We start from the raw sequence: 56,034 nt of genomic DNA, 5'->3' as shown, positions 1-56,034 counted from the left end.
TTGCCTCGAGCAGCTTGCCGCCGAACACGACGCCTTCGCGATTGATCTCGGTCACGGCCTGCCCCAGCACGACCTCGACGCCGATCTTTTCCAGTGACGCCTGCGCATAGGCAGAGAGGTCGTCGGCGAAGCCGGCGAGCACGCGCGGCCCTGCCTCGACTAGCACGACGCGCGCTTTCGTCGTGTCGATGTTGCGGAAATCGCGGGGCAGGGTGTGATGCGCCATCTCGGCGATGGTGCCGGCGAGCTCGACGCCGGTCGGGCCGGCGCCGACGATGACGAAGGTCAGCCGCGCGGCGCGCCTGGCCGGATCGGTCTCGCGTTCGGCGCGCTCGAACGCCACCAGGATGTGACGGCGCAGCGTGGTCCCGTCCTCCAGGGTCTTCAGGCCCGGCGCGAACTGCTCCCATTCGTCATGGCCGAAATAGGCATGCCGCGCGCCGGTGGCGAGCACCAGCGTGTCGTAGGGCACCTCGCTGCCGTCGTCGATCAGCACGCAGCGCCTGTCAGCGTCGACGCCGCTTACGGTGGCAAACAGCGTCGTCACGTCGCGCCGCTCGCGCATGAGATGGCGGACCGGCCAGGCGATCTCGCTGGTCGCGAGCGAGGCGGTCGCGACCTGGTAGAGCAGCGGCTGGAACAGATGATGGTTGCGGCGGTCGATCAGCGTGATCGCGACGGGGCTGCCGGCGAGCCGGTAGGTCGTCTCCAGCCCGCCAAAGCCGGCTCCGACGATGACGACGCGGTGGGGGGTCGTGGTCATGATGGGCCCTCGAATCTCGCTGCTCTACTCCCCTCATTTAAGTGCGGATGGGGCGCCGCGGTCCAATAGCCGTCATCAATCGTCGAATAGGCCCGGCGTATCGATATCCCGCGAAAAAGCGCCGCAGCCTTGGTCGAAGTAAGTAGAATTATATTTCTTGCCATCCCCGATTTGGGCGAAATATGGTGCAGGGGCAGGCGCTGAGCCATTGGCGGCTCGACAGATTTTGCGTTCAATAGAGACGACCCGGGGCGGCGATCACCCCGTCTCCGGGATCAATAATAAGGAGGGGAGTGGTTATGAGGACGGCATTCTGGCTGGCGGGCGCGGCGGCGCTGGTGCTGGCAAGCCCGGCAGTCGCCGGCGACACCATCAAGATCGGTTTCGTTTCGACCTTCAGCGGCCCGACTGCCGTGATCGGCAACGACATGCGCAACTCCTTCGAGCTCGCGCTGGACCACATCGGCCGCAAGATGGACGGCAAGCCGGTCGAGGTGATCTACGAGGACGACGGGCAGAAGCCCGATGTCGGCAAGCAGAAGACCGAGAAGCTGGTGCAGTCCGACAAGGTCGATTTCATCGTCGGCTACATCTGGTCGAACGTGCTCTTGGCCTCGCTCAAGACCGCGGTGGATTCGAAGACCTTCCTGATTTCGGCCAATGCCGGCCCGTCGCAGCTCGCGGGCGAATTGTGCTCGCCTTACGTGTTCTCGACCTCCTGGCAGAACGACCAGACGCCGGCTGCCATGGGCCTTTACATGAACCAGAAGGGCGTCAAGAGCGTGTTCCTGATCGGGCCGAACTACGCGGCCGGCAAGGACATGCTCGCAGGCGTGAAGAGCACCTTTAAGGGCGAGATCAAGGGCGAGGAATACACGGTCTGGCCGAGCCAGCTCGACTTCTCCGCCGAGCTCTCCAAGGCGCGCGCCTCGGGCGCCGAATCGATTTTCGTGTTCTATCCCGGTGCGGCCGGCGTGCAGTTCCTCAATCAATATGCCCAGGCCGGCCTGAAGAGCACGATGCCGCTCTACACCGCCTTCACGGTCGACGAGCTGTCGCTGCCGCTCCAGAAGGAGAACGCGCTTGGTGTTCCCGGCGCGCAGGAATGGGTCAACGACCTCCCCAACGAGCAGAACAAGCGCTTCGTCGCCGACTATCGCAAGAAGTACCCCAACCTGCGCCCGACCTATTACGGCGCGCAGGCCTATGACGCGGCCCAGCTCATCAACAGCGCGGTCGTTGCGGTGAAGGGCGACACCAGCAAGAAGGACGCGATGAAGGCCGAGATGGAGAAGGCCGACTTCAAGTCGCTGCGCGGCCCGTTCAAATACGGCAAGAACCACATCCCGGTGCAGAGCTTCTATCTGCAGGATGTGGTGAAGGACGGCGAAGGCCAGCTCTCGCTGAAGACCGTCGCGACCATCGTGGAGAACGACCAGGACCGCTTCCACGACAAGTGCGCGATGAAGTGAGGTCTCTTGTTCCCCTCTCCCCGCTCTCGGGGAGAGGGGAATCTCTCGTGTCGCATGCGCCGATGTGCTGCGATGGATTCATGGCGGCATTCATTCGACCTGCGCCCGCGCAAGGTCGCGCGCCGGTCTGATTTTAGACTCAAATCCGCCCACGACTCATTCGAACCTGGCCGGATAAGGTCGGGGGCATGTCCTTGGGGGACTTGCCGATGAGTGATAAATATTTGCCGTCGCACTGCAAGACGCGGAATATCAATTCAACTGCGGACGACGTTATGTCCGACGATGCGCGCGAACGTCTGTCGCCACAGCTTCTGGAAGAATTCAACGACGATGAATCGCCGTCGAACGAAGTGATGCGATTGCTCGAGGAGAATGCGCGGCTTCGAGCGCTTGCGGTCGAGCTCTCGAACCTGCTCGGCGATCTGCCGAGCGGAGAGTGGAGTGCTGCGTTGACGTCTCCAGACGCGATCCGTTTCATTCGCCGAAAGCTTGCGACATAGCCGTTGCAGCGAGAGGCGGCGCGACCGCCGCCGCACCCGCTTCACACCCGCGGCATGCTCGCAGGCCGCACCTCGCGGGCCTGCGCCGCGAGCCTGATGCCGGCATTGGCTGCGCCGAAGCCCTGATAATCCCGTCGCTCGACGATCTCGAAGAAGAATCTCTCGTCGAAGATGTGCGTGTAGACCTGGAAGAACTCGCCGTCGCCTTCGCGGTCGTAGAGGATGTGGTTGGCGCGCAGTTGCGCCATCAGGTCGGGCGCGAGGTCGTATTTGGCTTCGATGTCGTCGTAGTAATTATCAGGGATATCGAGGAAATCCGCCCCGCGCTTGCGCATCTCCGCGACCGTCGCAAAAATGTTCCGGCACGAGAACGCGACGTGCTGCACGCCTGAACCAAAAAACTCCGAGATGAAGCGCGCCGGCAGGGTGCGGTTAGCGGAGGAGCCGTTGAGCACGAAGCGCAGGCTCTGGTCGGCGTTGATGATGGCCTGGCTCTGCACGAGGCCACGGGGGTCTGCGATCTCCATCTGCGGCAGCCGTTTCAGGTCGAGGATGCCGGTGTAGAACAGCAGCCAGGACAGCATCTCGTCATAGGGCATCGACTGCGCGATGTGATCGACGGCGAGCAGGGCGTCGGCGCGCGTATCGCTCGGTACCTGCTCGAAGTCCGTGTCCCAGTTCTTGCCGGCCTGATCCAGGAAATAGAGAAGACTGCCGCCGACGCCATGGATCGCGGGAATCTCCAGCTCGCCGGGCCCGACCGGCTGGTAGAAGGTGCGTGTATTCAGAGTCTCGGCGCGCTGCATGGCAAGACCGGCATTGTCGACGTCGAGCGCAATCGCACAGACGCCGGGGCCGTGCGTGACGTAATGCGAATGTGCAAAGCCGTCGGTCTCGCAATTGATCACGAGTTCGACCTTGCCTTGCGACCAGCGCTCCACGGCCTTGCTCCGATGCTCGCCCGTCTTGCGGAAGCCGAGCTGCGCGAACAGGCGGGCGAGGTCGACCGCCTTGGTCTCGTTGACCGCGAACTCGACGAAGCCGATGCCGTGGCTCCTGGCCTTCGGCGCGAGCGGCTCGCCGACGAACTTCGGCCAGTCTGGCGCAAGCTGGTCCTCGAGCAGGATCAGCGAACGCAGGCCGTCGACCGCGGTCTGCGCGGACGAGCCGGCGCGGAACTGGTCGTTGAAGATTTCGAGCGACAGCGGCCCGGCATAGCCGGTCGCTGCGATGGCCTGCATGAATTCGCCGACCGGCAGATCGCCCTGGCCGGGGAAGGAGCGGAAGTGCCGACTCCACGAGAGAATGTCGAGCTCGAGCTTCGGCGCGTCGGCGAGTTGCACCAGAAAGATCTTGTCGCCGGGGATCGAGGCCATGGCGCGAACCGGAAAGCCGGGCGCGAGCGCGTGAAAACTGTCGAGGATGACGCCGATCGCGGGATGATCGGCGCGGCGCACGATCTCCCAGGCGTCGCGGTAGTCGTTGACATGGCGGCCCCAGGCCAGTGCCTCATAGCCGACGCGCAAGCCGCGCTTGGCCGCGCGCTCGCCGAGCTCGCGAAAATCGTCCGCGGCGCGATCGATGCCGCCGAGCGAGGCGGGCGAGACGTTGGAGCAGATCAGCAGCAGGTCGGTCCCGAGCTCCTGCATCAGATCGAACTTGCGCTCGGCGCGGGCAAAGTTGCGTGTCCGCTGCGGCTCCGGCATGCCCTCGAAATCGCGGAACGGCTGGAATGCGCAAATCTCGAGATTGAGGTCCTTGCACAGCTGCGCCACCTCGCGCGGGCCCGAGCCGAACGACAGCAGATCGTTCTCGAAGATCTCGACCGAGTCGAACCCAGCTGATGCGATGGCGCGGAGCTTCTCGTCCAGGCTGCCTGAGAGCGAGACGGTCGCGATCGAACGCTTGTTCATGCTGCGTTGTCCTCCATGGCCCCGCCGAGAAAGAGCTGGCCGATGCGCGGATCGTTCAGAATTCGCTTCGCGCCATCGACCATGCGGGTCTGGCCGAGCTCGAGCACGATGCCGATGTCGGAAATCTCAAGCGCCGAGCGCGCGTTCTGCTCGATCATCAGGATGGTGACGCCGCCGTCGCGCAAGCTTTTCAGAATGTCGAAGGTCTGCTGCACCATCAGCGGCGACAGACCGATCGAGGGCTCGTCGATCAGCACGAGCTTCGGCTCGAGCAGCAGCGAGCGGGCGATCTCGAGCTGCTTCTGCTCGCCGCCCGAAAGTGTGGAGGCCTGCTGTGTCGACTTCCGTCGCAGCGCCGGGAACAGGTCGAGCGCGGCCTCGATCCGCCTGGGCAAGTCGATGCCCTTGCCCGCGGAGACGCCGCCGAGCTCGATATTGTGACGCACCGACAGTTCGGGGAAGATGTTGCGACCCTGCGGCACGTAGCAGATGCCGGCATTGAGCAACGCGCGCTGGCTTAGGTTGGTGACGTCGCGACCCGCGAAGCTGATCTTGCCTTCGCGCAGCTTCAAGAGGCCAAAGATCGCCTTGAACACGGTGGACTTGCCGGCGCCGTTCGGGCCGATGATGGTGGTGATGGTCGCCTGCGGCACGGCGAAGGTCGTGCCGTTCAGGATCGTCATCTTGCCATAGCCGCCGACGAGATTGTGAACCGAGAGGATCGGGTCGCTCATGATGGCTCCCTAATGTCCGAGATAGGCTTCGATCACGGCGGGATTCTTCCGCACTTCGTCCGGCCGCCCCATCGCCAGCACCTTGCCTTCCGCCATCACCATCACGCGCGAGCACAGCGACATCACGAATTCCATGTTGTGCTCGATCACCACGAATGTGGCGTTCTTCTCGCGGTTGATCGCGACCAGGCGATCCTTCAGGTCCGACAGCATCGACGGGTTGACGCCGCCGGCGGGCTCGTCGAGCAGCACGAGGCGCGGCCCGCCCATGAAGGCCATCGCGGCATCGAGCAGTTTTTGTTGGCCATAGGAGAGCCCGCCGGCGGGCTCGTCGGCGAGATGGTCCAGCTTGAAGAAACCGATCATCTGGTTGGCGGCCCCCGTCAGCCCGGCATCGGAGCGGCCGACCAGACGCGAGGCCATATTGCCCTGGTGCTCCTGCCCCGCGAGAATCAGGTTCTCGCGCACCGAGAGTTTTGGGAAGACCTGCAAGAGCTGGAAGGTTCGGCTGACCCCGAGCTTGTTGAGCTCGGCCGGGCGCAGGCCCGTGACCACCTGGCCGTCGAGCTTGACCTCGCCGCCTGACGGTGTGAGCTGGCCGAGGATGCAGTTGAACAGGGTCGACTTGCCGCAGCCGTTCGGCCCGATCAGGCCGAGGATCTCGCCCTCGCGGACGTCGAATGAGACGCCGTCGACGGCGCTGATGCCGCCGAAATTCTTCTTGATGCTGGTGACTTCCAGGACCGCGCTCATTGCACCGTCTCCAGCCGGGACTTTGCGACAGCGCGCAGCGCGGAGGCCGCCTTGGTTCGGCGCTCGGCGAGGTAGCGGTCGAGGATGCCCAGAATGCCGGTCGGCGACCAGATCAGGAGCAGCATCACCGCGACCGCATAGAGCATCAGATAATACCCTTCCGTGAAGCGCAGCCATTCCGGCAACAGCACCGCGATCATCGCGCCGAGGAAGGGGCCGAAATAGAAGCCGGCACCGCCGACGATCACCATCATCAGGAGGTCGAGCGAGAGCGACAGGTTGAACGGCACGGGATCGATGTATTGCGTCAGCGGCGCATAGAGCGCGCCGGCGACGCCGCCGAGCGCCGAGCCGATCGCAAAGGCCATCAGCGTATAGCGCCGCGTGTCGACGCCGAGCGACTGCGCGCGCAGCGGATTTTCGCGCAACGCCATGAAGGCGCGGCCCCAGGGCGAGCGGATCAGCCACCACACCGCCAGCGACACGATCGCGAGCGAGCCGAGGCAGACATAGTAGAAGGGCAGCGGCTTGTTGGTCGCGATGCCGAAGATGTGCGGCCGCGGAATGTTGGAGATGCCGTAGATGCCGCCGGTGAGCCAGCTTTCGTTGCGGAACACCAGGAAGGCGAGGGTGGAGAAGGCGAGCGTGACGAAAGCAAGGTAATGGTGCTGCACGCGCAACGCGGGATAGCCGAGCACCCAGCCGACCGCGAAGCTCAAGACGATCGCGACCACGATCGCCACCGGCAGCGGCCAGCCATGCGTGGTCATGATCGCTGCGGCATAGGCGCCGATGCCGACGAAGGCGCCTTGCGCCAGCGAGACCTGGCCGGCATAGCCGAGCGTCAAATTGAGCCCCATGGCGGCGATGCTCATCACCGCCCACTGGCTCAGGATGAACAGGCCGTAGCGGTTGAAATTCATGGGAACGATGATCAGGCCGGCAATGACGATGAGGCCGAGCGCGATCTTCAGCGGTTTGGCGAAGCCGCTCATATGGTGCGCTCCTCGGCGCGGCCGAGCAAGCCCTGCGGCCGGAACAGGATGACGGCGATCAGGAAGATCATCGGAACGGCGGCGCGGTATTGGGTCGAGACATAGGCGGCCGCGAGATTGTCGAGCACGCCGATCAGGAGGCCGCCGGCAATGGCGCCGCGCACCTGGTTGAAGCCGCCGACGATCGCCGCGATGAACGCGGCCTGGCCGAGCACCTCGCCGGAGGAGAATTTTGCGAGATAGATCGGCGTGATCAAAAGCGAAGCCAGCGCGACCAGGAAGGCGTTGATCAGGAACGTCAGCAGGATCATGCGCTCGACCGGCACGCCGATGATGCGCGCTACCGTCGGGTTCTGCGCCGCCGCCTGCATCTGGTGACCGAGCGAAGTGCGGTTGAGGAGGCTCGTCAGGCCGAAGACGGCAAGAATGGCGAGGACGAGGACGCCGATGCTCTGCAACGACACCGCGTGTCCAAGGATGGAGATATCGCCGGTCGGCACGATCGAGGGGAAGGGCGAGGCCTCCGCGCTGAAGAACTGCTTCACAGCCTCCTTGATGCCGATCGCGAGCGCCATCGTCGCGATCGCCAGCGGCAGCACGCCGTGGCGCATCATCGGATCGACCAGCAGCATCTTGAAGGCCAGCCCAAGCAGGATCATCGAGAGCAGGATGCCGAGGATGATCGCGAGCCAGAACGGCGCGCCGACATGCATCGCCGCCAGCATCAGGAACGCCGGCAGCATCACGAACTCGCCTTGCGCGAAATTGATGGTTTGCGAGGTCTGCCACAGCAGCGTGAAGCCGACCGCGACCAGCGCATAGATCGCGCCGGTGGCAAGGCCTGCGACCAGAAGATCGAACAGATTGGACATTTTCCCCTCTCGCCGTTCTGCCGTCCCCCTTGCCCCGCCTGCGGGGAGTGGGTTGGGGGGAGGGGAAGTCTCCGCGAATTCGCTGGCAGTTGGACTCGCGGAAGCTCCCCCTCACCCGGAATTTGCTACGCAAATTCCGGCCTCTCCCGCATGCGGGGAGAGGCGAAAGCCTCACTTCACCTTGGGTAGCACCTGCTTCACCACCTGCTTGCCTTCGACGATTTCGACCAGAAAGCTCTGGCGGTCGATGTCGCCGGTCTCGCTGAAGGTGACGTCCATCAGGATGCCCGGCTCATCGGCGGCCTTGATGGTCAGCCCGTGCAACGTGTCGGCGAACGCCTTGCTGTCGACCTTGCCCATCTTCTCGGTGGTGGCTTTCACCATGTAGACGGCGAGATAGCCCTTCAGGCCGTTATGGTCGGGCACGTAATTGTACTTTTTGGAAAACTTCTCGCGGAACGCCTTGATCAGGTCGACCGGTGCGTCCGTGGTGAGGCCGACATGGCCGCGCGCGCCGTTGGCGGCGTCGCCTGCGAGCTCGATCACCTTCTGGCCGATCAGTGTGGTCTCGCCCATCAGCGGCGCGGTGACGCCCTGGCGCTTCAGCTCCTTCAGGATGCGCGCGCTCTCTTCCTCGTTCAGATAGACGAACACGGCGTCGGGATTGGCGGCCTTGATCTTGCCGACGTCGGCGGCGAAATCGGCCTGGCCTGCTTCGGTCGAGAGATCGGCGACGACCTTGGAGCCGAGCCGGTCGAGCTCCTTCACGATGACGTCGCGCCCGCCGCGGCCAAAGTCGTTGTTGACCCAGACCACCGCGACCGACTTCGCTTTCATGTCGTCGTGGATGTATTTGGCGACCTTCGGCATCGACGATTGCTGGCCGAACGAGGTGCGGAACAGGAACTTGTTGCCGCCTTGCGTCAGCTCAGCGGCTTCGCCGCCCATGATCTGCGCGATGCCGGCTTCGGCCGCGAGCGGCGCCGTCACCTTGACCGAGCCGGAATAGCCGGGCCCGAGCAGCACGTAGGGCTCGGCGTCGAGCGCCTTCTGCACCTGCGCGCGGGCGACGCCGGGGTTGGACTGCGAATCGGCATGGGTGACTTCTAGCTTGCGGCCGAGCACGCCGCCCTTGGCGTTGATCTCCTCGATCGCGAGGTCGATGCCGTTCTTCCAGTTGGTGCCGACGGTGGCGCCGCCGCCGGAGAGTTCGGCGACATCGGCAAGCTTGATCGCCTGGGCGTGGACGCTGGTTGCAGTCGCGAAGGCAAGCAGGGCGCCTGCCATTAGGATCGATTTCATGGTCACTCCTCCCATTTTCGTTGATGTTGTCCGCGGCCTTGTGTCCGGCCGCTTCGGTTACGCTGCGTGATAGGCCGAGCTTCGCGCCGCCATCACCTCGTCGAAAGCCTGTCCCATGACCTCGGTCGATGGGGCAAGGCCGGTGAACAATTCGAAGGCGTCGGCAGCCTGGTAGATCGCAAGCTCCCGGCCGGTCATGATTCGCGCGCCCTTGGCTCGCGCCGCCGCCAGCAAGGGCGTGATCAGCGGCGAATAGACGGCGTCGGCGACCCACAGATTTTCGCGCAGCAGCGAGGCTGGGACCGGGGTGTCCCGGTTCGGCAGCATGCCGACCGGCGTGCCGTTGACGAGGCCGGTTGCGCCGTCGAGCGCGTTCTCCACGCTCGTGACCACCCGCGCACCACCATGCTTGGCCAGAAGCGCGGCGAGTTTTTCGGCCCGCGCCGGCTCGCTGTCGAAGATGCGGAGGTCGGTCACGTCCAGGCTCGCCAGCGCAAAGGCGATCGCCTTGCCGACGCCGCCGGTGCCGATCACGGCCACCGCATTTCCGGAGGGCGCCAGCAGCGGCGCGACGGCGCGCGCAAAGCCGGTCGTGTCGGTGTTGTGGCCGATCAGCCGGCCGTCCTTGACGACGACGGTGTTGACCGCGGCCATGGTGGCCGCAGCCGGCGCCAGCTCGTCGAGCAGCGGGACCACCGCCTCCTTGTAGGGAAAGGTGACGTTGACGCCGGCAAAGCCGAGCCGCCGCACGCCTTCGAGCATCATGGCGAGCCCGGCTGCGTCGGCGCCGGCGACCTCGATGAGCTGGTAATGACCGCTCAGGCCCAGCGCCTCGGCGGCGCGCTCGTGCATGGCGGGGGACGCGGAATGCGCGATCGGTGCGCCGATCAGGCCGGTGAGAAGCTTCTTGCTGGCGGCGTATCCGCGCTTGGACATGGTTGGCTATCGTCTCGTTGGGAGCGTTCGGTCCTGGCCATTAGCGGGGAAATCCGCGCAATTCCAAGGGGCTTCCAAGTGCAACGATAGTCTTTCCCGTGCCTAACACAATTACCCATTTATCGGACAAACCTAACATAATGTTATTTTTTCCGCCCACGTGCCGGGGCGGCCTTGCTGTCGCTGCGGGACGGCTCCACCGTGCGCATCTCGGCGCGCAGGGACTCGATGAAATATTCGACATGGAGCGACAGCGGCGCGCCGCGCTTTACCGCGATATAGGTGTCGAACCGCGTCGGCTCGGTGATCTTCAACAGCTCGATTCCCGGGTAGCCGCCATGGGCCACCGTGAACTGGTCGATGATGGCGATGCCGAGCCCCGCCTTCACGAGCGCACACACCGTGGTGCCGAAGCGCGCGCGGATCGTGATGTTGTAGTCGAGCCGGTTGCGCGCAAAGATTTCGGCCATGATCCGGCCGTAGGGATCGTTGGGATCGATGCCGATCAGCGGATAGCGGGTGATCTCGGCGGCCGAGACCTGCTTGCGGCCGGCAAGCTCGTGACCCGGCGGCACGATGCAATAGAGCTCACCCGAGGCGAGCGGCATGAAGTCGAGCCCGGAATGCTCGAGCCGATAGCTCATCGCCACGCACTCGCCGCGGCCGAGCAAGAGATAGTCGATGGCCTCCTCCAGCTTGAGGATGTTGATGTCGATGCCGAGATCGGGATAGCGGCGCCGGACACGCTCGATCGCGCGCGGTACCATCACCTGGGAGATGCTCGGCACCGAGCCGATGCGCAATTCCGACAAACCGCCGCGGCCGATCTTGGAGATGAGCTCGGAGAGGTCGTCGACCTTCTTGTAGACGCCGTTGATCTGCTCGAAGATGTTCTCGGCTTCCGGCGTCGGGAAATAGCGGCCGTTCTGTCGCTGGAAGAAGCGGATCCCGAGCGTGCGCTCGGTGTATTTGACCAGCCGGCTGATCCCCGGCGCCGACACGTTGAGCAGCTTCGCCGCGCCGCCGATGGTACCCGTCACCATCACGGCACGGATCACTTCAACCTGGCGCAGCGTCATCATGTCGTGGGCATCCCAAGGAGGATCGTGGTGGCGATCATCTCACGGGAGCCGTGATATCATCCAGCGGCAAGTGATGTGGACGGAGCGGGCGGCGCTTCACCCTCCCCCTCCAGGGCCCCTCCAGGGGAGGGTAAGAGCGTAGCTCGCTCACCGGCAACAATTGCTGATTAACTTCGCAGTCAGAATGTTTCGGCCAAAATCGGCACGTTCGAATGGAAGGGCGCCGCTCGCGCAGAACGTACGCCTCACCTGTAACCGCGTTCTAGCTCGCCGGGCTCTCGGGCGACGCGCTGCCGGGCCGCTGCGCGCGTTCGCGCTGCAGCACTTCGCGCGCGTACTCGATGATCTTCTGCTTGTTTGCCGTTTCGCGGACGGCGAAAAACACGCGGTTGAGTTCCAGGCCGAGCACGCTGTTGAGGGCGATGTCCTCGTCTTCCATCGTGATTTTCCCGCTTCAGACGGCATAGGTGTAACTTGACGTCACTTCCTCCACAAGTAGATTAAATCTGCGGTGCAGACGAGGGCCGGTAAACTACTGGAGCAGCGAATTGAGGCAGCTCCCAAATACGTGCTATACGGTACGGCGAGGGTCAGGAAACGTACCGATGTCTGCCGCAGATGCCGTAGATTATGGCCGGGAAGCGCTCGACTTCATCGAAGGCTTGGGGACCTATCGCAAGGTACCAGACGCCATGAGTGCGCTTGAGGTGGCGTTCGGTCGCTTCGGCTTCGAGACCATCATCGTGACGGGATTGCCGAATCCCGATCAGCGGTTCGCGCAGATGGTGCTCGCCAAGCGCTGGCCGGCAGGATGGTTCAGTCTCTACACCCAGAACAATTACGACCGCGTCGACCCTGTGGTGCGGCTGTGCCGGCAATCGGTCAATCCGTTCGAATGGGCGGAAGCACCTTATGATGCCGAGCTCGAGCCGAACGCGGCCGAGGTGATGAACCGTGCCACCGATTTTCGCATGTCGCGGGGCTTCATCGTGCCGATCCACGGGCTCACCGGCTACGAGGCGGCGGTGTCGCTCGGCGGCGTCCATCTCGACCTCAATCCCCGCAGCAAGCCGGCACTGCACCTGATGGCAATGTACGGCTTCGACCATATTCGCCGCCTGCTCGATCCGGCGCCGCATCTCTCGACGCGTCTCACCCCGCGCGAGCGCGAGGTGATCGCCTGGGCCTCGCAGGGCAAGTCGGCCTGGGAAATCGGCGAGATCCTGCACATCACGCAACGCACCGCGGAAGAGCATCTTGCAACTGCTGCGCGCAAGCTCGGTGCCGTCAACCGTACGCATGCTGTTGCGCTAGCGATCCGCCACAAGATCATCAATCCCTAAGCGACATACTGGGAAATTTCCCAATATCGAGCCTGCCTCTTTTGGCAGATTCTGCCTCCCATTGAGGATGAATGGGGGGCTTTCATGATTCACGCAATTTCCGCGGTAAATCGTCACCTATACGAGGACGTGCTCGAGCAGCATTTCCGGCTGCGACACGACATTTTCGTCGAGGAGCGGCACTGGGAGACGCTACGCAGGCCGGATGGCCGCGAAATCGATTCCTATGACGACGAGGATACTGTCTATCTGCTTGCGCTGGAGGGACGTCGCGTCATTGGCGGTCACCGGCTCTATCCGACGACCAAGCCCTCGATGATGAGCGAGGTCTTCCCGCATCTCGCCGCGGTGCGCGGTTGCCCTGCGAATCCGCTGGTGTGGGAATGGTCGCGCTACTTCGTCGTGCGCGATCGCCGCGACGGCGCTCTCAACCTGCAACTGATGGCGGCGGTGCAGGAGTTCTGCCTCAATCAGGGAATCGCGCAGGTCAGCGCGGTTATGGAGACGTGGTGGCTGCCGCGATTCCATGAGGCCGGCTTCGTCGTGACGCCGCTTGGTCTGCCCGCGCTGGTGGAGAACGCCTGGACCATGGCGGCGACCATCGACATTCGCCGGGAGACGCTCGATGCCCTGCATGATCGCATCGGCGTGGATTCGATCGTGCGAGAGAACGGCCCACGTCTGGACGCCATCGCCCGTGCCAACCTCTGCGGCCTTGCCGCGCAACGAAAGAGCGCCTGAGATGTCGAACATGATGCGGGACAGCCAGATCATGGCGCAGACCAAGGACGAGAATCTCGGCTACATGTCCGACATGGCGCTCGAGCTGGCGCAGATGGCGGAAGAAACCGGATTGGCAACGCTCGCCTATCTGTTCCGGATGGCGGCGCTGGAAGCCTCGACGGCCAACAGCGTGCTGGCCGAGCCGGATGATCTGCCCCGGCAGATGACGTCGCACTAGACGCCTTCTCTACGTTCCCAGACTTTCGCGCCCTCTCCCCGGCATCCGCGGGGGGAGGGTGATCGTTTGGGTGCGGCAGGTTGACCCATCCCGCGCGGCAGCCTTCTTGCAAGGTCAATTTCGATCGCATGCATCGGCATGCAACAAAGTGCATGTTTGGTGTCGAATCACTCTTGCCTCGGAACGATACTGCCATTACCCATTTTTCCGCCTTGAAGAGGCAGGGGGAGCTCTTTCACTGATGGCGACCGTGTTCGAACATCGGCGCGATTCCGCGTGCGCCTGAAAGAGTTTTGATGCTGCTCGTCGTCGAACAGTTCTTGAACGGATTGCAGTTCGGCCTGCTCCTGTTCCTGCTCGCCGCCGGCCTGACGCTGGTGTTCGGGATCATGGATCTCGTCAACCTCGCGCACGGCTCGCTCTACATGATGGGCGCCTATTTCGCGGCGACCTTCGCGGCCTGGACCGGCAGCTTCCTGCTCGGCGCGCTGATGGCGCTCGGTGCAACATTGGTGCTCGGCATCGTGCTCGAAATGTCGGCGCTGCGGCATCTCTACGGGCGCGATCATCTCGACCATGTGCTCGCGACCTTCGGCCTGATCCTGTTCTTCAATGAAGCCGTGCGGCTGATCTGGGGCCCGGCGGGCCTCGCGCTGCCGCTGCCGGCATGGCTCACCGTGCCGGTGCCGATCCTGCCCGGCATCCACTATCCCGCTTATCGCCTCGCCATCATCGTGGTGGCGTTGCTGGTCGCACTTCTGCTCTATCTCGGCGTGATGCGGACCCGCATCGGCATGCTGATCCGCGCCGGCGCCTCCAACCGCGAGATGATCGGCGCGCTCGGTATCAACATCAAGCTGCTCTACACGCTGGTGTTCGGCCTCGGCGCCGCGCTCGCCGGCCTCGCCGGCCTGATGCAGGCGCCGATCCTCACCGTGCAGATCGGCATGGGCGAGAACATCCTGATCCTCGCCTTCGTCATCATCGTGATCGGCGGCATCGGCTCGATCCGCGGCGCGTTCCTCGCCGCGATCTTCGTCGGCATGATCGACACGCTCGGCCGCGCCTTCCTGCCGAACCTGCTGCGGCAGGTGCTGAGCGGCGCCGCCGCCTCCACCGCCGCGCCCGCGCTGTCGTCCATGCTGATCTACCTCCTGATGGCGATCGTGCTGGTGGTCCGGCCGGAGGGGCTGTTCCCGGCCAACCGTCGATGAAGGCTTTCACTGTGAGCAAGGCCGTCACGGCCCTGATGCTGGCGGGCCTCGTGCTGCTGCCGCTCTATTCGCAGCTGTCCGGCAACATCTTCATCCTGACGCTGTTCACCCGCATCGTCATCCTGGCGCTGGCGGCCGCAAGCCTCAACCTCATCATGGGTTTTGGCGGCATGATGAGTTTTGGCCACGCCGCCTATCTCGGCATTGGCGGCTATGCGGTCGGCATGCTCGCCCAGGAAGGCGTCGGCTCCGGCTTCATCCAGTTTCCGGTGGCGCTCGCGGCCTCGGCGATCTATGCGCTCGTCATCGGCGCGCTCTCGTTGCGCACGCGCGGCGTCTATTTCATCATGATCACGCTGGCCTTCGCGCAAATGGCCTATTACGTCGCCTCGGGCCTCGCACGTTACGGTGGCGATGACGGCCTCACCGTCTACAAGCGCAGCGACTTCTCCGGGCTGATCAACCTGTCGGACCGCACGCAGTTCTACTATCTCTGCCTTGCCTGCCTGTTCGCGGTGATCTTCCTGATCTGGCGCATCGTCAATTCGCGCTTCGGCCTCGTCGTGCAGGGGCTGCGCTCCAACGAGCAGCGCATGCAGGCGATCGGCTTTCCGGCGAAGCGTTACCAGCTTGTCTGCTTCGTCATCTCGGGCACGATGTGCGGCCTCGCCGGTGCGCTGCTCGCCAACAACACCGATTTCGTCAGCCCGGCCGTGATGTACTGGACGCGTTCCGGCGACCTCATGGTGATGGTCATTCTCGGCGGCATGGGCACGCTGTTCGGCCCGGTCATGGGCGCGGTGGTGTTCCTGCTGCTGGAGGAATTCCTGTCGCAGATCACCGAGTACTGGGCACTGATCATGGGCCCGCTACTGCTGCTGATCGTGCTGTTCGGGCGCGGCGGCATCATGGGCGCGCTCGGGAGGGCTGGCCGTGGCTGAACCCTTGCTCCGCGTCGAGAAGCTGGTGCGCCGCTTCGGTGGGATCATCGCGACGGACAACGTCTCGCTCGACGTCGCGAGCGGCGAACTGCACGCCATCATCGGCCCGAACGGCGCCGGCAAGACCACGCTGATCAGCCAACTCACCGGGCACCTCGAACCGCATTCCGGCAGCGTCTCGCTGGCGGGACGCGACATCACCTATCTGTCGGCCTATCGCCGCTGCGCGCTGGGGCTCGCCCGTTCGTTCCAGATCACCTCGCTGCTGCTCGACTTCACCGCCGCCGACAATGTCGCGCTGGCGGCGCAGGCGCATGCAGGCCACTCGTTCCGCTTCTTCACCAATGCGCGCAAGGAAAAGGGCCTGCGCGACGCTGCGCATGCCGCGCTCGATCGCGTCGGCCTGTTGCACCGTGCCGATGTCGTGGTGTCCAGGCTCAGCCATGGCGAGCGGCGCGAGCTCGAGCTTGCGGTCGCGCTCGCCAGCAAGCCGAAATTGCTGCTGCTCGACGAGCCGATGGCGGGCCTTGGCGTCACCGAGTCCCAGCGCATGGTGAAGCTGCTCCAGGAGCTGCGCAAGGAAGTCTCGATCGTGCTGGTCGAGCACGACATGCCGGCGGTGTTCGCGCTCGCCGACCGTATCTCGGTGCTGGTCTATGGCCGCGTCATTGCCTCCGGCGATCCGGCGACGATCCGCGCCAACGAAGACGTCAAGCGCGCCTATCTCGGCGACCAGCACGTGGTGACGCACCATGGCTGAAAACGTGATGGCTGACACGCTGCTCGACGTCGACGGCATCGAGACCTGCTACGGCCTCTCGCAGGTTCTGTTCGGCCTGTCGCTGTCGATCAAGCCGGGCGAGATGGTCTCGCTGATGGGCCGCAACGGCATGGGCAAGACCACGACCATCCGCTCCATCATGGGCCTCACTCCGGCGCGTGCCGGTGCGATCCGTTTCGCCGGCGCCGAGGTGCGGCAGCTTCCATCCTACCGAATTGCAAAACTCGGCGTCGGCCTCGTCCCCGAGGGACGCCAGATATTCCCGAACCTCACCGTGCGCGAAAATCTCGTCGCGGCCGCCGCCGATCGCTTCGGCAGCCCCAATCCCTGGACGCTCGCCGCCATCTACGTGATGTTCCCGCGCCTTGCCGAGCGCGCCGCCAACATGGGCAACCAGCTCTCCGGCGGCGAGCAGCAGATGCTCGCCATCGGCCGCGCGCTGATGACCAATCCGAAGCTCCTGATCCTGGATGAAGCGACCGAAGGCCTCGCGCCGCTGATCCGCGAGGAAATCTGGAATTGCCTGTCACTCTTGAAGAGCCGGGGCCAGTCGATCCTCGTCGTCGACAAGAACGTCGACCATCTCGCCCGCATCTGCGACCGCCACTACATCATCGAGCGCGGCAAGACGGTGTGGAGCGGCACCTCGGACGAGTTGATGGCCGAGCCGGATCTCCAGCACAAATATCTGGGAATCTGACGCGCTCCTGGATCAGGCTGCCGCATCTTCAGTGCGGACCACCTCGCGCGCTGAACCTTCTTCGAGGACTTCAGTTTCGAAGCTCTCCAAACTGCGCGCGGAGGTCTTGAGTGCGCCGCCGCCAGCCGTCAATGTCGCCGCGGATTCGATGCGGGACTTCTACAATCAAATTGCCGGACGGGCTGATGACGACGTCACTGGTTCCGCACAGCGAGGGGCTTCAACGGCAGCCCAATGGCTGGATTTCCCGGGCTGCGTGTTCGTCAGAGGCGAGTTTCGAGCCGATCCCGACGGGCGCGCGATCGTAGCGACGGGCCTGTTCATCTCCGTTGCGTTCGACGACGGCACCAGCCGCGGCATTCTGACGCGTGCATGCGGCGGCGAAAGGCAGATGACGGCGATCGCCGTGCGTGAAGCCGTCGCTGCAAGACGCTCGGTTCGGTGTGACGAGCGTCCTGCGATAGGCTTGGCGCTCCCCCAGGCTTCCATCGACGGGCTCGGACTCGGGGACGAGTTTCGGGCACTGTTCAAGAACGATGAGGCTGGTACGGCCATCATCTCCCTGACGGCATCTCCGCGCGTGCAGGCCGTCGCGGCGGAAATGTTCTCGCCGCCGGTTGGCGGAAACGCGGCGCAATTGTTGCTGTCGGCGCATGCCGCCGAAATCGTTGTCCACGCCTTGTTCAGCGAGCGCGGCCGGATCGAGGTCGACCCGGCAGCCGATCTTCAGCGGATGCGGTTGCAATCGGTCAAGGAGCGGATGGACGCGGATCTCGCTTATCCCTGGAGCATCGACGAACTGGCGCGGAACGCAGGGCTGAGCCGCCGGTCCTTCAACCAGAAATTCCAGATGGCGTATGGCGAGAGCGCGATCGACTACTTGCGGGGCCAGCGGCTCGATGCCGCACGAGACCTTCTGATTCATCAACGGTTGTCGGTCACCGAGGCGGCCTTCCGGGTCGGCTACGCCCATCCGGCTAATTTCGCGACGGCCTTCCGCAGGCGCTTCGGCCATTCGCCGAGCCGCTGTCAGTCAATTTGAAAGCCTCCACGCGCGATCAAAGGTGATTTGCGTGCGCGCAAAAGCGGTGCGCGCCTCGATCTGGTTACTCCCGGGTTGTTTGAAGTGGAACTCGGGGACGACGATGAAGCGCAACGACGGGCGGACGCTCGGTTGGGAACGGATGGTGAAGACCGGTCTGGGAATAGCCGGCCTCGGAATAGCCTTGCACGCGACGCCATCGGCCGCACAGACCTCCGGGACCAGTTCGGGCTCGACGACGGCGACATTGCCTCCCGTCACGGTGGAGGCACCGAGCCAGGCACGTCCGCGCAGCCAGTCCGTGCAGCGCGCTTCGCAGTCGCCTAGAGGCCGCGTCGCGACGCAGCGCAATTCCGGCCCCGCGGCAGGCAGAAGCACGGGTACGCGCGACGCCAGTGCCGGTCGCGGCAACGTGTCGAGTGAGAGCAGCTATGTTGCAAGCAACAGCGCGGCGGGCACGAAGACCAACACACCTTTGCTCGAGACGCCGCAGTCGATCTCGGTCGTGACGCGCAAGGAGCTCAACGACCGCGCCGTCCAGTCGCTGACGGAGGCGGTTGGCTATGAACCTGGCGTCCGCGTCGATGCCTCCGGCTACGATCCGCGTTTCGACGCCATCGCGATCCGCGGCTTCGACATCACCTATAACGGCGTTTATCTCGACGGCCTGCGCCTCGTCGGAGCCGGTCTCAGCGTGTTCAAGACCGAGCCTTATGGGGTCGACAGCATCACCGTGGTCCGTGGCCCGAGTTCGGCTCTCTATGGCCTCGGCTCCCCCGGCGGATTGATCGACCTGTCGAGCAAGCTGCCGACCAGCCAGCCGTTTCACGAAGTGCAGACGGTGTTCGGCGATCGCGATCGCATTCAGGGTAATTTCGACCTGTCGGGCCCGGTCGATGCCAACGGTCAATTTTCGTATCGGCTGACCGGCGTGGTGCGCGACGCGAACGTGTTCGTGCCCGGCGGCAAGGACAATCGGACCTACATCGCTCCCGCCGTCACCTGGAAGCCGGATCAATCGACGACCCTCACGATTCTCGGGTCCTATCAGAAGTCGAAGACGCCCGGATCGATGTTCACCTATTCCACGGGCACCGGCACCACCACGGACATCTTCACGGGCAGTCCATCCTACAATTCGCTCGACCAGGAGCAGGGCCGCGTCGGCTACCTGTTCGAGCATGCGTTCAACAACGACGTGACCGTCCGCCAGAAATTCCGTTACGTCGATGTCGATGCGGTCACCCGCTATGTCGGTTTTCTCGGCGCGCCCGTAGGCAATGTCGTCTCGCGCTATACCGGCTACGTCCACGACACGCTGCAATCGGCCATCATGGACAACCAGGTCGAGGCCAAGCTCTCGACCGGGTCTGTGCAGCATACGCTCCTGGTCGGCACCGACTACACCGCGTCGAAGTTCAACGACAAGCAGGGCTTTGGCTTCGGCGTCTCCGATCTCAACCTGGCCTCCCCGGTCTACGCGCCGGAATCCATTCCCGATCCGGCGATCTCGTCCTCGACGCAGCAGCGGCAAACCCAGTCCGGCGTATACATCCAGGACCAGGCCAGGCTCGACCACTGGATTCTGACGCTGAGCGGCCGCAGCGACTGGGTCCACACCACCGGCGAGGATCTGTTCGCGCTGACCCGGCAGCAGCAATCCGATCAGGCCTATAGCGGGCGGGCCGGGCTGACCTATGTGTTCGATTCCGGCGTTGCGCCCTACGTCGCCTATTCGACGTCGTTCTTTCCCAATCTCGGCGTCGACCCGTCGGGCGCCTTCTTCAAGCCGACCACCGGCAAGCAGACCGAGGTCGGCGTGAAGTACCAGCCGCAGGGAACGAGGAGCTTCATTACCGCGGCGGTGTTCGATCTGACCCAGGACGGCGGCCTGGTCACGACGGGAACGGGCGTCACGGTCCAGCGCGGCGAGATTCAAAGCCGCGGCTTCGAAGTGCAGGCGCTCGCGAGCCTCGGCGGCGGCTTCGACGTCACCTCGTCGTACACCTATCTCGACATGGTGACCAAGCAGGCTGCGGACAGCTCGACGATCGGCAAGTTTCCGTCCGGCAATCCGCCGCACACCGCGACGCTGTGGGGCAATTATGCCCTGCCGCTGGCCGGCCCCTTCGGGGGACTCAGCATCGGCACCGGCGTGCGTTACATGTCCTGGAGCTATGGCGACGACGCGAACACGTTCAAGAACAGCTCGGTGACCCTGGTCGACGCGGCGCTGAAATATGATTTCGGCCAGGCGGCGAAGGAGCTGAAGGGCCTTCAGTTCCAAGTCAACGCCAAGAACCTGTTCAATCTGCACTACACCACGTGCCAGGTGGGATACTGCTACCGCGGCGCGCCGCTGACCGTCATCGCAACGCTCGGCTATCGCTGGTGAATCAGCTTGCGGATGCGAACCCCGGTTATCCGGCCAATATGTCTTACCCAAATCGCCGGCGACTAACGCGCCAGGTGGTGCGTGCCGATCTCAACCAAGGTCGTCCGGCAGGACAGGCGGTAGATCAGACTGAACAATTGAACCCACATGATCGAACTCCGCTGTTGATCACATGTCGGGATGCTAGGCCCCCAATCTTTCCGGCCGTTTTCGAGGGACAGGGAAAATGGCTTCGTCGGCGGACGCCGTGATGTCGTCGGAACAGACCGGACGAAGTCGCCTCACGCGGGCGTGAGAGTATCCCCGTCAAAACACCTCGAAATATTCGCGATGCTCCCAGTCGGTCACCTCTGACAGGAAGCGGTCGATCTCGGCATTCTTGATGTGGGTGTAGTAGTCGACGAACTCTCCGCCAAGCTTTTCGCGGAAAAACGGATCGTCCTTCAGCGCGGCGACCGCATCGCGCAGCGACTTCGGTAGCAGCGGCGCCTTGGTTTCGTAGGGCGTGTCAGCGGAGGGGCCGGGATCGAGCTTGCGGTCGACGCCGTCGAGGCCCGAGAGAATTTGCGAGGCCATGTAGAGATAGGGATTGGCGGCGGGCTCGCCGACGCGGTTTTCCAAGCGCGTGGCGGTATCGCCGGCCGCTCCGAGCACGCGGATCATCACGCCGCGATTGTCGCGGCCCCAGATCGCGCGGTCAGGCGCCAGCGAATAGGAGCGGTAGCGCTTGTAGCCGTTGATGGTCGGGGTGGTGAACACGGTCGAGGCGCGGGCGTGGTCGAGCAGGCCGGCAAGGTACGCCCGGCCGAACGCGCTGAGCGGTTCGCTGCCCTCCTTCGCCATGAACAGATTTTCGCCGGACGCGCGCGAGACGATCGACTGGTGCAAATGCCAGCCGCTGGCGAACAGATTCGGCAGTTTCGGCCGGCACATGAAGGTGGCGTGATAGCCGTGGCGGCGCGCGATCTGCTTCACGGCAGAGCGGAACAGCACCATGTTGTCGGCGGGCTCCAGCCCCTTCTTCGGCGCGAACGTGAACTCGCACTGGCTCGGCCCGAACTCGACCTCGACCGAGCGCAAGGGCAGTCCGAGCGCGACGATATCGCGGCGCAGGATCTCCAGCACCGGCTCCATCTGATCGAAGCGCTGCTCGGTGAGGTATTGATAGCCGTGACTGAGCAGGCTCACCGACGGCGGCGTGCCGGGCTGGCCGGCATCCTCGGGCCGCATATGCGCGTCGTCGAGCTTGAAGATGTGGAATTCAACCTCGAGGCCGGCGACGAAATCGTGGCCGCGGCCGCTGAGCTCTTCGAGCACCTTGCGATAGAGGCCGCGGGTCGCGAACGGCACGGGACGGCCATCACTGAAATAGAGATCGCAGAGCACCCAGCCCGTCGCGGGCGCCCATGGCAACGGGCGGAACGTGGATGGGTCAGCGACCATCAACACGTCGGCCGCGCCCTCCATCTCCTTCATGCCGAATCCGCCGCCCGACGTGAACACCGGAAACACCGTGCGGTGCGAAGTGTCCTTGGCGAGCATGGTCGTGGTGATGGAGCAGCCACTCTCCAGCGAGGCGATCGCCTCGGCGGCGATGATGGTCTTGCCGCGCAAGATGCCGTGCTGGTCCGGGAAGGCGAGGCGGATGACCTCGAGGTTCTTTTCCTCGACGATGCGGCGCATGCGCGCTGCGGCGTCCCTCTGCTCATCCGACCACAGCGCGTGACGCGCGACGAAAGTCACTTCACCACTCCCTCAACTGCCGTAGGGTGGGCAAAGCGAAGCGTGCCCACCGCGTCTATCGCCCAAACGGAAGGATGGCGGGCACGGCGCTTTGCTCCTTTGCCCACCCTGCGGGTTCGGTGCACGATCGTCACTCCGCCGCCGTCAGCCGGTGCACGTTGTCCGCGATCTCCTTCGGCACCGGCGCGGCCCAAGGTGCGCCGCGGCGGCGCTTGACGTCGACCTCCATCCAGTAGAGCTCCCAACCCTGGGTCGGACCGATGCCGTCCATGGTGGCCGGTCCCTGGATGCTGCGCGCCCTGCTCTCGTCCAGGAACAGCATCGGCTTCTCACCGCCGCCGACTTTCTCGATCTCCTGCCGCAGCAGGCGGCGGTACTGCACGATCGCCTTGTCGCTCGAGCCGAGATGCTCCTTGGTGCGGTCCTGGATCGCGCCCATGGATTCCACCGCCCACTGGTCGTGGACGTTGATGTCGGTGCCCATGCCGGTGTAGGTCGCGGTCGCCTGCTCGTGCGGATCGAAGCCGTAATCGTTGCCGCTGTTCTTGCGCGATTTGTAGTCGGGCAGCTCATAGAGCTCGAGCCGCTGATCGCGCATCTTCTGCTTGTCGACCGCGTTGGTGTAGCTGGTGAAGATCGCGTACCAGTAGCAGTTCTCGTCGTCGACCGGCACGTGCCACTGCGTGATCGTCATTTCCGTGCTCATGGGGATGACGAAGCCGTGCGGGAAGAGCTGGTTGGTGACGCGCACATGGGTGCGCTCCTCGTCGATCTCGCGCAGCGCGATCAGCCGCAGACCATATTCGGTGTGCTCGACATTGATGATCGGACGGTCGTACTCGCGCAGGATCTTTGTCATCGGCAGATCAGAGCCGGCGGAGGCGCCGCGGAACTGCTTGCCGTAAGCCGTCGACGTATCCTCGTCCTCGAAGAAGCGGTGCAGGTAGGAGGCGTGCGCGGGATCGATGCCGACCTCGAGGGCCTGAAGCCAGTTGCAGGCCATGTGGCCCTTGAACGCAAAAGTGTGCGTGCCGGGCGCGACAAAGCAGTCGAGCTCCGGAAATGCCGGCGGCTCACCCTCGCCGAGATAAGCCCAGAGGATGCCGCTCTTCTCGACCACGGGATAGGAACGCTGGCGAATGTTCTGGCAGAGTTTTGAATCCTTCGGCTCGGCCGGCGTCTCGATGCACTGGCCGGTGGCGTCGAACAGCCAGCCATGGAAGGCGCAGCGCAGGCCGCCATGTTCGAGACGACCGAAGGCGAGGTCGGCGCCGCGATGTGCGCAGTGACGATCGATCAGGCCGTAGCGTCCGCTCTCGTCGCGGAACAATACCAGGTTCTCGCCGAGCAGTTTGACGGGGCGGATCGGGCGTGCGCCCTCCAGCTCGTCGACCAGCGCCGCCGGCTGCCAGTAGCTCCGCATCAGCTTGCCGCAGGGGTCCTTCGGACCGGTACGGGTGATCAGGTCGTTCTGCTCCTGGCTCATCATGGCGGCTGCGTCCTTTGTCGGAGAGGCGTTTGTTCGCCTATTGAACGAATGGGCGAATTATGCCATGCCTTGGTCCGGCGGCAAGCAATATTTTGCAGGATGTTCCCGAACCTATGCCCAAGCTGAAGCGCAGCGAAAACGACGAGCGCGCGACGGATTTCGTCGAGAGCCTCGATCGCGGCCTGCGCCTGCTTCAATGCTTTGGCGCGACCACTGGCCCGATGACGCTGAGCGATCTTGCCCGTGCCGCCGATCTGCCCCGCGCCACCGCGCGGCGCATGCTGTTCACGCTGCAGCGCGGCGGCTTCGTCTCCGGCGATGGCAAGCTGTTCTCGCTGACGCCGCATGTGCTGACGCTCGCGGCGTCCTATCTGCGCTCCAGCCAGCTCGTCGCGGTGCTTCAACCCGTGCTCGACCGGATCGCCACGGCTGCGCAGGAAATCTCGTCGCTCGCGGTGCTCGACGGCGATGATGTCGTGTTTGTCGCGCGCAGCAGCCCGGCGCGGATGTTTTTGGGTGGACTCGAGATCGGCTACCGGCTGCCGGCGTTCTGCACCTCGGTCGGCCGCGCCATGCTCGGGCAGTTCGATGACGCAGCGCTTGCCGCACGCCTGAAGACAATGAAGCGCGAGATGTTGACGCCGCAAACGGTGACGGATCCCAAGGCGCTGCTCGCCAGCATCACAGCCGATCGCGACCAGGGCTATTCGCTGGTCGATCGCGAGGCAGAGCCGCATTTCCGCTCGATCTCGGTTCCGGTGCGCCGCTACGACGGCGTGATCGTCGCCGCCATCAACATGGGGGCCCATGTCGACCGCGTGCCGGCACGGGAGCTGGTCGACCGGTTGCTCCCGCTGCTCCGCGAAGGCGCGGAGTCCGTGCGGTCGCAGCTGTTATAGCAACGATCGTTGGCGCCGCGCGTCCGCGGGCCTATAATCCCGTCACGCAAGATAACCGGGAGGACGCCATGCAACACACCATGGTTCCCAGCGATCGCGTGGAGCACGTCGGAGTCTACGGACGCGACGGCGCGAAGCTCGGCACGATCGAGCGGCTGATGCTCGACAAGGTGACCGGCACGGTCGCCTACGCCGTGATCAGGACTGGCGGGCTGCTCGGCACGCACCACCACTATCCTGTGCAGTGGAGCGCGCTGAAATACGATCCCGCGCGGCAGGCTTTTCGTGTCGAGGTGACGCAGGACGAACTCGCCAGCGGACCGTGCGAGTTCGACGGCGACGAATTCGATTGGGGCGATCGTTCGCGGCCCTACGCGCACCCGAATTATTGGTCGATCTGACGACGCGATTGCGGCAGGCGTCGCGCGCTGAGCCGCCTCACTTGGTCGCGGTGCGCCGGCGCGCTCGCTGTGTCAAAAGGCAAAAATGCCGCATGACACACCTCTCATCGCCACCATCGTCGTCGGACTTGGACTAGCTTTCGTACTCGGAACTATAGCGCAGCGGTTCCGCATTCCGCCGCTTGTCGGCTACCTGCTCGCCGGCGTCGCCGTAGGCCCGTTCACGCCGGGCTTCGTCGCCGACCAGGCACTTGCGACCGAGCTCGCCGAGCTCGGCATTATCTTGCTGATGTTCGGCGTCGGCCTGCATTTTTCGCTCCAGGATCTGCTGAGCGTTCGGCACATCGCCGTTCCCGGCGCCGTCGTTCAAATCGCCGTTGCGACGCTGATGGGGCTCGGCCTTGCATGGTTGATGGGCTGGAGCGTCGGTGCGGGACTCGTGTTCGGACTGGCGTTGTCGGTCGCGAGCACTGTCGTCCTGCTCCGCGCGCTCCAGGAGCGGCGCCTGATGGAGACCGATCGCGGCCGCATCGCGGTCGGCTGGCTCATCGTCGAGGACCTCGCGATGGTGCTCGTGCTGGTGCTGTTTCCGGCGATCGCAAGCCTTCACGGCGGTAGCGGCGACAAGCCGGCCTTCGAGCCGCTGGCCGCGCAGGCTGGCTTCGGGCTTGCTGGCATCGTGATGCTGACCCTCGCCAAGATCATCGTGTTTATCGGGCTGATGCTGGTGGTGGGGCGCCGGGTGATTCCCTGGATCCTGCACTACATTGCGCATACCGGCTCGCGTGAGTTGTTCCGTCTTGGCGTGCTTGCGATCGCGCTCTGCATTGCGTTCGGGGCGACGAAGCTGTTCGACGTCTCGCTCGCGCTCGGCGCCTTCTTCGCCGGCATGATGCTGCGGGAATCGCCGCTCAGCGCGCGCGCCGCGCAGGAATCGCTGCCGCTGCGCGATGCCTTCGCCGTGCTGTTCTTCGTCTCGGTCGGCATGATGTTCGATCCGATGAGCGTGGTCCGCGAGCCCTGGCCGCTGCTGGCGACGCTGGCGATCATCATGCTCGGCAAGTCGGTCGCGGCGTTCCTGATCGTGGTCCTGTTCCGGCATCCGCTCGCGACCGCCCTGACGATCTCGGCGAGCCTGTCGCAGATCGGCGAGTTCTCCTTCATCCTGGCAGAGCTCGGTGTCGCCTCGCAGATCCTGCCCAGCGACGGCCGCGACCTGATCATGGCCGGCGCGATCCTCTCGATCATGCTCAACCCGCTGATGTTCGCGGCCGCCACCTGGCTCGCGCCGCGTCTCGACCCGCGCCGGGATTCACCGCAGGCCGCGGCCGCCGTGCCCGAACCGATCCGCACCACGGACCTGACCGACCACACGATCGTGATCGGCTATGGCCGCGTCGGTGCGCTCGTCGGCGATGCCCTGAGGCAGCGGCAATTGCCGTTCCTTGTCGCCGAGGTCGGCGAGGGTGCGCTGGCGAAGCTGAAGCAGGGCGGCATCGAAACCGTCATGGGCAATGCCGCGCAGCCCGAAATTCTCGGCGCCACCAATCCGTCACGGGCGCGGCATCTCGTGATCGCGATCCCCGAGGCGTTCGAGGCGGGGCAGATCGTGCAGCAGGCGCGCGCGGCCAATCCGGACATCCGCATCATCGCGCGGGCGCATGCGGATGCCGAGGTCGACCACCTCAAGGGGCTGGGTGCGGATGTCGTCATCATGGGCGAGCGGGAGATCGCGCGCGGCATGATCGAGGAGCTGGAGAGGAGATATCCGGATGCTGCCCCGCAAGATCCCCGTGCGCTCGCGGTCGGTTCGGTCGTTTGACCTGATCACGCCACAGGGCCGGACCTACCGCTTCCCGCCGCCGACATTGTCGCAGCGGTTGTTGCGGTTGCTGTTCGCGCATGCGGAGACGGTGGCGATTTCGGCGGCGATCCTGGCGTTGATTTATGTGGCGGGCTTTGCCGCCGAGGCACTCGACCGTTCGGTGTTCGATGCGTGCAACGATCGAGTTGGCGTGCGCAGGGTGGGTTAGTCTCGGCGTCGTGAGATGTGCAGTCGCGCCGTCGAGCACACTGCGCTCCCTCCCCCCTTGCAGGCGAGGGAACAGAGCGCGTGCTCAGTGAGAGGACTGCCCCAAAATCTCACCGCCCCTCCGCCTCGCGCTCCATGTCACGGCCCGACAGGTCCTCGCCCTGCATGTTGGCATAGTCCCTCGCCATCTCGCGCATCAGGAACTTGGCCGGCACGTCGTGATAGGTGCCGCGGTCGTTGACATATTGCATGTAGGCGCGCCCCTCGCCGTCGAAGGGATGCAGCAGCGCGTCGGTGTGTCCGTCGAAATCGAGCGGGGCCACGCCGACCTTGGCGCAGAGCGTGTCGTTGAAGGTCGGCGTCGCCTTGCGCCAGGCTCCGTCGACATGCACTTCCGTGAAGCCGTGCCAGGTGAAGATGTCGGTGCCCATGCTCGCGCGCAGCTTCTCGGTGGTGAGATGGTTCTTCACATCCGCAAAGCCGACCCGGGCGGGAATGCCGTGGACGCGGCAGGCGGCGGCATAGAGCGAGGCCTTGCCGACGCAATAGCCTTGCCCCGCGGCAAGCACGCTCGATGCGCGAAACGTGTCGGCGACGCGCATGCTGACGTAGGGGTTGTAGCGGATGCCGTCGCGCACCGCCTTGTAGAGCACACTCGCCTTCTCGCGGGCGCTGGCGTCCGCGTGCACGGCGGTCTCGGCGAATTGCCGCACGGCCGGATGATCGCTGTCGATGTACTCGCCGGGATCGGTGTAGAGCCGGCGGATGGTGTCGGGCAGGGGTGCTGTCATGCGTCAAGCTTAGCAGGCAGTCTTCGCGGGACTCAAATTCGTTCGTTGCAAGCCGCCTATGCCGCACGCGACACTACCCGGTCACCACTTGCGTTGAGACGTTGCCGCTTTCGAAAGCGGCAATGCTGCGCTACGCTTACCGGAGCCGACGCCCTTAATGTGGCCCTTGGGGAGTCAGAGCGTGCTGAAATGGTGTGCCCATTGCCAGCAATTCATCGGCGAGATGCGGCCGTACGCCGACTTCAGCATCACGCACGGGCTGTGCCGCAAATGCTCGGGAGAACAGCCGGATTTGCTCAGCGGCGATGAATATGCCCATGCGGTCGTGCTGCGGGACATCTTTCAGGCGCTGTTTGCCGCGGGTCGCAGGAGCGATTTCGACGCGGCCGGGCCGCTGGTCGACAACGCCATCGCCGTCCATTGCCGGCCGGTCGACATTCTCATCGGCATGATCGCGCCGATGCTCTACGAGATCGGCAACGCGTGGGAGCGCGGCACGCTCACCGTCGCTGGCGAGCACGAATTCACCGCCTTCGCCGAGCGGGTAGTCGATCTTGTCGAGGCCAAGATGAGGCAGGCCTGGTCGCAGCCGGCGCGGCATGCAGGCGACGGCTGCTATCTCCTGATGAACGCGCCGGGCAATATCCACATGGTGGGCATTCGCATTCTCGGCCTCTGGCTGCAAAACCAGGGATGGCGGACGCGCCATGTCGATGATCTCACCGTTCTCGATGTCCTGTCCGAGCCGGCGATCGCGGGTGAGCCCAAGGCGCTGCTCGTTTCGATCGCCCTGCGCGAGCAGTGCGATGCCGTCGCGTCGCTTGTCGAGCGCGTGCAGGCATTGCCGGCGCCCAGCCGTCCAAACATTTTCCTCGGCGGCTACGCCGTCAAAACCCACCTGGTGCCACGGATCCCCGGAGTGAAGCTTGCCGCCGACATCAGCGCACTCGGCCTCGACTGAACGCGGCTAGCTGCGGTTGCGCATCCAGTCGGCCAGGCCCGATATCGCGCGATCGAGATCCTGCCGCGCGGCGCTATCGGTCACCGTCTCCTCCATCGCACCGCGCATGCAGAACAGCCACGCGTCGCGCTCGGCATCGCCGATGGCAAAGCCGATATGCCGCTGCCGCAGCCGCGGATGGCCCTTCTCGGGAGTATAGAGCTTTGGGCCGCCGGTCCATTCGGTGAGATAGCGCTTCAGCACGTCCCTGATCAGGCCGAGATCATCCGCATGCATGGCGCGGATCATCTGCGCCTCCGGCAGCGTGTCCATGCGGTCGTAGAAGCTGTCGACGAGGGCATCGATCGTGGCGCTGCCGCCGATCCGCTCGAACATGGAGGTGGTGACGTCGCTGGAGGTCATGAGTGGTCCCAAGGCTGGCTCTTGGGCTCGGATATAGTGACTTTGTGGCGGGCCACAAACTCTGGACCCATAACCAGAGCGAGGTGTTTGGCGAAGGTCAGTCGTTCGGGATCGGCCGCGTGCACAATCGATGGATCACGCGGTATGGGTCCCTGCGTTCGCAGGGACGACAGCGGTGCGTGAGGCGCCAGATCGCCTTACAGCGCCACGCTGCGCAGCCCAAAGCTGCGGGCTTCGTTCTGCAGCACCGGCCGCACTGCATCGATCAGCCTTGCAGCCGCCGCATCGACCGACAGCCCCGCGGTATCCACCACCGCCGTCGCGCGCGAATATAGCGGCTCGCGGCTCAGCAGGATGTTGCGCAGCTCGGCCATCGCGGAGCGGTCGTCCGCCATCGGCCGCAGGTCGCCCTGACGCCGCACGCGGGCCATGTGCTCCTCGGGCTCGGCCTTCAGCCAGATCGTGTAGAATGACGACAGGATCTGGTCGAAGGTCAACGGCTCCGACACGATGCCGCCGCCGGTCGCCAGCACCATCAGCTCGTTGCGCGCGAGCAGCTGTTGCAGCGCTGCCTGCTCCATGCGGCGAAAGCCTTCCTGGCCGTAGAGCGCGATGATCTCGGCGACCGAGAGCCCGTTCTGCTGCTCGACCTCCTTGTTGAGCTCGACGAAACTCCAGTCGACCTTCTTCGCCAGCATCCGCCCGAGTGTCGATTTGCCCGCGCCGCGCAGGCCGATCAGCGCGATGCCGCAGAACGGCGCGCGCCGCGGCGCGGAGGCGCTGCCGCCGGCGAGAAGGTCCTTGGCCTGAGCGATCTGCGCCGGCGTCGCCTTGCGCAGGAGATCGCGAAACATCTGCCAGTCCGGCGTCGGGTCGGCAGAGGGAAGCAGGTCTTCGAGATGCGCACCCATCGCGTCGGAGACGCGACGCAACAGTACGATGGAGACATTGCCCTTGCCGCTCTCGAGCTGCGCGATGTAGCGCTCCGAGATTCCTGATACCTTGGCGAGCACCTTTCGCGACATGCCGCGCAGCGCGCGCATAGTGCGCACGCGCTGGCCGAGCTGTTCGAGAAATCGGGATTCGGCGTCGGGACTGTCGGTCATGGACTGCAGATCATGGGCCTTCTTGAGAGGGTGTCCTGCGGCGCGTTTTAATGAAACATAGTGCCTGCCGGCATTGACAGCAAGCCGCCGCGGTGTCTTTCTATGAATTATAATTCTAAATTCGGGGGAGAAGTCCGTGAGCGAGGGATCCTATAACGCGGTGACCTGGCTGCTCGACCGCAACGTCGAGGACGGCAGGGGCGGCAAGCTCGTCTTCGACGACACCGTCTCGCGGCTCACCTATGGCGAGCTCCAGCGCGAGACCCGGCGCGCTGCCAACATGCTGCGCCGGCTCGGGGTCCGCCGCGAGGAGCGCGTGGCGATGATCATGCTCGACACGGTCGATTTCCCGATCGTGTTCCTGGGCGCGATCCGCGCAGGCATCGTGCCGGTGCCGCTGAACACGCTGCTGACATCAGACCAATACGCCTACATCCTCGCCGATTGCCGCGCGCGCGTGCTGTTCGTCTCCGAGGCGCTCTACCCCGTTATCAAGGACGTCGTGGGCCGCATGCCGGATCTCGAGCACGTCGTGGTCTCCGGCGCCAAGCAGAACGGTCACAAGCAGCTTGCTGAAGAGATCGCTGATGAGAGCGACCAGTTCACCACCGCTGCCACGCATCCGGACGAGCCGGCGTTCTGGCTCTATTCGTCCGGCTCGACCGGCATGCCCAAGGGCGTGCGTCATCTGCATTCGAACATGCAGGCGACCGCCGACACCTACGCAAAGCAGGTGCTCGGCATCCGTGAGAACGACGTCTGCCTCTCCGCGGCAAAACTGTTCTTCGCCTATGGCCTCGGCAATGCGCTGACCTTCCCGATGTCGGTCGGCGCCACCGTGGTGCTGAACAGCGAGCGCCCGACGCCGGCGCGCATGTTCGACCTGATGAACAGGTACAATCCCTCGATCTTCTACGGCGTGCCGACATTATTCGCGGCGATGCTCAACGACGAGACGATGAAGGCCGAGCGCGGCGGCAAGTCGCTCCGCATCTGCACCTCGGCCGGCGAGGCGCTGCCGGAATCCGTCGGCAACAGCTGGAAATCGCGCTTCGGCGTCGACATCCTCGACGGCGTCGGCTCGACCGAGCTCTTGCACATCTTCCTGTCCAACGCGCCCGGCGACATCAAATACGGCTCCTCCGGCAAGCCGGTGCCGGGCTACGAGGTGCGCCTCGTCAACGAGGCCGGCCAGGACGTCGCCGACGGCGAGGTCGGCGAGCTGCTCGTCGATGCGCCCTCCGCCGGTGAGGGCTACTGGAACCAGCGCCACAAGAGCCGCCGCACCTTTGAAGGTCCGTGGACCCGCACTGGCGACAAATATGTCCGCGATGGCGAAGGCCGCTACACTTTCTGCGGCCGTGCCGACGACATGTTCAAGGTGTCCGGCATCTGGGTCTCACCGTTCGAGGTCGAGAGCGCACTGATCACGCATCCCGCCGTGCTCGAAGCCGCCGTCGTGCCCGAAGCCGATCCGGAAGGCCTGCTGAAGCCGAAGGCCTTCGTCGTGCTGCGACCCGGCGCGACAACCGCGGACTTGCAGGAGATGCTGAAGGAGCACGTCAAGCAGAAGATCGGCCCGTGGAAATATCCGCGCTGGATCGACGTGGTGGACTCCCTGCCGAAGACGGCGACGGGCAAGATCCAGCGGTTCAAGTTGCGGGAAGGGGCGAATTGAGCGTGCATGCGGCGGACTCGCGTGCTTACCCGCCCCCTCCAGGGGAGGGCGGGCATTTTCTCTGCGGCTAGGAATGGGAATTCGATCATGACCAACCTCACCCCCACAGGCTTCCTAACCATCGGCAACGCCAGCCTTGAGTACAAATGGCTCGCGCCGCAATCCACGGATGCGCCGACCATCGTGATGCTGCACGAAGGCCTCGGCTCTGTCGGCCTCTGGGGCGATTTCCCCGAGAAACTCCAGCAGGCCATCGGCGCCGGCGTCTTCGTCTACTCCCGCGCGGGCTACGGCCAGTCGAGCCCGGCGATGCTGCCGCGGCCGCTCGATTACATGCAGCGCGAGGCGCTGGACGTGCTGCCAAAAATCCTCGATGCGATTCCCTTCCAGCGTGGCCTGCTGCTCGGCCATTCCGACGGCGCCTCGATCGCGACAATCTATGCCGGTGCGCATCAGGATCATCGCCTCGCCGGCCTCGTGCTGATGGCGCCGCATTTCATCGTCGAGGACATCTCGGTGAAGTCCATCGCCGCGATCAAGACCGCCTTCGAGACCACCGACCTCAAGGCGAAGCTGGCGCGCTGGCACAAGGACGTCGACAACGCATTCTACGGCTGGAACCGTGCCTGGCTCGATCCCAAATTCCGCGACTGGGATATCTCGGAATATCTGGCCTACATCCGCGTTCCCATCCTGATCGTGCAGGGCAAGGACGACCAATATGGGACACTGCGACAGGTCGAAATCGCGCAGGAAGAGTGTTATTGTCCGGTAGATTTGAAAATTATTTCAGACGCGGGACATTCCCCGCATCGTGAAGCGCCGGGGGCGACGCTTGACGCGATTGAGCAATTTGCAAAAGCGGCCCTGCGCGACGATCAGGGACTTCAGGGACGCGCCGCATGATCCTGCGGAGGCACATCCATGAATGTGCCTTCACATGCGACCGGCCCGCTGCCGTGGCCGCGATGGGCCTATGTGCCGGGCGAGACCGGTCGGGTCGACGCTGACTACGAGAGGCTTGATATGGTCAAGGCGCTGGTGCCCCCGGCGTTCCGTGGCTATGTGCCGGCGCGCCATCCGGCGCTGCGTTACGGGCTCGCGCTCAACGACCGCGGCTATTTCTGGGAATCGCAGGAGGTGCTGGAAGCGGTGTGGGCCGCAGCCCCGCAAGGCGGCCGCGAGCGCATTCTGCTGCGCGCCTGCATTCACATCGCCAATGCCAATTTGCGACTGCGCATGCAGCGGCTGCATTCGGCCGCGCGCCTGTTCGGCGACGCGCAGGCGGAGTTGCGGGCGCTGAACTCGCGCAAGGCGGCCGCGGGTGGTGACGGCTTTGTCGAGAGCTTCCCCGTTCCGGCGCTGACCGCTCTGCTCCAGGCCAAGCTGGGCCGTCCCCAACTCTCCAAGGCAGACTGGATCACCCTCGGCGCCATCGTGCGGTCCCAATAGACTCCATGCAACAAAATGCATGCGTTGGCCGTTAAGGGCTAGACGCGTTCGAAAAGATGCATTATTGTGCATCTAACGCTACAGCCAAAGTGCATAATCAAGCTCAAGGGTGGCCCATGGCCGGGGAAGATCGGCGCCTCGCAGGCGGCGCGACATTCATCGATTTCCAGACCGAACCGTCCCGCTACAAGCACTGGAAGCTCGCGGTCGATGGCGACGTCGCCACCCTGACCATGGATGTCGACGAGAATGGCGGCCTGTTCGAGGGCTATCTGCTCAAGCTCAATTCCTACGACCTCGGCGTCGACATCGAGCTGGCGGATGCGGTCCAGCGCCTGCGCTTCGAGCATCCGGACGTGAAGGTCGTTCTGATGCGCTCGGCCAAGAACCGCGTGTTCTGCGCCGGCGCCAACATCCGCATGCTCGCCGGCTCCACCCACGCTCACAAGGTCAACTTCTGCAAGTTCACCAACGAGACCCGCAACGGCATGGAAGACTCGTCGGAGAATTCCGGCCAGCGCTTCATCACTGTCGTGAACGGCTCGGCCGCCGGCGGCGGTTATGAGCTGGCGCTCGCAACCGACCACATCATCCTCGCCGATGACGGCTCGTCGGCCGTTGCTCTTCCCGAAGTACCGCTGCTCGCGGTGCTGCCAGGCACCGGCGGCCTCACCCGCGTCGTCGACAAGCGCAAGGTGCGCCGCGACCACGCCGATTTCTTCTGCACCATCGAGGAAGGCGTGAAGGGCAAGCGCGCCGTGCAGTGGCGCCTCGTCGACGAGATCGCGCCGAACTCGAAGCTCGAGGCCAAGATCGCCGAGCGCGCCAAAGAGTTCGCAGGCCAATCGAAGCGCAAGGGCAGCGGCAAGGGCATCGCTCTGACGCCGCTCAAGCGCGCCATCGACGAGACCAGCATCCGCTACGGTTTTGTCAACGTCGACATCGACCGCACGGCGCGCATCGCCACCATCTCGATCAAGGCGCCCGAGGCCGCGCCGCCGGCCGACATCGACGGCATGATGGCGCAGGGGCCTTCGTTCTGGCCGCTCCAGGTCGCGCGCGAGCTCGACGACGCCATCCTGCATCTGCGCATCAACGAGCTCGAGATCGCGATGCTCGTCTTCAAGAGCCATGGCGACCGCGCCCATGTGCTGGCATCCGATGCCTTCCTCGAAGCCAACAAGGCGCACTGGCTGGTCAACGAAATCAGGCACTATTGGAAGCGCGTGCTGAAGCGCATCGACGTCACCTCGCGCACGCTGGTGACGCTGGTCGAGCCTGGCTCCTGCTTTGCCGGCACGCTCGCCGAGCTCGTCTTCGCTGCCGACCGCTCCTACATGCTGATTGGCACGCGCCAGGGTGACAATCGTCCGCCGCCGTCGATCGAATTGTCGGCCATGAACTTCGGTGCCTATCCGATGAGCCACGGCCTGACCCGGCTGGAGTCGCGCTTCCAGGCCGATCCATCCGACGTCGAGCGCGCCGAAGCCACCATGGGCACCGCGCTCGACGCCGAGCAGGCCGAAGAGCTCGGCCTCGTCACCTTCGCGCTCGACGACATCGACTGGGACGACGAGGTCCGCGTCTTCCTCGAGGAGCGCGCCAGCTTCTCGCCCGACAGCCTCACCGGCATGGAAGCGAGCCTCCGCTTCGTCGGCCCCGAGACGATGGAATCAAAAATCTTCGCGCGCCTCACCGCCTGGCAGAACTGGATCTTCCAGCGCCCGAACGCGGTCGGCGAGGAAGGCGCACTGCGCCGCTACGGCAGCGGCCAGAAGCCGAAATTCGATATGACGAGAGTCTAACGACATTCACTGCGTCATGGCCGGGCTTGTCCCGGCCATCCACGTCCTTCGCTCGAGGAAGCAAGAACGTGGATGCCCGGCACAAGGCCGGGCATGACGGAAAGAGATTGCAAGGAGCACGGCCATGAACATGAACATCATGAACGTCGACTACTCGACCAAGATTCCGAACAACGTCAATCTCGCCGAAGACCGCCAGGTGCTGAAGGCGCTCGAAGGCTGGCATCCCGGCTATATGGACTGGTGGAGCGACATGGGGCCGGAAGGCTTTCAGGAGTCGCTGGTCTATTTGCGCACCGCCTATTCGGTCGATCCGCGCGGCTGGGCCAAGTTCGACTATGTCCGCATGCCCGACTATCGCTGGGGCATTCTGCTTGCTCCGCAGGAGGAAAATCGCGTCGTTCCGTTCGGCGAGCATTTTGGCGAGCCGGCCTGGCAGGAAGTCCCGGGCGAATATCGCGCCATGCTGCGCCGCCTGATCGTGATCCAGGGCGACACCGAGCCGGCCTCCGTCGAGCAGCAGCGCCATCTCGGCAAGACCGCGCCCTCGCTCTACGACATGCGCAACCTGTTCCAGGTCAATGTCGAGGAAGGCCGCCATCTCTGGGCGATGGTCTATCTGCTCCAGAAATATTTCGGCCGCGACGGGCGTGAAGAGGCTGACGATTTGCTGCGCCGCCGCTCGGGCGATGCCGATGCGCCGCGCATGCTCGGTGCCTTCAACGAGGCGACGCCGGATTGGCTGTCCTTCTTCATGTTCACCTACTTCACCGACCGCGACGGCAAGATGCAGCTGCACTCGCTCGCGCAGTCGGGTTTCGATCCCTTGTCGCGCACTTGCCGCTTCATGCTGACTGAGGAAGCGCACCACATGTTCGTCGGCGAGACCGGCATCACCCGCGTCGTGCAGCGCACGTGTGACGCGATGCGCGAAGCCGGCATCACCGATCCGACCGACATCGCTAAGGTCCGTGCGCTCGGCGTGATCGACCTGCCGACGATCCAGAAGAAGTTGAACCTGCACTATACGCTGTCGCTCGACCTGTTCGGCTCGGAGGTCTCGACCAATGCGGCCAACGCCTTCAACACCGGCATCAAGGGCCGTTATCACGAGACCCAGATTGACGACGATCATCAGCTCAAGAACGCCACCTATCCGGTGCTCAAGTTCATCAACGGCGAGATCAAGCTGGTCGACGAGCCGGCGCTGACCGCTCTCAACATGCGCCTGCGCGACGATTACAGCCAGGACTGCGTCAAGGGCATGCTGCGCTGGAACAAGGTGATCTCGACCGCGGGCTATGATTTCAAGCTGACGCTGCCGAACGTCGCCTTCCACCGCCACATCGGCGAGTTCAAGGACGTGCATGCGACGCCCGACGGCATTCTGATCGACGATGCCACCTGGGCGAAGCGCAAGGACGAGTGGCTGCCCTCCACCGCCGACGGCGATTTCATCACCTCGCTGATGCAGCCCGTCACCGAGACCGGCAAGTTCGCCTCCTGGATCTCGCCGCCGAAGGTCGGCATAGACAACAAGCCCGGCGATTTCGAGTACGTGAAGATCGAGTCGTAAGCAGGACGAACGCTCGCGCCACACGAATGCTGTCATCACCCGCCTTGTGCGCAATTGCGCACTGGAGCGGGTGATCCAGTATTCCAGAGGCGGTTGTGCTCTGGCCGAGAGGCCGCGGCGTACTGGATGCCCCGGTCAAACCGGGGCATGACAGCGAGTATAAGGCGCGCGCTGTGCCGATGCGCGACGCCTACCCCGCAATCTCCAGCCCGGCATTGGCGTAGACCACGCCGCCATCGACGGCGATGGTGTTGCCGACCACATAATCACCCGCGCGCGAGGCGAGATAGATCGCCACGCCGGCCATGTCCTCATCGGTTCCGATCCGCCGCGCCGGAATGCGCTTGGCGACCTCGTCCGCATGGTCGCGCGCGGCGCGGTTCATGTCGGACTTGAACGCGCCCGGCGCGATCGCGGTGACGTTGATGTTGTCCTTGATCAGCTTCGTCGCCATGCGCCGCGTCAGATGGATCACGGCGGCCTTGCTGGCGGCGTAGGAATAGGTCTCGCTCGGATTGACGAAGATGCCGTCGACCGAGGCAATGTTGATCACCTTGGCCGGCCGCTCGTGCGACGCCGCCGCGCGCAGCGGCTTTGCCAGCGCCTTGGTCAGGAAGAACAGCGACTTGACGTTGAGGTCCATCACCTTGTCCCAGCCGCTCTCCGGGAATTCGTCGAACTCCGCGCCCCAGGCCGCACCCGCATTGTTGACGAGGATGTCGAGCTTCGGCTCCAGCTTGATGATCTCGGAGGCCAGCCTGTCGCAGCCTTCGATGGTCGAGATATCGATCGGCAGCGCGATGCATTCGCCGTCATATTGGGCGGAGAGCTCTTTCGCCGTGGCCTCGCAGGGGCCGGCCTTGCGCGCGGTGATGTAGACCTTCGCCGCGCCTTGCGCGAGGAAGCCCGCCGCGATCATCTTGCCGATGCCGCGCGAGCCGCCGGTCACGAGCGCGACACGGCCTTTGAGCGAGAACAGATCGTTGAACATGATGCCTCCTTGGTTGACGCCGTTTTGAGCGGGGAGGAGAGGGGAGTCAAGGAAGGCGCTTGGGTGAGACGGGAGTGAGACGCACCAGCGGTCCGACCAACTCAATGTCGTCCCTGCGAACGCAGGGACGACAGCGGAGAGTGGAGCGGCTACGCCGCGGCGATCCGGCGAAAGCCGTTCCACATCGCGGTCGCGGCGCCCGAGGTCAGCACCGGCAGGATGCGGGTGTCCTGGTAATTGCCGTTGAGCGAAACGCGCGGCAGCGCGGTCATGTGGCCGGCATTTTCCGCGAACAGCATACCGGGGCGGGTCGTCACCGCGGTCTTGAAGCCGGCCGATGCGGCGAGTGCGAATTCGCGCTCGCCCGCCGCTTCGCGGTCGCCATAGGGGTAGGCGAAGTGCTGCACCTTGCGGCCGAGCGCCCGCTCGATCCGCGCGCGGCTTACGGCCATCTCCTGTGCGGCGATCCCCTCGCTCTGCTTGGCGAGATTGCAATGGCTGATGGTGTGCGCGCCGATCGTGACCAGCGGATCGGCGGAAAAGGCCTTCACCTCGTCCCAGGACAGGCACAGGCTGCGGCACAGCGCGGCCATGTCGACGTCGTGTCTGGCGCAGAGCGCCTCGATCTCGCGCTCGAGATCATGCTCGCCAGGCAGCGTGCGCAGCCAATCGTGCAGGCGGTCGAACGCCATTTGTTTTGCGGCAGGGGTCGTTGCATCCAGCCGCAGCGCGGAATTGCCGATCTGGACGTCGATCTGTTCGGCCTTGGCGATCACGGCCTCCAGCGCGGTCCACCACAGACGTCCAGTGCCCTCGGCAAAATCGCTCGCGACATAGACGGCCAAGGGCGCGTCAAATTCGCGCAGAACCGGCAGCGCGAATTCAAGATTGTCGCGGTAGCCGTCGTCGAGGGTGAAGGCGGCGAAGCGGCGGGTAAACCGGCCCTGCACCAGCCGCTCATGCAGCTCGTCCATGCTGACGATGTCGATCTCGCGCGCGCGCAAATGGCTCAGGGTGGCGCGCAGGAAATCGGGGGTGACCTCAAGATGCCGGTTCGGCTGGAACGCGGCCTCGCGGGCCGGCCGCACGTGGTGCAGCATGAAAATGGCGCCGACGCCCGACAAGAGCGGGCGCAACAGATGGTGCGCCCCGCTGAAATAGAGTGCCCCCAGCCCGGCGCGGATGACGTTGTTACGGAGTTGTTTCATGACCGGCTGGCGGACTCTGGCATTCCACTTTCAACTTACGGAAGAACCCTTGAAGAAAAAGTTATTCCAATTGTCGACGCATGGCCTTCGGAAGGGCATCATTTCCGGTTTGACAGCCCGCCAAGGGTTTGTTTTGTCTCCGGTTCCAGAGTTCGGGTCGTTGAATGCAGAAGCTTTTCAGGTGGGCCAGCAAATGGTGGCCAGGGCTGATCCCCCTGGCGGTCATGTGGGGATTTGCGGCCTGGAATAATACCTTGCCCGTCGAGGCGGACCTGTCCGCCCGCAGTTCGGCAGCGCTCAAGGAGACCGTTCTGGACAAGACCCGGATCGCGGTGGACGGCCGGGACGTCAGCCTGGCCGCGGACGCCTTTTCCGAGGAAGGGCGCCGCGATGCCGTGATGGCGGTCGATCTCGTCCCGGGCGTGCGCCTGGTCGACGACCGGACCCGCCTTGTTCCCGAAGCAACGCCCTTCGTCTGGAATGCCGAGCGTGACGTGGTGCGGGTGACGCTGTCCGGCTCTGCGCCCCTGCCGTCGATGAAGGCGCGCCTGACCGAGGCGGCGCGCAAGGAGGTCAACGGGGTCGAGGTCGCCGATCAGATGGGCCTGGCGCGCGGCGCGCCGCCGCGGTTCGAGGCGGCCGCGATGCTGCTGCTCGACCAGATCGGCAAGCTCAAGGACGGAAAGATCACGATAACAGACACCAAGGTCAATCTGTCAGGCATGGCGCGCGACCTCGGCGGCCGTGAGGCGATTGCGGCGGCGCTCAAGAACCTGCCGGAGGGTTTTTCGATCGCCGCCAACGAGATCAAGGCGCCGCCCTACATCTTCCAGGCCTACAAGGATCCGGTCGCCGCGACGGTGACGCTGACCGGCTACGTGCCCGACAACAGCGTGCATGCGGCGATCGCGACCAGTGCGTCGCGCAAATTCTTCACCGAAAAGGTCGTCGACAATCTCAAGGCCAGCATCGGAGCACCCGGCTCCTTCAATACTGCCGTGGTCGCAGCGCTCGGAGCGCTGTCGCGGCTGTCGACCGGTACGCTCGTGGTGTCCGATCGCGAGGTGAAGCTGTCCGGCGATGCGCTCTACGAGGGCGCCGCCAACGACATCCGCAGCGGTCTCGGCAAGGACTTTCCAAAGAATTGGCAGTACAAGCCGGAGATTACGGTGAAGCCTGCCGCGGGCCCGGTCGACGGCACGGTCTGCCAGCAATTGTTCTCGGAGCTTCTAAACAAGGGCAAGATCCGCTTCGCAACGAAGCGTGCCGACATCGACCCGGATTCCGCCGGCATTCTCGACCATCTCATCGAGACGGCGCTACGCTGCCCCACCACCAATATCGAAGTCGCCGGGCACACCGATGCCGATGGTGAGGACTCCTTCAACCAGGCTCTCTCGGAGAAGCGCGCGCAGGCCGTGATCGACTATCTGGTCAAGGCCGGCCTGCCGGCCACCCGCTTCACCCCGGTCGGCTATGGCGCCACGCAGCCCCTCGCCGGCAATGACACCGACGAAGGCAAGGCGCAGAACCGCCGCATCGAATTTCTGGTGAGGTGACGATGCCCTATCTCGTCTCGTTCCATCTGGGTTGGCTGATCGCCTCGCTGCTGCTGGGTTTTTGCATGGGCTGGATCTCGGTGGTCCAGCGCGGCAACGGCACTTCGAAGGTGACCGCGCGCTGGCTCGCCGTGCTTGCCGTCGCCCTGGTCGCGGCCTCCTTCACGCATGTGGTGCCCGGCCGCTTCGGCTATTGGCTCGATCTCGGGCTGGTCATGTTCGCCTGCTACCTCGTCGGCTGCATCATCGGCGCCTGGCTGCGCGACCGGGTAGTCTCGCGGAGCCAGCCGGTGGCTTAGGTCTTCAGGTTCGCTCTGGGGCGGGCCTCTATCCAACATTGCGATAACGGCCTGATCGGCAAGCAAATTGCCGAACGATCAAAATGCGCTTGACGCTAATACGTACGTGCGTATTGTATTCCGATGCCAAAGCCCTCACTTAAAGACGCCATCCTCGATGCCGGCCTGAAGGTCATGTTCCGGACCGGCTATCACGGCACCAGCGTGCGCGACGTCACCGCTGCGGCAGGCGCGCCGCAGGGGTCCTTCACCAACCATTTTCGCTCCAAGGAGGTGTTCGCCTCCGAGGTGCTCGACCGTTACTTCGACACCACGAGGAGACTGGTCGCGGAGGCGCTCGACGACACCTCGCTGACGCCGCGCGCGCGGCTGCGCCGCTATCTCGACATCATCACCGGTCGGCTCGAGGCCGACGGCTATGGCCGCGGGTGCCTGATCGGTGATCTCAGCCTGGAGGCATCAGCCAGCAGCGAAATGCTGCGTGCCCGTCTCGCCGAAATCTTCGCCCAATGGCGCACGCCGTTCGCCGCCTGCATCAGGGACGCCCAGACGTGCCGCGAGATCGCATCCGATTTCGAACCCGAAGAGCTCGCCGATTTCCTGCTCGCGTCCTGGCAGGGCGCGATCCTGCGCATGAAGGTCGACCGCAATCCCAACGCCCTCGAACGTTTCAAGACCATTGCCTTTCAATCCGTCTTCAGGGAGCTGACATGAGCAAGCCAACCGAAATCGAGATTCTCAAAGCGTCTGTGCTGGGAAGCACGATGGCCTATCGCGAGGCGGGAGATCGCGATGCGCCCGCTGCCCTGTTCCTGCACGGCAACCCGACGTCGTCGCATATCTGGCGCAACATCCTGCCGCTCGTATCGCCGGTCGCACATTGCATCGCGCCCGATCTCGTCGGCTTTGGCCAATCCGGCAAGCCCGCCATCGGCTATCGCTTCGTCGACCACGTCCGCTATCTCGACGCATTCATCGAACAGCGCGGCATCAAATCGGCCTATCTCATCGCGCAGGACTGGGGCACCGCGCTCGCGTTCCACCTCGCCGCGCGCCGGCCGGATTTCGTGCGCGGCCTTGCCTTTATGGAGTTCATCCGCCCGATGCCGACCTGGCAGGACTTTCACCACACCGAGGTCGCCGAAGAGCAGGACCACGCCGACGCGGCGAGGGCGGTGTTCCGCAAATTCAGGACGCCGGGCGAGGGCGAAGCGATGATCCTCGAGGCGAATGCGTTCGTCGAACGCGTGCTGCCCGGTGGCATCGTCCGCAAGCTCGGCGACGACGAGATGGCGCCCTATCGCGCGCCATTCCCGACGCCGGTGAGCCGGCGCCCCGTTCTCGCCTTCCCCCGCGAACTGCCGATCGCGGGCGAGCCCGCCGACGTCTACCAGGCGCTCCAATCCGCGCATGCGGCGCTCGCTGCATCGTCCTATCCGAAGCTGTTGTTCTCGGGCACGCCGGGTGCGCTCGTCGCGCCCGAATTCGCCGAGCGGTTCGCAGCCTCGCTGAGGCACTGCGCATTGGTCCACCTCGGACCCGGGCTGCACTTTCTTCAAGAGGATCACCCTGAGGCGATCGGCCGCTCCGTCGCAGGCTGGATCGCTGGCAGCGAGGCCGTGCGCCAGCAGCGCGCCGCCTGAAGGTGGGCGAGATGGCTGATGTGACCATCATCCATTGCCGTCCCTGCGGCTACGAGAAGCGCGCCAAGGACGCCGCTGCTGCGCTGCGGCAGCATCTGGCGCCGGAGGCAGTTCTCGTGCCTGCCAAGGGTGGGATCTTCCAGGTCAAGGTCGGCGACAGCATTGTCGCCAGCCGCGCCAATGGCCACTTTCCCGATGCCGACGAATTCGTAGCCGCCGTCACTTCCGCGTCGCACTGACCCGGGGCGGAATCTGATCGCCTCCTGAGGCCGTGGCCATCGCCGCGGCCTTTCGGCCCGCCGGAAATCCCTGAGCAACAGCTCCGACCAGCCCTCTTTCGCCAGGCGGGGGCGGCCCATAGATTGACGTCGGCTTAAGTCGTGACGGAACATTGTACGGTTGAAATCATCAAAACTTCATGGCGACTGCGCAGGATTGCCATGGAGATTCGCGTCAGTCTTGCCACCGAAAGCGCCAAACCGTGCTTCAGGAGCCCGCACCCCTGCCTAAAATATTGAAGGCACGAGTTTTTGTTCGAATTGCCGAATTCCACTCGGCCCCAAAACGCGCTAGTGGAGGGGCAGGGGGGATGCGCGATGCCGGAGCCGGCGGCAAGGGTTCGTTGAGTGCCTGTGCGTCGTCCGCCTGTCCGCCGGCCACCCCGGCCGCTGAAGCGTTGTTCGAGGTCTAGATGCTGGAAGCCATACGCAGGGCGACGACGTTTCTGCGCCAGAAGCAGGTCCTGCATAAGCTTGGGGTTGTGATCAGCGTCGCCGTCATCGGCATCGCTTGCTATGTGCTCTACCACATGCTGCGGGGCATCGACGTCAACGAGGTCCTCGAAGCGATCAAGAGCACCGAGCCGAGCCAGATTGCGATGGCGGCGCTGTTCGTGGCCGCGGGCTATTTTACCCTGACCTTCTACGATCTGTTCGCCGTGCGCGCGATCGGCCACGCCCATGTGCCGTACCGCATCAACGCGCTCGCCGCCTTCACCAGCTATTCGATTGGCCACAATGTCGGCGCCAGCGTCTTCACCGGCGGCGCGGTGCGCTACCGCATCTATTCGGCCTATGGCCTGAACGCGATCGACGTCGCAAAGATCTGCTTCCTCGCCGGCCTGACCTTCTGGCTCGGCAATGCCGCGGTGCTCGGCCTCGGCATCTCCTACCATCCGGAAGCCGCTGCCTCGATCGACCTGCTTCCGCCCTGGCTGAACCGGATGCTGGCGATGATGATCATCGTGGGGCTGGTCGCCTATGTGGTCTGGGTCTGGACCCAGCCGCGGGTGGTCGGCCGCGGGCCCTGGACCGTGGTGCTGCCGGGCGGCCCGCTGACGCTGCTCCAGATCGCCATCGGCATCATCGATCTCGGCTTCTGTGCGCTTGCGATGTACGTGCTGGTCCCGGACGAGCCCAATCTCGGCTTCGTCGTGGTGGCCGTGATCTTCGTCTCGGCGACGCTGCTTGGTTTTGCCAGCCACTCGCCGGGAGGGCTCGGCGTGTTCGACGCCGCCATGCTGGTCGGCCTCTGGCAGATGGACCGCGAGGAACTGCTGGGTGGCATGCTCCTGTTCCGCGTTCTCTACTATCTCTCCCCCTTCGTCATATCTGTAATCTTGCTGACGTTTCGCGAGGTTATAATCGGCGCTCGATCGAAGCGCTTGCAGCAGGCGGCGCTCAAGCTCGACCCCGGCCCGGCGCGTGAAGCCGCCTATGTGAGAGAGCGCAGCGACAGCGGCGCCTGACCGGCGCATCCCCTTAGGAGAAGCCCGCCCCGATGGCGATCGACGCTCCATCTTCGCCCTCCGCGCAGCCCTGGTCCGACCGGCTGCGGCACTCGACCGTCATCCTGATCGCCGCGGCGCTGGCGCTGTCGGTGGTGGTCTCGCTCGGCGAATTGTCGGTGATGCGGGCGGCGACGGTGTTCCTCTGCATCGCGGCTGCGGCGCTGATCCCCTGGCGGCTGCACGATAATGCCGCCTCGCGCGACGACACCCGCCGCGTCAACCCGGTCGAGAGCGCGGCAGTGGCCGCGGTCGTCGCCGGCATGCCGGATCCGGCGGTGCTGCTCGACCGCGCCGGGCGTGTCATCCACCTCAATGCCGCCGCGGCCCAGCTTGCGCCGGCGCTGCGCAAGAACGAGCTCGCGCAGTTTGCGCTGCGCTCGCCGGAGATCATCACGGCGCTGCGTGAATCGATTGCAACCACCGAACCGCGGCGCGCGACCTATCTCGACCATGTCCCGGTCGATCGCTGGATGGAGCTGATCATCACGCCGGTGCCGGTGCCGACCACCTTCGGCGGCGCCGACAAATGCATGCTGATGACCTTCCACGACCAGACGCCGCTGCGCCGGGTCGAGGAGATGCGCGCCGACTTCGTCGCCAATGCCAGCCACGAGCTGCGCACGCCGCTCGCCGCGCTGTCGGGCTTCATCGACACGCTCCAGGGCCAGGCCAAGGACGATCCCAAGGCGCGCGAGCGGTTCCTCGGTATCATGCACAACCAGGCGACCCGGATGGCGCGCCTGATCGACGATCTGCTCTCGCTGTCGCGGGTCGAGTTGTCGGCCCATGTGCGGCCCGACACCCTGGTCGACCTGCTGCCGATCATCTTCCAGGTCGCCGACGGGCTCGAGCCGCTGGCGCGGGAGCGTCAGGTCGAGGTCGAAACCCATCTGCCTGAGACCCCGGTGATGATCGCGGGCGACCGCGAGGAATTGCTCCGTCTGTTCGAGAACCTGGTCGAGAACGCGCTCAAATACGGCGCGTCGGGCGGACGTGTCATCGTGTCGCTGGCTGCCGCGCCAGCCACTGATGGAACTCCGGAAATCCGGGTCATGGTCCGTGATTTCGGTCCCGGCATCGCGCCCGAGCACCTGCCGCGACTGACCGAGCGGTTCTACCGGGTCGACGTCGGCGACAGCCGCTCGCAGGGTGGGACGGGGCTCGGATTATCGCTGGTGAAACATATTCTTAACCGCCATCGCGGCCGGCTTTTGATCGAGAGCGTGCCCAGGCAGGGCGCCGTTTTCACGGCCTGTTTTCCCCAGGCAAAGACCGCGGCTCAAACCTGATATTCAAGCGATTTCAAGTGCTTGAATGTGTCATCCAGCTGTCACGAAACCTTCGTAAAAGCACAGCCGACCGCTCCTAAAGGGGCGGCACGGGAGCGCGATCGGGCGCGGATGGCGCTTCGCTCCCCTGTATGGAGACCACCATGAATTTCATCAAGACTATCGTCGCTGCCGGCTTGGTCGCCGCATCGGCGACGGCGGCCTTTGCTGCCGACATTACGGGTGCCGGCGCGACGTTCCCGTTCCCGATCTATTCCAAGTGGGCTGACGCCTACAAGAAGGAGACCGGCAACGGTCTGAACTACCAGTCGATCGGCTCCGGCGGCGGCATCAAGCAGATCCAGGCCAAGACCGTGACCTTCGGCGCCAGCGACGCGCCGCTCAAGGCCGAGCAGCTCGAGAAGGACGGCCTCGTCCAGTGGCCGATGGTGATGGGCGCCATCGTTCCCGTCGTCAACATCGAGGGCGTGAAGCCCGGCGAGCTGGTGTTCGACGGCGAGACGCTTGCCAGCATCTACCTCGGCAAGATCACCAAGTGGGACGACGCCGCGATCAAGAAGCTCAATCCGAACGTGAAGCTGCCGTCGGAAGCCATCACCGTGGTCCGCCGCTCGGACGGTTCGGGCACCACCTTCAACTTCACCAACTATCTCGCCAAGGCCAGCGCGGACTGGAAGAGCAAGGTCGGTGAGGGCACCGCCGTCGAGTGGCCGGTTGGCGTCGGCGCCAAGGGCAACGAAGGCGTGTCCGGCAACATCAGCCAGACCAAGAACTCGATCGGCTACGTCGAGTACGCCTATGCCAAGCAGAACAAGCTGACCTACACCGGTCTCGTCAACAAGGCCGGCAAGCCGGTGCAGCCGACGGTCGAAGCCTTCCAGGCGGCCGCTTCCAACGCCGACTGGGCCAAGGCTCCGGGCTACTACGTCATCCTGACCGACCAGCCCGGCGAGAAGTCCTGGCCGATCACCGCGGCGACCTTCATCCTCATGCACAAGGACGCCACCGACAAGGCGGCCTCTCAGGAAGCCATCAAGTTCTTCCGCTGGGCCTTCAAGAGCGGCGGCAAGGCGGCTGAAGAACTCGACTACATCCCGATGCCCGCGGGCGTCGTGACCCTGATCGAGAAGACCTGGGCTGCCGAGATCAAGAGCTAAGCGCTCTTGTCCCGGACACGGCGCCGGGATCTCAAAAGACTTCCGCTCCGGATCGGCCTCGCGCCGCATCCGGAGCGCAAGACCAACAACAAGACCGACAACAAGTGTATATCAAACGGGCACAGGGGATCGGCGTGGCAGAGATGGCCGTTCAGAGCGATGTAATCGACGACGCCGGACCATATGACCGCGCCAAGGCCCTGAGCGCGTTCAAGCTCGGCGACATCACCTTCTACTGGATCACGCGGCTCTCCGCGATCTCGGTGCTCCTCATCCTTGGCGGGATCATCATTTCGCTGATCGTCGGCGCCTTCCCGGCGATGAAGGAATACGGCCTCTCCTTCCTGTGGACGCAGCGCTGGGCGCCGTCTGCCGATCCGCCGGTGCTCGGCGCACTCGGACCGATGTACGGCACGCTCGTGACCTCCTTCATCGCGATGCTGATCGCCATTCCGGTCGGTCTCGGCATCGCGATCTTCCTCACCGAGCTCTGCCCGCAATGGCTGCGCCGCCCGATCGGCATGGCGATCGAGCTGCTCGCCGGCATCCCCTCGATCATCTACGGCATGTGGGGCTTCTTCGTGCTGGGCCCGTTCCTGGCCAACACCTTCCAGCCCTTCATGATCAGGATCTTCGACGGCGTCCCCGTGCTGGGCGCGATCTTCGCGGGGCCGCCGTCCTATCTCAGCCTGTTCAACGCCGCGCTGATCCTCGCGATCATGGTGCTCCCCTTCATCACCTCGATTTCGGTCGACGTGTTCAAGACGGTGCCGCCGGTGCTGAAGGAAGCCGCCTACGGCGTCGGCTGCACCACCTGGGAAGTCGTCCGCAGTGTGGTGATCCCCTACACCCGCGTCGGCGTCATCGGCGGCGTCATGCTGGCGCTGGGCCGCGCGCTCGGCGAGACCATGGCCGTGACTTTCATCATCGGCAACTCGTTCCGCATCTCCTCCTCGATCTTTGCCCCGGGCACCACGATCTCGGCGGCGATCGCATCCGAGTTCGCCGAGAGCGACGGCCTGCACCAGTCCGGCCTGATCCTGCTCGGCCTGCTGCTGTTCGTGCTGACGTTCTTCGTGCTCGCAGCGGCGCGGTTGATGCTGATGCGGCTGGAAAAGAAGGCGGGGAACTAGTGCCATGAACCCGATCTATTCACGCCGCCGCCGCAAGGACATCATCGTTCGCGGACTTTGCATGGCCGCCGCCGCCTTCGGCGTCACCTGGCTTGCGCTGATCCTGCTCACGCTGCTCTACAACGGCATCGCCGGTCTGAACCTGGAGATCTTTGTCGCGGACACTCCGCCTCCGGGCTCGACCGAAGGCGGCCTGCGCAACGCCATCGTCGGTTCGATCATCATGACCGTGCTCGGCGTCGGCATCGGCGCGCCGCTCGGCCTGTTTGCCGGCACCTATCTTGCCGAGTACGGCCGCAACGATCGCCTGACCTCGGTGATCCGCTTCATCAACGACATCCTCTTGTCGGCGCCCTCGATCATCATCGGCCTGTTCATCTATGGCGCGGTGGTGGTGCCGATGCGCGGCTTCTCGGCGATCGCAGGCGCGCTCGCACTCGCGGTCATCGTCATCCCGGTGGTGCTGCGCACGACCGAGGACATGTTGCTGCTGGTGCCGAACGCGCTGCGTGAGGCGGCCTCCGCCCTCGGCCTGCCGCGCTCGCTGGTGATCAAGCGCATCGCTTATCGTGCCGCGCGTTCCGGCCTCATCACCGGCGTGCTGCTCGCGACCGCCCGCGTCGCCGGCGAGACCGCGCCGCTGCTCTTCACTGCGCTGTCGAACCAGTTCTTCAGCCTCGGCCTGAACAAGACGATGGCGAACCTGCCGGTCACCATCAACAACTTCGTCCAGAGCCCCTACGCCTATTGGAAGCAGCTCGCCTGGAGCGGCGCGCTGCTGATCACGATTACCGTGCTTGCCCTGAACATTGGCGCGCGCATCCTTGGCGCCGAGAGGACCGCAAAATGAGTGAGCTTTCCGTATCGATGAGCGCGGCTGGTGGTTTGCCGCAGGCGCCGATGTTGCCCGAGGCCCCGGCCAAGGTGACGGTGCGCAACCTGAACTTCTATTATGGCGAGCACCACGCGCTAAAGAACATCAATCTGGCTCTCGGCACCAACCGCGTCACGGCGTTCATCGGCCCGTCGGGCTGCGGCAAGTCCACCCTGCTGCGCATCTTCAACCGGATGTACGACCTCTATCCGGGCCAGCGCGTCACCGGTCAGCTCATGCTCGACCAGACCAACATCCTCGACCCCAAGCTGGACCTCAACCTGCTGCGCGCCCGCGTCGGCATGGTGTTCCAGAAGCCGACGCCGTTCCCGATGACGATCTACGAGAACATCGCCTTCGGCATCCGTCTCTACGAGAAGATCTCGAAGTCCGAGATGGACGACCGCGTCGAGAAGGCGCTGCGCGGCGGCGCGCTGTGGAACGAGGTCAAGGACAAGCTCAACGCCTCCGGCCTATCGCTCTCCGGCGGCCAGCAGCAGCGCCTCTGCATCGCCCGCACGGTCGCGGTGCGGCCCGAGGTGATCCTGTTCGACGAGCCCTGCTCGGCGCTCGACCCGATCTCGACCGCCAAGGTCGAGGAGCTGATCCAGGAGCTGTCCGAGAACTACACGATCGCGATCGTCACCCACAACATGCAGCAGGCGGCGCGCGTCTCCGACAAGACCGCCTTCATGTATCTCGGCGAGCTGATCGAGTTCGACGACACCAGCAAGATCTTCACGTCGCCGACCGACCGGCGCACGCAGGATTACATCACCGGTCGGTTCGGCTGAGGAGACGGAACATGGGTTCTGAACATACCGCAAAGGCCTTCGACACCGACCTCCAGGAGCTCACCCGCTTGGTCGCCGAGATGGGCGGGATCGCCGAGCGCATGATCGTCGATTCCGTCGACGCGCTGATCCGCCGCGACGTCGCGCTCGGTCAGCGCGTCGTCGCCATCGACGCCGAGCTCGACGCGCTCCAGAAGAAGATCGAGGAGCGCGCCGTACTCACCATCGCGCGCCGCCAGCCGATGGCTGTCGATCTGCGCGAGATCGTCGGCGCCATGCGCGTCGCGACCGATCTCGAGCGCATCGGCGACCTCGCCAAGAACATGGGCAAGCGCGTCGCGGCGCTGGAGACCGATTTCCATCCGCTCAAGCTGTTCCGCGGCCTGGAGCACATGACCGACCTCGTGCAGCAGCAGGTCAAGTCGGTGCTGGACGCCTATGCCGCGCACGACCTGCCGGCGGCGATGGCGGTGTGGAAGGGCGACGAGGAAGTGGACGCCATCTGCACCTCGCTGTTTCGCGAGCTCCTCACCTACATGATGGAGGACCCGCGCAACATCTCGTTCTGCATCCACCTGATGTTCTGCGCCAAGAACATCGAGCGCATCGGCGACCACGCCACCAACATCGCCGAGACCGTGTTCTACATGATCGAGGGCCAGGCGATCACCGACAAGCGGCCGAAGGGCGACATGACGACCTTCGCCACGACGGTCCCGAACACTTAAGGAGCGACGACACCATGGGCGCACGCATTATGGTGGTTGAGGACGAGGAAGCTCTCACCGAGCTTCTCCGCTACAACCTCGAAGGCGACGGCTATGACGTCGAGACGGTGATGCGCGGCGACGACGCCGACACCCGCCTCAAGGAGCACATACCCGATTTGATCGTGCTCGACTGGATGCTGCCGGGCCTCTCCGGCATCGAGCTGTGCCGGCGGCTGCGCACCCGGCCCGAGACCAAGCAGCTCCCGATCATCATGCTCACCGCGCGCGGCGAGGAGAGCGAGCGGGTGCGGGGTCTTGCGACCGGCGCCGACGACTACATCGTCAAGCCGTTCTCGGTGCCGGAGCTGCTGGCACGCGTGAAGGGCCTGCTCAGGCGCGCCAGCCCGGAGCGGCTCGCCACCGTGCTCGCCTATGGCGACATAGAGCTCGACCGCGACAAGCGCCGCGTGGCGCGCTCGGGCCGGCCGATCGATCTCGGCCCAACCGAATATCGCCTGCTGGAGTTCTTCCTGGAGCATCCCGGCCGCGTGTTCTCGCGCGAGCAGTTGCTCGACAGCGTCTGGGGCCGTGACATCTACATCGACGAGCGCACCGTCGACGTCCATATCGGCCGCCTGCGCAAGCTGCTCAATCTCGGCCGCGAGCAGGACCCGATCCGCACCGTCCGCGGCGCGGGCTACGCGCTGGACGATCGCTTCGCGAAGGCGGAGCAGGCGTAAGGTCCGCTGCAAGCCGGCAAACAAAAAGCGCGCCGGGTGGCGCGCTTTTTTCTTGCTCGATCGTCCCGGCCCTGTGCCGGGACAAGGTTGTCTGGAGCTGTGCTCAGCGCGGACCCGGCTTCGCCGGTGCACGCCGGCGATCCGCCGCGGGCTGATACGCCACGCGCGAGTGCTGGGCGCAGTAGGGCAGGCCGGAAAGCGCCTTGCCGCCGCAGAAGAAGAAATCCGGGCTCGAGGGATCGCCGACCGGCCAGTGGCAGGTGGCCTCGTTCAGCTCCAGCAGCGATAGCCGCTGGCTCATCGGCACGACGTTGTCGTAGGTGACCGGTTCGGCCTCGACCTCGACTTCGAAGGCTTGCGCCAGCGCGGTGTTGCCGCGTGCGATCGGGCGGGTCACCCGCATCATGTGCTGGGCGGGGCGCGCCTTGCGCGGCCGCGGCGCTGCCGATGAAGGGCTCTTGGCGCGGCCCGACAGGCCGAGCCGGTGCACTTTGCCGATCACGGCATTGCGGGTCACATTGCCGAGTTCAGCGGCGATCTGGCTGGCCGAAAGTCCGGCCTCCCAGAGCTTTTTCAGCTGCTCGACGCGATCATCCGACCAGGTCAAAACGGTCATTGCACCCTTTCCTTCGCCGGCGCCTGCCATCCTGGCGGCCGCACGGCGAATGCCTAAGCTTCGAAAAACCCGTGCCGCCAGAATCCCTTAAGGCTCGCCGGGCGCGCCAGATGCGCCCGAACGCTTACGCCGGTACATGAGGACTTAGAGGATCAGAACTGCTGCACGAGATGTCGTATCTGACAAGCCAAACGCTACAATATGGCGTGACTCACGCGCAAGAGTCCGCCGACTCGCTTCCACATGTTCCGTGGCGGAAATACGCAAAATCGCCACCGCAAGACTACGGATTCTGCGTTTCGCGAGGCTTTCCGGGCGGCATTGACACCGGTTTCACCAGGCATAAGATAGTCGTGCGTGCCGCCCTTAAAAGGCGGCACGTTTCGTTTTCCGGGCCGGTTGATGGTGCGTTGCGCAATGCACGCTCACACCGTCCGCAACATTCAAGTGATCGTCATGACTAACAGCGCAGCGCCGCATTTGCTCCCCGTTTTCGCCAGGTCCGACCTCGGTTTCGAGCGCGGCGAAGGCTGCTGGCTGATCGCGACCAATGGCGAGCGTTATCTCGATTTCACCTCGGGCGTGGCGGTGAATGCGCTCGGCCATGCTCATCCTGCGCTGGTCAAGGCGTTGCAGGAGCAGGCCACCAAACTCTGGCACATGTCGAACCTGTTCCAGAGCCCGGACGGCGAGAAGCTTGCCGCGCGTCTGTGCAACGAAAGCTTCGCGGACTTCGTGTTCTTCTGCAATTCCGGCGCCGAAGCGCTGGAAGGTGTGATCAAGCTGGTCCGCCATCATCACTTTTCGAAGGGGCATCCGGAACGTTATCGCATCATCACCTTCGAAGGCGCCTTCCACGGCCGCACGCTGGCAACGCTGGCTGCGACCGGTTCGGCAAAGTACCTCGAAGGGTTCGGCCCGCCGATGGACGGCTTCGACCAAGTCCCGCACGGCGATATCGAAGCCGTGAAGAAGGCGATCGGTCCGCAGACCGCCGGCATCCTGATCGAGCCGATCCAGGGCGAGGGCGGCGTGCGCTCGGCGACACCCGGCTTCCTCAAGGCGTTGCGCCAGCTCTGCGACGAGAAGGGCTTGCTGCTCGCGTTCGACGAGGTGCAGACCGGCATGGGCCGTACCGGCGATCTCTTCGCGCATCGCCGCACTGGCGTCACACCTGACGTGATGTCGCTGGCGAAGGCACTCGGCGGCGGCTTCCCGATCGGCGCGGTGCTGGCGACCGCGGATGCGGCGGCTGGCATGGGGCCCGGCTCGCACGGCTCGACCTTCGGCGGCAATCCACTCGCGATTGCGGCTGCGAACGCCGTGCTCGACGTCATGCTCAAGCCCGGCTTCTTCGATCACGTGCAGAAGATGTCGCTGCTGCTCAAGCAGAAGCTCGCGTCCGTGATCGACCGCTATCCTGAAATCGTCAGCGAAGTGCGCGGCGAAGGCCTTCTGATCGGCATCAAGGCCGTGGTGCCATCAGGCGATCTCGGCGCGGCGTTGCGCAACGAAAAATTGCTCACGGTCGGTGCCGGCGACAATGTCGTGCGCTTCCTGCCGCCGTTGATCGTCACCGAAGCCGAAATCGAGGACAGCGTCGGGCGGCTCGAGCGCGCCTGCGCCGCGATCTCGTCCAGTCAGACCAAGCGGGCGGCAAGCTGATGAGCAAGTCCCCGAAGCACTTTCTGGATATCAACGAGCTCCCGCTCTCGGAGCTCAAGAGCATGCTCGCGGCCTCCTCCGCCATGAAGGCGAAGCAGAAAGCGCAGCAGCCGGTGAAGCCGCTGGAAGGCAAGACGCTGGCGATGATCTTCGAGCGTCCGTCCACGCGTACCCGCGTCTCGTTCGACATCGCCATGCGCCAGCTCGGCGGCGAGCCCATCATGCTGACCGGCGCCGAGATGCAGCTCGGCCGTGGCGAGACCATCGCCGACACGGCGCGCGTGCTGTCGCGCTATGTCGACGCCATCATGATCCGCATCCTCAATCATGAGGCCCTGCTGGAGCTTGCGGAATATGCGACGGTGCCAGTCATCAACGGCCTGACGCGGCGTTCGCATCCCTGCCAGGTGATGGCCGATCTCATGACCTATGAGGAGCATCGCGGCCCGATCGAGGGCAGGACGGTGGCCTGGACCGGCGATGACAACAACGTTCTCGCCTCCTGGGCGCATGCCGCCGAGCGCTTCAAGTTCAAGCTCAATGTCGCAACGCCGCCCGAGCTCGCGCCGAAGAAGGTGATGCGGGACTTCATCAAGGCGACGAACGCGCCGATCGTGCTCGGCACCGATCCCGAGGCCGCTGTGAAGGGCGCCGATTGCGTCGTTACCGACACCTGGGTGTCGATGGGCGACAAGGAGGGCGAGCACCGTCACAACGTGCTCAAGCCCTATCAGGTCAATGCCAAGCTGATGTCGCTGGCCAAGCCCGATGCGCTGTTCATGCATTGCCTGCCCGCCCACCGCGGCGAGGAGGTCACCGACGAGGTGATCGACGGCCCGCAATCGGTCGTGTTCGACGAGGCCGAAAACCGCCTGCATGCGCAGAAGGGCATCCTGGCCTGGTGCTTCGACGCGGTGAAGTAGGCCCGCTGGGGGCCCGGCGGCCGCCTCACACACCACTGTCGTCCCGGACAAGCGCAGCAAAGCGGAGCGCCGATCCGGGACCAATACCGCGGAATCTCTCTTGTGGCAGGGAGGTAGAGGCTGACAGTTTTCGCCAAACACAATCCTGTGGCTACGGGGCCCGGATCTGCGCTTGCGTTCGTCCGGGACGACACCGAGTTTGAAGTAGCTTGGTACAGCTCAACCTGCGTCCAGACTGCGCCCCTTCCATTTTCCACTCTCCGACCCCAGATAAAGCGCCATGGTTTCCCAATCCCCTGACATGAATACCGGGCCCGAAGGCCCGGTTCGCGCACCATCAGCGGTTCCCATCGATGATGCCGTGCTGCCTTACGAGGTCGATGCGCTCGACGTGCGCGGGCGCCTGGTGCGGCTCGGTCCCGCGCTCGACGAGATCCTGACCAAGCACGATTACCCCGCTGCCGTGGGCAAGCTGCTCGGCGAGGCCATCGTGCTGACGACGCTGCTCGGCTCGGCGCTGAAGTTCGAGGGCCGCTTCATCCTCCAGGCCCAGACCGACGGTCCGGTGTCGTTCCTGGTCGTCGACTACATGGCGCCGGATCGCCTGCGCGCCTATGCGCGCTACGATGCCGAGCGCCTCGGCGAGACAAAAGATTCCGGCGCGCTCCTCGGTAACGGTCATCTCGCCATGACCATCGACCAGGGTCCCGACATGAGCCGCTACCAGGGTCTGGTCGCGCTCGACGGCGGCAGCCTGGAAGATGCCGCCCACGAATATTTCCTGCGCTCCGAGCAGATCCCGACGCGCGTGCGTCTCGCGGTTGGCGAGGAGTGGCGCTCGAGCGACGGCGGCAAGCATCGCTGGCGCGCCGGCGGCATGCTGATGCAGTTTCTGCCGAAGGCGCCCGAGCGCGCGCGACGGGCCGATCTGCATCCCGGCGATGCGCCCGACGGCGCCGAGATGCATGCTGTCGCCGAAGACGATGCCTGGGTCGAGGCGCGTTCGCTGATCGAGACTGTCGAGGACGTCGAGCTGATCGACCCCGAACTGTCCGGCGAGCGGCTGCTCTATCGTCTCTTCCACGAGCGCGGCGTCCGCGTGTTCAATCCGTTGAACCTCAAGGCGCAATGCTCCTGCTCGCGCGACGCGGTCGCCTCGATGCTGAAGAGTTTTTCGTCGGACGATCGTGCCGCGATGGTCAAGGACGACAAGGTCGTCGTCACCTGCGAGTTCTGCTCGTCGGTGTATCAGTTCACGCCGCACGAGGCGGGCGTGGAAGACGCGTAGGCGTCTCTCCTCCGTCATCGCGAGCGCAGCGAAGCAATCCAGAGTCTTTCCGCGGTGGCAGTCTGGATTGCTTCGCTGCGCTCGCAATGGCGATCTGGTAGCAGCAAACTCCGCGCAATCACTGTCACCCTGAGGCGCTCGCCTCTTCGGCGAGCCTCGAAGGGCGCCGGTCCGGCTGCATCGGGGCCGCTCATCCTTCGAGGCTTTCCAAGCGGCGCGGTGCGCCGCATGGCTCGCACCTCAGCGACTGTGTTCTTCGTCAAGCGGGTTGCCATTGTTTTTGGTCCCTGAGCATGGCGTTGAGGATGGTGAGGACTTT

56 protein-coding genes (1 of these 56 only partly in view) are annotated in these 56,034 nt (G+C 64.6%); 38 read left to right on the top strand and 18 right to left on the bottom strand.

The window, feature by feature from the left end:
- Positions 1–763: the 5' portion of an NAD(P)/FAD-dependent oxidoreductase gene (locus tag JQ627_RS35735; protein WP_212489026.1), read on the bottom strand. The gene continues 500 nt to the left of window position 1, outside the view; only the first 763 of its 1,263 coding nucleotides appear in the window; its start codon is at positions 761–763; its stop codon lies off the left edge, out of view.
- A 299-nt stretch (positions 764–1,062) separates the two neighbouring features.
- Here JQ627_RS35735 and JQ627_RS35730 point away from each other — a divergent pair, with 299 nt between their 5' ends.
- Positions 1,063–2,235, top strand: a complete 1,173-nt coding sequence (locus JQ627_RS35730) for an ABC transporter substrate-binding protein (protein ID WP_212489025.1) — start codon at positions 1,063–1,065, stop codon at positions 2,233–2,235.
- Between the two features lie 194 nt (positions 2,236–2,429).
- Positions 2,430–2,738 carry a hypothetical protein gene (locus JQ627_RS35725; protein ID WP_212489024.1) on the top strand — a complete coding sequence of 103 codons (309 nt, stop codon included), beginning with the start codon at positions 2,430–2,432 and terminating at the stop codon, positions 2,736–2,738.
- Positions 2,739–2,779: 41 nt separating this feature from the next.
- On the opposite strand, the gene JQ627_RS35720 is transcribed toward JQ627_RS35725, so the two are convergent.
- The 9 genes from JQ627_RS35720 to JQ627_RS35680 form a co-directional block, all read right to left on the bottom strand.
- Entirely contained in the window at positions 2,780–4,651 is a 1,872-nt protein-coding gene (locus JQ627_RS35720; RefSeq protein WP_212489023.1) for a bifunctional sugar phosphate isomerase/epimerase/4-hydroxyphenylpyruvate dioxygenase family protein, read from the bottom strand.
- Positions 4,648–5,385: an ABC transporter ATP-binding protein gene (locus tag JQ627_RS35715; protein ID WP_212489022.1), complete on the bottom strand. Its 738-nt coding sequence runs from the start codon at positions 5,383–5,385 to the stop codon at positions 4,648–4,650. Before JQ627_RS35715 ends, JQ627_RS35720 begins: the two co-directional genes overlap by 4 nt.
- Positions 5,386–5,394: 9 nt before the next feature.
- Positions 5,395–6,138 (bottom strand): ABC transporter ATP-binding protein, encoded by a 744-nt coding sequence (locus JQ627_RS35710; RefSeq protein ID WP_212489021.1) that lies wholly within the window; start codon positions 6,136–6,138, stop codon positions 5,395–5,397.
- Positions 6,135–7,133, bottom strand: coding sequence for a branched-chain amino acid ABC transporter permease (locus tag JQ627_RS35705; protein WP_212489020.1), 999 nt, complete (start codon positions 7,131–7,133; stop codon positions 6,135–6,137). The genes JQ627_RS35710 and JQ627_RS35705 overlap by 4 nt, the downstream gene beginning before the upstream one ends.
- Positions 7,130–8,005: a branched-chain amino acid ABC transporter permease gene (locus JQ627_RS35700; protein ID WP_212489019.1), complete on the bottom strand. Its 876-nt coding sequence runs from the start codon at positions 8,003–8,005 to the stop codon at positions 7,130–7,132. Before JQ627_RS35700 ends, JQ627_RS35705 begins: the two co-directional genes overlap by 4 nt.
- 171 nt (positions 8,006–8,176) lie before the next feature.
- Positions 8,177–9,307 (bottom strand): ABC transporter substrate-binding protein, encoded by a 1,131-nt coding sequence (locus tag JQ627_RS35695; RefSeq protein ID WP_212489018.1) that lies wholly within the window; start codon positions 9,305–9,307, stop codon positions 8,177–8,179.
- Between the two features lie 57 nt (positions 9,308–9,364).
- Positions 9,365–10,243, bottom strand: a complete 879-nt coding sequence (locus JQ627_RS35690) for a shikimate dehydrogenase (RefSeq protein ID WP_212489017.1) — start codon at positions 10,241–10,243, stop codon at positions 9,365–9,367.
- Between the two features lie 143 nt (positions 10,244–10,386).
- The gene (locus tag JQ627_RS35685) at positions 10,387–11,325 is read right to left on the bottom strand and encodes a LysR family transcriptional regulator (RefSeq protein WP_212489016.1); all 939 of its coding nucleotides are present in this window, start codon (positions 11,323–11,325) and stop codon (positions 10,387–10,389) included.
- Between the two features lie 262 nt (positions 11,326–11,587).
- The gene (locus JQ627_RS35680; RefSeq protein WP_212489015.1) at positions 11,588–11,764 is read right to left on the bottom strand and encodes a hypothetical protein; all 177 of its coding nucleotides are present in this window, start codon (positions 11,762–11,764) and stop codon (positions 11,588–11,590) included.
- A 166-nt stretch (positions 11,765–11,930) separates the two neighbouring features.
- On the opposite strand from JQ627_RS35680, the gene JQ627_RS35675 reads away from it, so the two are divergent.
- The 9 genes from JQ627_RS35675 to JQ627_RS35635 all read left to right on the top strand — a co-directional run bounded on the left by JQ627_RS35675 (position 11,931) and on the right by JQ627_RS35635 (position 20,702).
- Positions 11,931–12,668, top strand: a complete 738-nt coding sequence (locus JQ627_RS35675; protein ID WP_212489014.1) for a LuxR family transcriptional regulator — start codon at positions 11,931–11,933, stop codon at positions 12,666–12,668.
- An 84-nt stretch (positions 12,669–12,752) separates the two neighbouring features.
- Positions 12,753–13,409, top strand: coding sequence for an acyl-homoserine-lactone synthase (locus tag JQ627_RS35670; RefSeq protein WP_212489013.1), 657 nt, complete (start codon positions 12,753–12,755; stop codon positions 13,407–13,409).
- Position 13,410: 1 nt separating this feature from the next.
- The gene (locus JQ627_RS35665; RefSeq protein WP_212489012.1) at positions 13,411–13,629 is read left to right on the top strand and encodes a hypothetical protein; all 219 of its coding nucleotides are present in this window, start codon (positions 13,411–13,413) and stop codon (positions 13,627–13,629) included.
- 296 nt (positions 13,630–13,925) lie between these two features.
- Entirely contained in the window at positions 13,926–14,843 is a 918-nt protein-coding gene (locus JQ627_RS35660) for a branched-chain amino acid ABC transporter permease (RefSeq protein WP_028139755.1), read from the top strand.
- Positions 14,840–15,784 (top strand): branched-chain amino acid ABC transporter permease, encoded by a 945-nt coding sequence (locus tag JQ627_RS35655; RefSeq protein WP_212489011.1) that lies wholly within the window; start codon positions 14,840–14,842, stop codon positions 15,782–15,784. Before JQ627_RS35660 ends, JQ627_RS35655 begins: the two co-directional genes overlap by 4 nt.
- A complete protein-coding gene (locus JQ627_RS35650) occupies positions 15,777–16,544 on the top strand; it encodes an ABC transporter ATP-binding protein (protein WP_212489010.1) in 768 nt (255 codons plus the stop codon). The genes JQ627_RS35655 and JQ627_RS35650 overlap by 8 nt, the downstream gene beginning before the upstream one ends.
- Positions 16,537–17,265, top strand: a complete 729-nt coding sequence (locus tag JQ627_RS35645) for an ABC transporter ATP-binding protein (protein ID WP_249143668.1) — start codon at positions 16,537–16,539, stop codon at positions 17,263–17,265. Before JQ627_RS35650 ends, JQ627_RS35645 begins: the two co-directional genes overlap by 8 nt.
- A gap of 106 nt (positions 17,266–17,371) precedes the next feature.
- Positions 17,372–18,307 (top strand): AraC family transcriptional regulator, encoded by a 936-nt coding sequence (locus JQ627_RS35640; RefSeq protein WP_249143667.1) that lies wholly within the window; start codon positions 17,372–17,374, stop codon positions 18,305–18,307.
- A gap of 103 nt (positions 18,308–18,410) precedes the next feature.
- Positions 18,411–20,702: a TonB-dependent siderophore receptor gene (locus JQ627_RS35635; RefSeq protein WP_212489009.1), complete on the top strand. Its 2,292-nt coding sequence runs from the start codon at positions 18,411–18,413 to the stop codon at positions 20,700–20,702.
- 306 nt (positions 20,703–21,008) lie between these two features.
- On the opposite strand, the gene JQ627_RS35630 is transcribed toward JQ627_RS35635, so the two are convergent.
- Both JQ627_RS35630 and JQ627_RS35625 read right to left on the bottom strand, forming a co-directional pair.
- On the bottom strand, positions 21,009–22,445 hold the full coding sequence (locus JQ627_RS35630) for a glutamine synthetase family protein (protein ID WP_212489008.1): 1,437 nt from the start codon (positions 22,443–22,445) through the stop codon (positions 21,009–21,011).
- 130 nt (positions 22,446–22,575) lie between these two features.
- Complete coding sequence (locus JQ627_RS35625; RefSeq protein WP_014491272.1) at positions 22,576–23,934, bottom strand: aromatic ring-hydroxylating dioxygenase subunit alpha; 1,359 nt, start codon at positions 23,932–23,934, stop codon at positions 22,576–22,578.
- Positions 23,935–24,047: 113 nt separating this feature from the next.
- Here JQ627_RS35625 and JQ627_RS35620 point away from each other — a divergent pair, with 113 nt between their 5' ends.
- The 4 genes from JQ627_RS35620 to JQ627_RS35605 all read left to right on the top strand — a co-directional run bounded on the left by JQ627_RS35620 (position 24,048) and on the right by JQ627_RS35605 (position 27,267).
- Positions 24,048–24,833, top strand: coding sequence for an IclR family transcriptional regulator C-terminal domain-containing protein (locus tag JQ627_RS35620; protein WP_212489007.1), 786 nt, complete (start codon positions 24,048–24,050; stop codon positions 24,831–24,833).
- A 68-nt stretch (positions 24,834–24,901) separates the two neighbouring features.
- Complete coding sequence (locus tag JQ627_RS35615) at positions 24,902–25,234, top strand: PRC-barrel domain-containing protein (protein WP_212489006.1); 333 nt, start codon at positions 24,902–24,904, stop codon at positions 25,232–25,234.
- Between the two features lie 85 nt (positions 25,235–25,319).
- The gene (gene ybaL / locus JQ627_RS35610; RefSeq protein ID WP_212489005.1) at positions 25,320–27,056 is read left to right on the top strand and encodes a YbaL family putative K(+) efflux transporter; all 1,737 of its coding nucleotides are present in this window, start codon (positions 25,320–25,322) and stop codon (positions 27,054–27,056) included.
- Complete coding sequence (locus tag JQ627_RS35605) at positions 27,007–27,267, top strand: hypothetical protein (RefSeq protein WP_212489004.1); 261 nt, start codon at positions 27,007–27,009, stop codon at positions 27,265–27,267. Before ybaL ends, JQ627_RS35605 begins: the two co-directional genes overlap by 50 nt.
- Before the next feature lie 109 nt (positions 27,268–27,376).
- Here JQ627_RS35605 and JQ627_RS35600 read toward each other — a convergent pair whose 3' ends face one another.
- Complete coding sequence (locus JQ627_RS35600) at positions 27,377–28,057, bottom strand: transglutaminase family protein (RefSeq protein WP_212489003.1); 681 nt, start codon at positions 28,055–28,057, stop codon at positions 27,377–27,379.
- A 181-nt stretch (positions 28,058–28,238) separates the two neighbouring features.
- Between JQ627_RS35600 and JQ627_RS35595 the strand changes: the two genes are divergently transcribed.
- Positions 28,239–29,018, top strand: coding sequence for a B12-binding domain-containing protein (locus tag JQ627_RS35595; protein WP_212489002.1), 780 nt, complete (start codon positions 28,239–28,241; stop codon positions 29,016–29,018).
- A 6-nt stretch (positions 29,019–29,024) separates the two neighbouring features.
- On the opposite strand, the gene JQ627_RS35590 is transcribed toward JQ627_RS35595, so the two are convergent.
- Complete coding sequence (locus JQ627_RS35590) at positions 29,025–29,420, bottom strand: group II truncated hemoglobin (protein WP_212489001.1); 396 nt, start codon at positions 29,418–29,420, stop codon at positions 29,025–29,027.
- Positions 29,421–29,617: 197 nt separating this feature from the next.
- Entirely contained in the window at positions 29,618–30,634 is a 1,017-nt protein-coding gene (locus JQ627_RS35585; protein WP_312015849.1) for a helix-turn-helix transcriptional regulator, read from the bottom strand.
- Positions 30,635–30,662: 28 nt separating this feature from the next.
- Between JQ627_RS35585 and JQ627_RS35580 the strand changes: the two genes are divergently transcribed.
- From JQ627_RS35580 to boxB, 5 genes are all read left to right on the top strand, one after another.
- Positions 30,663–32,204, top strand: coding sequence for a benzoate-CoA ligase family protein (locus JQ627_RS35580; protein WP_212488999.1), 1,542 nt, complete (start codon positions 30,663–30,665; stop codon positions 32,202–32,204).
- A gap of 87 nt (positions 32,205–32,291) precedes the next feature.
- Positions 32,292–33,110 (top strand): alpha/beta fold hydrolase, encoded by an 819-nt coding sequence (locus JQ627_RS35575; protein WP_212488998.1) that lies wholly within the window; start codon positions 32,292–32,294, stop codon positions 33,108–33,110.
- Between the two features lie 18 nt (positions 33,111–33,128).
- The gene (locus tag JQ627_RS35570; protein WP_212488997.1) at positions 33,129–33,656 is read left to right on the top strand and encodes a DUF309 domain-containing protein; all 528 of its coding nucleotides are present in this window, start codon (positions 33,129–33,131) and stop codon (positions 33,654–33,656) included.
- Positions 33,657–33,772: 116 nt separating this feature from the next.
- Positions 33,773–35,461: a 2,3-epoxybenzoyl-CoA dihydrolase gene (gene boxC / locus JQ627_RS35565; protein WP_212488996.1), complete on the top strand. Its 1,689-nt coding sequence runs from the start codon at positions 33,773–33,775 to the stop codon at positions 35,459–35,461.
- 124 nt (positions 35,462–35,585) lie between these two features.
- Positions 35,586–37,037 carry a benzoyl-CoA 2,3-epoxidase subunit BoxB gene (gene boxB / locus JQ627_RS35560; RefSeq protein WP_212488995.1) on the top strand — a complete coding sequence of 484 codons (1,452 nt, stop codon included), beginning with the start codon at positions 35,586–35,588 and terminating at the stop codon, positions 37,035–37,037.
- Between the two features lie 190 nt (positions 37,038–37,227).
- Here the strand turns inward: boxB and JQ627_RS35555 are convergent, their stop codons facing one another.
- A complete protein-coding gene (locus JQ627_RS35555) occupies positions 37,228–38,028 on the bottom strand; it encodes an SDR family oxidoreductase (protein WP_028155161.1) in 801 nt (266 codons plus the stop codon).
- Positions 38,029–38,177: 149 nt separating this feature from the next.
- Positions 38,178–39,236, bottom strand: coding sequence for a polysaccharide deacetylase family protein (locus JQ627_RS35550; protein ID WP_212488994.1), 1,059 nt, complete (start codon positions 39,234–39,236; stop codon positions 38,178–38,180).
- Between JQ627_RS35550 and JQ627_RS35545 the strand changes: the two genes are divergently transcribed.
- The 14 genes from JQ627_RS35545 (at position 39,235) to phoB (ending at position 51,223) form a co-directional block, all read left to right on the top strand.
- On the top strand, positions 39,235–39,486 hold the full coding sequence (locus JQ627_RS35545) for a hypothetical protein (protein ID WP_212489044.1): 252 nt from the start codon (positions 39,235–39,237) through the stop codon (positions 39,484–39,486). The genes JQ627_RS35550 and JQ627_RS35545 overlap by 2 nt on opposite strands.
- The gene (locus tag JQ627_RS35540) at positions 39,401–40,795 is read left to right on the top strand and encodes an OmpA family protein (RefSeq protein WP_212488993.1); all 1,395 of its coding nucleotides are present in this window, start codon (positions 39,401–39,403) and stop codon (positions 40,793–40,795) included. The genes JQ627_RS35545 and JQ627_RS35540 overlap by 86 nt, the downstream gene beginning before the upstream one ends.
- A 2-nt stretch (positions 40,796–40,797) precedes the next feature.
- Positions 40,798–41,094, top strand: coding sequence for a hypothetical protein (locus tag JQ627_RS35535; RefSeq protein WP_212488992.1), 297 nt, complete (start codon positions 40,798–40,800; stop codon positions 41,092–41,094).
- Positions 41,095–41,217: 123 nt separating this feature from the next.
- Complete coding sequence (locus tag JQ627_RS35530; RefSeq protein ID WP_212488991.1) at positions 41,218–41,808, top strand: TetR/AcrR family transcriptional regulator; 591 nt, start codon at positions 41,218–41,220, stop codon at positions 41,806–41,808.
- Positions 41,805–42,737 carry a haloalkane dehalogenase gene (locus tag JQ627_RS35525; protein WP_212488990.1) on the top strand — a complete coding sequence of 311 codons (933 nt, stop codon included), beginning with the start codon at positions 41,805–41,807 and terminating at the stop codon, positions 42,735–42,737. Before JQ627_RS35530 ends, JQ627_RS35525 begins: the two co-directional genes overlap by 4 nt.
- A gap of 11 nt (positions 42,738–42,748) precedes the next feature.
- Positions 42,749–42,976, top strand: a complete 228-nt coding sequence (locus JQ627_RS35520; protein ID WP_212488989.1) for an Rdx family protein — start codon at positions 42,749–42,751, stop codon at positions 42,974–42,976.
- Positions 42,977–43,428: 452 nt separating this feature from the next.
- Complete coding sequence (locus JQ627_RS35515) at positions 43,429–44,484, top strand: YbhN family protein (protein ID WP_212488988.1); 1,056 nt, start codon at positions 43,429–43,431, stop codon at positions 44,482–44,484.
- A gap of 32 nt (positions 44,485–44,516) precedes the next feature.
- Entirely contained in the window at positions 44,517–45,815 is a 1,299-nt protein-coding gene (locus JQ627_RS35510; protein WP_212488987.1) for an ATP-binding protein, read from the top strand.
- A gap of 143 nt (positions 45,816–45,958) precedes the next feature.
- Positions 45,959–46,972, top strand: coding sequence for a phosphate ABC transporter substrate-binding protein PstS (gene pstS / locus JQ627_RS35505; protein ID WP_212488986.1), 1,014 nt, complete (start codon positions 45,959–45,961; stop codon positions 46,970–46,972).
- 143 nt (positions 46,973–47,115) lie between these two features.
- Positions 47,116–48,105, top strand: coding sequence for a phosphate ABC transporter permease subunit PstC (gene pstC, locus JQ627_RS35500; RefSeq protein WP_212489041.1), 990 nt, complete (start codon positions 47,116–47,118; stop codon positions 48,103–48,105).
- A 4-nt stretch (positions 48,106–48,109) separates the two neighbouring features.
- Positions 48,110–48,955: a phosphate ABC transporter permease PstA gene (pstA, locus tag JQ627_RS35495; protein ID WP_212488985.1), complete on the top strand. Its 846-nt coding sequence runs from the start codon at positions 48,110–48,112 to the stop codon at positions 48,953–48,955.
- Positions 48,952–49,773, top strand: coding sequence for a phosphate ABC transporter ATP-binding protein PstB (gene pstB / locus JQ627_RS35490; RefSeq protein ID WP_212488984.1), 822 nt, complete (start codon positions 48,952–48,954; stop codon positions 49,771–49,773). The genes pstA and pstB overlap by 4 nt, the downstream gene beginning before the upstream one ends.
- Positions 49,774–49,784: 11 nt before the next feature.
- Complete coding sequence (gene phoU / locus JQ627_RS35485) at positions 49,785–50,501, top strand: phosphate signaling complex protein PhoU (protein ID WP_212488983.1); 717 nt, start codon at positions 49,785–49,787, stop codon at positions 50,499–50,501.
- Positions 50,502–50,515: 14 nt separating this feature from the next.
- Complete coding sequence (gene phoB / locus JQ627_RS35480; RefSeq protein ID WP_014491300.1) at positions 50,516–51,223, top strand: phosphate regulon transcriptional regulator PhoB; 708 nt, start codon at positions 50,516–50,518, stop codon at positions 51,221–51,223.
- Positions 51,224–51,326: 103 nt separating this feature from the next.
- Here the strand turns inward: phoB and JQ627_RS35475 are convergent, their stop codons facing one another.
- Positions 51,327–51,839: a GcrA family cell cycle regulator gene (locus JQ627_RS35475; RefSeq protein ID WP_014491301.1), complete on the bottom strand. Its 513-nt coding sequence runs from the start codon at positions 51,837–51,839 to the stop codon at positions 51,327–51,329.
- Between the two features lie 456 nt (positions 51,840–52,295).
- Here JQ627_RS35475 and JQ627_RS35470 point away from each other — a divergent pair, with 456 nt between their 5' ends.
- The 3 genes from JQ627_RS35470 (at position 52,296) to JQ627_RS35460 (ending at position 55,715) form a co-directional block, all read left to right on the top strand.
- A complete protein-coding gene (locus JQ627_RS35470; protein WP_212488982.1) occupies positions 52,296–53,504 on the top strand; it encodes an aspartate aminotransferase family protein in 1,209 nt (402 codons plus the stop codon).
- Entirely contained in the window at positions 53,504–54,427 is a 924-nt protein-coding gene (gene argF / locus JQ627_RS35465) for an ornithine carbamoyltransferase (protein WP_212488981.1), read from the top strand. The genes JQ627_RS35470 and argF overlap by 1 nt, the downstream gene beginning before the upstream one ends.
- A gap of 280 nt (positions 54,428–54,707) precedes the next feature.
- Positions 54,708–55,715 carry an Hsp33 family molecular chaperone gene (locus JQ627_RS35460; protein ID WP_212488980.1) on the top strand — a complete coding sequence of 336 codons (1,008 nt, stop codon included), beginning with the start codon at positions 54,708–54,710 and terminating at the stop codon, positions 55,713–55,715.
- Positions 55,716–56,034: the final 319 nt, after the last annotated feature.

It is taken from the genome of Bradyrhizobium liaoningense (assembly GCF_018130785.1).
GTDB lineage: Bacteria > Pseudomonadota > Alphaproteobacteria > Rhizobiales > Xanthobacteraceae > Bradyrhizobium > Bradyrhizobium liaoningense_A.
This window is presented reverse-complemented; position numbering and strand designations above follow the sequence as displayed.

Excerpts from the sequence above, each read along its gene's own strand:
- JQ627_RS35685 (WP_212489016.1), bottom strand. The coding sequence starts at position 11,325 with ATGATGACGCTGCGCCAGGTTGAAGTGATCCGTGCCGTGATGGTGACG.
- JQ627_RS35570 (WP_212488997.1), top strand. The coding sequence starts at position 33,129 with ATGAATGTGCCTTCACATGCGACCGGCCCGCTGCCGTGGCCGCGATGG.
- JQ627_RS35655 (WP_212489011.1), top strand. The coding sequence starts at position 14,840 with ATGAAGGCTTTCACTGTGAGCAAGGCCGTCACGGCCCTGATGCTGGCG.
- JQ627_RS35720 (WP_212489023.1), bottom strand. The coding sequence starts at position 4,651 with ATGAACAAGCGTTCGATCGCGACCGTCTCGCTCTCAGGCAGCCTGGAC.
- JQ627_RS35515 (WP_212488988.1), top strand. The coding sequence starts at position 43,429 with ATGCTGGAAGCCATACGCAGGGCGACGACGTTTCTGCGCCAGAAGCAG.
- pstC (WP_212489041.1), top strand. The coding sequence starts at position 47,116 with ATGGCCGTTCAGAGCGATGTAATCGACGACGCCGGACCATATGACCGC.
- JQ627_RS35705 (WP_212489020.1), bottom strand. The coding sequence starts at position 7,133 with ATGAGCGGCTTCGCCAAACCGCTGAAGATCGCGCTCGGCCTCATCGTC.
- JQ627_RS35620 (WP_212489007.1), top strand. The coding sequence starts at position 24,048 with ATGCCCAAGCTGAAGCGCAGCGAAAACGACGAGCGCGCGACGGATTTC.
- JQ627_RS35540 (WP_212488993.1), top strand. The coding sequence starts at position 39,401 with ATGCAGAAGCTTTTCAGGTGGGCCAGCAAATGGTGGCCAGGGCTGATC.
- ybaL (WP_212489005.1), top strand. The coding sequence starts at position 25,320 with ATGCCGCATGACACACCTCTCATCGCCACCATCGTCGTCGGACTTGGA.
- JQ627_RS35605 (WP_212489004.1), top strand. The coding sequence starts at position 27,007 with ATGCTGCCCCGCAAGATCCCCGTGCGCTCGCGGTCGGTTCGGTCGTTT.
- JQ627_RS35575 (WP_212488998.1), top strand. The coding sequence starts at position 32,292 with ATGACCAACCTCACCCCCACAGGCTTCCTAACCATCGGCAACGCCAGC.
- JQ627_RS35690 (WP_212489017.1), bottom strand. The coding sequence starts at position 10,243 with ATGTCCAAGCGCGGATACGCCGCCAGCAAGAAGCTTCTCACCGGCCTG.
- pstA (WP_212488985.1), top strand. The coding sequence starts at position 48,110 with ATGAACCCGATCTATTCACGCCGCCGCCGCAAGGACATCATCGTTCGC.
- JQ627_RS35545 (WP_212489044.1), top strand. The coding sequence starts at position 39,235 with ATGACCGGCTGGCGGACTCTGGCATTCCACTTTCAACTTACGGAAGAA.
- JQ627_RS35710 (WP_212489021.1), bottom strand. The coding sequence starts at position 6,138 with ATGAGCGCGGTCCTGGAAGTCACCAGCATCAAGAAGAATTTCGGCGGC.
- JQ627_RS35475 (WP_014491301.1), bottom strand. The coding sequence starts at position 51,839 with ATGACCGTTTTGACCTGGTCGGATGATCGCGTCGAGCAGCTGAAAAAG.
- JQ627_RS35460 (WP_212488980.1), top strand. The coding sequence starts at position 54,708 with ATGGTTTCCCAATCCCCTGACATGAATACCGGGCCCGAAGGCCCGGTT.
- phoB (WP_014491300.1), top strand. The coding sequence starts at position 50,516 with ATGGGCGCACGCATTATGGTGGTTGAGGACGAGGAAGCTCTCACCGAG.
- JQ627_RS35555 (WP_028155161.1), bottom strand. The coding sequence starts at position 38,028 with ATGTTCAACGATCTGTTCTCGCTCAAAGGCCGTGTCGCGCTCGTGACC.
- boxC (WP_212488996.1), top strand. The coding sequence starts at position 33,773 with ATGGCCGGGGAAGATCGGCGCCTCGCAGGCGGCGCGACATTCATCGAT.
- JQ627_RS35700 (WP_212489019.1), bottom strand. The coding sequence starts at position 8,005 with ATGTCCAATCTGTTCGATCTTCTGGTCGCAGGCCTTGCCACCGGCGCG.
- pstB (WP_212488984.1), top strand. The coding sequence starts at position 48,952 with ATGAGTGAGCTTTCCGTATCGATGAGCGCGGCTGGTGGTTTGCCGCAG.
- JQ627_RS35525 (WP_212488990.1), top strand. The coding sequence starts at position 41,805 with ATGAGCAAGCCAACCGAAATCGAGATTCTCAAAGCGTCTGTGCTGGGA.
- JQ627_RS35675 (WP_212489014.1), top strand. The coding sequence starts at position 11,931 with ATGTCTGCCGCAGATGCCGTAGATTATGGCCGGGAAGCGCTCGACTTC.
- JQ627_RS35470 (WP_212488982.1), top strand. The coding sequence starts at position 52,296 with ATGACTAACAGCGCAGCGCCGCATTTGCTCCCCGTTTTCGCCAGGTCC.
- JQ627_RS35635 (WP_212489009.1), top strand. The coding sequence starts at position 18,411 with ATGAAGCGCAACGACGGGCGGACGCTCGGTTGGGAACGGATGGTGAAG.
- JQ627_RS35535 (WP_212488992.1), top strand. The coding sequence starts at position 40,798 with ATGCCCTATCTCGTCTCGTTCCATCTGGGTTGGCTGATCGCCTCGCTG.
- JQ627_RS35510 (WP_212488987.1), top strand. The coding sequence starts at position 44,517 with ATGGCGATCGACGCTCCATCTTCGCCCTCCGCGCAGCCCTGGTCCGAC.
- JQ627_RS35715 (WP_212489022.1), bottom strand. The coding sequence starts at position 5,385 with ATGAGCGACCCGATCCTCTCGGTTCACAATCTCGTCGGCGGCTATGGC.
- JQ627_RS35520 (WP_212488989.1), top strand. The coding sequence starts at position 42,749 with ATGGCTGATGTGACCATCATCCATTGCCGTCCCTGCGGCTACGAGAAG.
- JQ627_RS35625 (WP_014491272.1), bottom strand. The coding sequence starts at position 23,934 with ATGATGAGCCAGGAGCAGAACGACCTGATCACCCGTACCGGTCCGAAG.
- JQ627_RS35695 (WP_212489018.1), bottom strand. The coding sequence starts at position 9,307 with ATGAAATCGATCCTAATGGCAGGCGCCCTGCTTGCCTTCGCGACTGCA.
- JQ627_RS35600 (WP_212489003.1), bottom strand. The coding sequence starts at position 28,057 with ATGACAGCACCCCTGCCCGACACCATCCGCCGGCTCTACACCGATCCC.
- phoU (WP_212488983.1), top strand. The coding sequence starts at position 49,785 with ATGGGTTCTGAACATACCGCAAAGGCCTTCGACACCGACCTCCAGGAG.
- JQ627_RS35665 (WP_212489012.1), top strand. The coding sequence starts at position 13,411 with ATGTCGAACATGATGCGGGACAGCCAGATCATGGCGCAGACCAAGGAC.
- JQ627_RS35680 (WP_212489015.1), bottom strand. The coding sequence starts at position 11,764 with ATGGAAGACGAGGACATCGCCCTCAACAGCGTGCTCGGCCTGGAACTC.
- pstS (WP_212488986.1), top strand. The coding sequence starts at position 45,959 with ATGAATTTCATCAAGACTATCGTCGCTGCCGGCTTGGTCGCCGCATCG.
- argF (WP_212488981.1), top strand. The coding sequence starts at position 53,504 with ATGAGCAAGTCCCCGAAGCACTTTCTGGATATCAACGAGCTCCCGCTC.
- JQ627_RS35615 (WP_212489006.1), top strand. The coding sequence starts at position 24,902 with ATGCAACACACCATGGTTCCCAGCGATCGCGTGGAGCACGTCGGAGTC.
- JQ627_RS35590 (WP_212489001.1), bottom strand. The coding sequence starts at position 29,420 with ATGACCTCCAGCGACGTCACCACCTCCATGTTCGAGCGGATCGGCGGC.
- JQ627_RS35645 (WP_249143668.1), top strand. The coding sequence starts at position 16,537 with ATGGCTGAAAACGTGATGGCTGACACGCTGCTCGACGTCGACGGCATC.
- JQ627_RS35670 (WP_212489013.1), top strand. The coding sequence starts at position 12,753 with ATGATTCACGCAATTTCCGCGGTAAATCGTCACCTATACGAGGACGTG.
- JQ627_RS35530 (WP_212488991.1), top strand. The coding sequence starts at position 41,218 with ATGCCAAAGCCCTCACTTAAAGACGCCATCCTCGATGCCGGCCTGAAG.
- JQ627_RS35660 (WP_028139755.1), top strand. The coding sequence starts at position 13,926 with ATGCTGCTCGTCGTCGAACAGTTCTTGAACGGATTGCAGTTCGGCCTG.
- boxB (WP_212488995.1), top strand. The coding sequence starts at position 35,586 with ATGAACATGAACATCATGAACGTCGACTACTCGACCAAGATTCCGAAC.
- JQ627_RS35550 (WP_212488994.1), bottom strand. The coding sequence starts at position 39,236 with ATGAAACAACTCCGTAACAACGTCATCCGCGCCGGGCTGGGGGCACTC.
- JQ627_RS35730 (WP_212489025.1), top strand. The coding sequence starts at position 1,063 with ATGAGGACGGCATTCTGGCTGGCGGGCGCGGCGGCGCTGGTGCTGGCA.